Source organism: Thalassotalea agariperforans, from assembly GCF_053470345.1.
The window spans coordinates 288,357-346,027 of record NZ_JBQMWH010000003.1 but is presented as its reverse complement, the minus strand read 5'-3'; the positions used below and the strand labels follow the sequence as shown (position 1 = coordinate 346,027).

Below are 57,671 nucleotides of genomic sequence, written 5' to 3'. Positions count from 1 at the left end.
CACCCGCAGTTTCTTTGGTAATTGACTTATAACGCTCGCCCGTTAAAACATTTAATACCGCTTGTGTACCAACAATTTGAGACGTTGGTGTTACTAAAGGAATATTACCTAGATCTTTACGAACACGAGGAATTTCTTTTAATACTTCATCAAACTTGTCAGATGCGCCTTGCTCTTTTAACTGGTTTTCCATGTTAGTTAACATGCCACCAGGTACTTGAGCTAATAAAATACGAGCATCAACACCTTTTAAACTACCTTCAAATTTCGCATATTTTTCACGAACATCACGGAAGTACGCTGCCACTTCAGCCATTTTTTCTAAATTCAAACCACTATCTCGAGGCGTACCTTCAACAATAGAAGCAATTGTTTCTGTTGGTGAATGGCCATAGGTCATACTCATTGACGAAATTGAAGTATCAATCACATCAATATCTGCATCAATGGCTTTCATGTGTGTAGCAATACTTAAACCCGTAGTTGCATGGCAATGCAAAGCAATAGGTAACGCAACGGTTTCTTTTAACTTACCTACTAATTCAGCGGCATCATAAGGCTTTAATAAACCTGACATATCTTTAATACATAAAGAATGAGCGCCCATATCCTCAAGCTTTTTCGCCATGGTCAACCAACCATCGAGGGTATGAACAGGGCTTTCTGTGTAACTTAAAGTACCTTGAGCGTGAGCACCAACTTTAACCGCCGCTTTAATTGACGTTTCTAAATTGCGAACATCATTCATGGCATCAAAAATACGGAAAACATCAACACCGTTAATGTGAGCACGTTCAACAAACTTTTCCACTACATCATCAGCATAATGACGATAGCCTAAAATATTTTGACCGCGGAACAACATTTGTTGTTTCGTTTTAGGCATCGCTTTTTTAAGAGCACGAATACGCTCCCAAGGATCTTCACCTAAATAACGGATACAAGAGTCAAAAGTTGCACCACCCCATGATTCAATAGACCAATAGCCTATTTCATCTAAAACCGGTGCAATGGGTAACATGTCTTCTAAACGTAATCGAGTAGCTAAAAGTGATTGATGGCCATCTCTTAAGACTACTTCAGTAATACCTAACGGCTTAGTCATGATTGGCTCCTATATTATTGTTGACGTTGTTTGCGATATTGAGAAACTGCAGCACCAATAGCCGCAACAGTACCTGAGTCGATACCAGCTTTTTTATTAGCTGTATTTGATAATTTTCTAGCAGCAGGTTTAGCATCGGGGAATTTATTAGCTAATGGTGCTAACACCAAGTTAATAAACACGACAAGCAACCCTAGAAAGGCAAAAACAAATATCATACCTGCAAGCATTAACGTGCCGGCTTCAGTAAATAAATGTAATAGCTGTTCCATAATAAATTCTCAATAAATAATTTGGTTATTAGAATAATCACTCGAATTTTTATATGCAAGAATGATTTGTTAATTTCAGAAAAATAATTTGCTGTCAATGCCTAAATTAGCGGTTATTTTGCACTATTTATTCGATTTATTAATCAAAAGAAATAAATTGCTATAACAACAATAATTCCGATGGCTTTATTAAATAACCTGAACTCAGGTTAAATAAAACAAGTGACTTAAATTAGCCCTCAAGTTTAAATGCATTAACAAAGTTTAGACGAAAAAAAACCAGTCATTAGACTGGTTTTTTTTCTTCATAAAGAATGTGGCGGACGCGGCAGGAGTCGAACCTGCGACCGCCTGGTTCGTAGCCAGGTACTCTATCCAGCTGAGCTACGCGTCCGCGGTCAGTATTTATTTTATATCTCACTCCTGAGATAACGAACTAAGTTCGTAGCGCTAATTCAAGTACAGTCTATCCAACTGTGCTAAACATTCACGCTAAGTAGTTATTTACATCTCACTGCTAAGATAACAACTTAAGTTGCCTATTAACTTATTTATTCAGCCTTAATATTAGCTGCCCCAACGAATATGCCACTTAAAAAGTGGCGGACGCGGCAGGAGTCGAACCTGCGACCGCCTGGTTCGTAGCCAGGTACTCTATCCAGCTGAGCTACGCGTCCATCGTCATTTTCTACACTGAGCATTATAATAAATATAATGGCGGTGAGCGAGAGATTCGAACTCTCGATAGGGTTTAACGCCTATACTCCCTTAGCAGGGGAGCGCCTTCAGCCACTCGGCCAGCTCACCTCAGTGGTTGCGCATATTAATGGATCTGAAAAATATGTCAAACGCTTTTTGTAAATAATTTTCTGTTTGGACACAATTCAAGCAATAAGTTTTTTTTTCAACCATTTATTCATAAAAAACACGAAATAAACAATGATCACCGCCTGAAAATTTAGTGATAAAAAACCGGCTTAAAGCCGGCTAGTATCTAAAAATTAGAAAGAGTTACCCGATGGGCTTTCTTCACCTTTTTCAGATTGAATTCTCATATAAATTTCTTCGCGATGAACAGAAACTTCTTTAGGTGCATTAACACCAATACGTACTTGGTTCCCTTTAACACCTAAAACAGTCACGGTAACATCGTCACCAATCATTAGGGTTTCACCAACTCTTCTCGTTAAAATCAACATAGATAATGTTCCTTTTTCATAGTCCACTGAATATTTAAAGCTAATATTGTTCATTATACTTAAACATAGTTAAGCCATTAAAGTAATAGCTAACATAATGAAATAAGTCTAATTTTAGTTGTATCGTTAAATACAACTAAATTGTACAACAGGTAAGCATACGGCTAACAAAAAATGACAAGCTATTATCAATTAATGCAGATGTATTCAGAAAGTTGAATGAAGACTTTCTGCGATATCTTACAGGTAGTACCTGTATTGTAGCAAAAAGCAGAAGAAACAAGATAGTAAAAATTAACCGAAAATGTGTTAATAAATGATTTATTAACACACTGTTAACGATAATTTAATAAGAATAAAGAATTGTGCGATCAACCAGTAAACCAAACTTACTGGTTGAGCAGTTAAACTAGGATAATTGTTCAGTTAACCAAGCTTCAACACCCGCTAATGCGTTATTAATGTTTTGAGGCTCAGTACCCCCAGCTTGCGCCATGTCAGGACGACCACCGCCTTTACCACCAACTTGCTTAGCGACAAAGTTTACTAGCTCTCCTGCTTTCACTTGACCTGTAAGATCTTTAGTAACACCGGCAATTAAACTCACTTTATCACCATTAGCGGTTGCTAACATTAAAATACCTGAACCCATTTTATTTTTAAGTTCGTCAACCATGCCACGTAACGACTTCGCCTCAACGCCCTCTAAATTAGCAATTAACGCTTTCACGCCTTTTACTTCAATAGTTTGGTTTAATAAATCAGAGCCCGCTTGCGATGCTAAGGTTTGTTTAAGTTGGTTTAATTCTTTTTCAAGTTGTTTATTACGGCTAAGCAATTGCTCAACTTTTTCGGCAACACTAGTAACATCAGACTTAACAAGACCAGAAACCGAACTTAATAAATCAGCTTGTTGTTCCGTATAAGTAATAGCGGCTTCACCGGTAACCGCTTCAATACGACGAACACCGGCAGCAATGCCCTGCTCTGAAGTAATTTTAAATAAACCAATATCACCAGAACGATTTACATGAACACCGCCACAAAGTTCAGTTGAATTGTCACCTAAACTTACTACGCGAACTTCATCGTCATATTTTTCACCAAATAATGCCATCGCACCGGCAGCCTTAGCTGCTTCGATATTCATCAGTTTAGTGTCACGTTGATGATTTAAACGAATTTCTTGGTTAACAATACGCTCAACTTGGCGTAATTCTTTCGCTGTTACCGCTTCAAAATGAGAGAAATCAAAACGTAGTTTATCCGGCTCACATAATGAGCCTTTTTGCGTTACATGCTCTCCTAATACCGATCTTAAGGTTGCATGTAATAGATGGGTAGCCGAATGATTTTTAACAATGGCTTGGCGGCGAGCAACATCAATTTCAGCATCAACTTTATCATGCAAATTGATAACACCTTTAACCGTACCTTTATGCGCAAATGCCTTGCCTAGCTTAACTGTGTCTTGAACTAAAAACTCAACACCGTTAGCGGTTTTAATAACACCCGCATCACCAACTTGACCACCTGATTCAGCATAAAATGGCGTATCATCTAACACCACTAAACCTGTTTGACCATCACTTAAGCTATTAACAGATTGACCATCAACAAATAATTCAACAACCGTGGCAGTGTAGCTATCTTGAGTATAGCCCTTAAAGTTAGTGCTCTGTTCTGAAGTCACTTGCTGATTATAGTCCGTACCAAAATTACTGGCTTGTTGCGCCCGTTGGCGTTGCTCTGCCATTGCTGCATCAAAACCATCTTGATCAATTTTAATATCGCGTTCACGGGCAATATCGGCAGTTAAATCAGCTGGAAAACCGTAGGTGTCATAAAGTTTAAAGACATCTTCACCGGCAATAGTATCGCCTTTTAAGTTGGTTAACGTTTCTTCTAATAAAGCCATACCGCGATCTAAAGTGCGACCAAATTGTTCTTCTTCAATCCGTAACATTTTTTCAATAACAATTTGTTGTTGCGCTAATTCAGGGAAAGCTTCTCCCATTTGCTCAACTAACGCTGGCACTAATTTGTAAAAGAAATGCCCCTTCGCCTCTAGCAAGTGACCATGACGAATAGCACGACGAATAATACGACGTAAAACATAACCACGGCCTTCATTCGATGGCATCACACCATCAGTAATTAAAAAGCTACAAGAGCGAATATGATCGGCAATTACGCGTAAAGATTTGTGCTCTAAGTCGTCACATTCAACTAACTTCGCAGCAGCTTTAATAAGCGCTTGGAAAATATCAATTTCATAGTTGCTGTGCACTCCTTGCATAATGGCAGCAATACGTTCTAAGCCCATTCCCGTATCCACCGACGGCTTAGGTAATGGTTCCATCGTGCCATCAGCATGACGGTTATATTGCATGAAAACTAAGTTCCAAATTTCAATAAAACGATCACCGTCTTCTTCTGGTGTGCCTGGAGGACCACCCCAAATATGCTCACCATGATCATAAAATATTTCAGAACATGGGCCACAAGGACCAGTATCACCCATTGACCAAAAGTTATCTGACTCAAACTTTTTATCGGCAGATTTGTCACCAATACGAATAATGCGATCTTCTGGTAAGCCTATTTCTTTCTCCCAAAAATCAAAGGCTTCGTCATCAGACTCATAAACAGTAACTAATAATTTTTCTTTCGGTAAGCCTAAAACGTTGGTTAAAAAATTCCAAGCGAAGCTCATGGCGTCTTCTTTGAAATAATCACCAAAACTAAAGTTACCTAACATTTCAAAAAAGGTGTGATGACGCGCAGTGTAACCAACATTTTCTAAATCGTTATGCTTACCACCAGCACGAACACAACGCTGTGATGATGTTGCTCGGGTATAATTACGTTTGTCTAAACCGGTAAACACATCTTTAAATTGCACCATACCGGCATTGGTAAATAATAAGGTTGCGTCATTACCTGGAACTAACGAACTACTACTAACGATTTGATGCTCTTTAGAAGCAAAATATTGTAAAAATGCCTGTCTAATTTCGGCACTCGATTTAATCATGTTAACACTCACCTAATAAATTAATTTGCATTTAATACCGATAAAATTTCATCGATAGAAAAACCTCGATATTGAAGAAAACGCATTCGTTTTGCTTTATCTTTGTGATCTATAACCTCAGTATCAGCATACTTTTTGTGATAAGTTGCCGTTACTTGTTGATACCAATCAACGTCTTGTTCTTGATATATCGAATTGCGAATATCACTCGACACACCTTTTTGTTTTAACTCGTTTTTGATATAAAGCCAGCCGTAACCACGGCTTACCCTATTTCTAAAAATACTTTCGGCGGCACGCACTTCACTCTGATAGTTTTCAGCCACTAAAAAGGTTAACACCTCATTAATTTCGGCCAGCTCGTAACCTCGTTGAGACAACTTTTGTCGTAACTCTTTTAATGAGTGCTCTCGCCTAGATAACAAGCCAATGGCTTGATGTAAAATGTCTTTATTCAAAACGAAGCTATCACACCGAGTAATTCATGGTGTTTTCACCATAAACCACTTCAAAAATAAATCGGCATTGTACCCGTAAACAAGGTGAAAATAACAGTTTTTGTGCTAATTTCCTTAATAAAAAAAATATCAGCTGATTGTTTTTTACATTAGTCGAATAATGATTCAGAATGTGACAATAACTTTTGTCAATTTATCGTTAGCAATAATAGCAAGGAACATTATGCAACAGCTAAAAAAATTACCGTTCTATTTATTTGTTTTATTTAGCTTTTTAATATTACAAGCCTGCGGTGGAGGTAACTCAGAATCAGATACTCCTGAAAAAAGTTATTCCATTAATGTTGATCATTCAAATGTTACTTTTAGACAAGAAGCATTAACTTCCTCTAATCAAAGTTTTGAAATAGAAGTTACCTTTAATGGTGATGGCTTAATTAGAGGGCTTGCTCCTGACAGTACTCCTGTCCCCTGGGTGAAATATCAATTTAATGATGTAACGGCAACTTCCGCAACACTCACTGTTAGCGTGATCAATACCGAGGAGCTTATTTTTACCGGTACAACAGCAACTACCTTACGCCTAATTACTGGTGACTCAGAAACACCTAGCTCAGCCTATAAAGATATAACTATTTCATTAGAATTATGGCAACTTGCTACTTCGACAACAGAAGTTGAATTTACAGAAACATATGGCACAGACACAGTACCAAGCCAAACAATCGATATAATATCATCAGACGTCGATTGGACCTTAACAAGTGATGTTGACTGGTTAGATATTGACCTACCTTCTGGTAGTGGTGATCAAACCGTTACCTTAACGCCAAATCCAGAAGCAAATTCAATTACAGCCCCAGGTGTTTATGAAGGCACCGTAACTTTAACTGAAAATACCTCTGGAATTACTAAAGAAATTCCTGTCTCAGTTGCTTTCGATAATGTCAGATTAGACAGTAATTATTCAGCAATAAGCTTAAGCAAACTTAACGATCAAAGCATACTTACAGAAACTATAACAATAACAGATAATGCGGAAATTGATATCGACTGGACCGCCACTAGTAATGTTGATTGGCTTGATATAGAGATAAATTACTCTGATGGAACAATAACAATACATAAAAATGATAGTTCATTAAGTGATGGTCAACATTTCGCTGAAATTACCATTAGTTCAACTACAGACGGTGTTATAGAAGACAAAACGATTTCTGTTGGTTATTATCAATCATCTAATGATTCTGAAACAGTTGAGTTAGTTGATTTCAATATTACAAGTGTAGAAAGTGTTGCATTTGATCCATTAAGACCTTTAATTTATTTAGCGGGTGAAAATAGAATTACCGTTCACCATATATTTACAGGCGCTTTAGTGGATACTATTGAAACACCTATTGATTTAACCAATTTAGCAATCTCACCATCTGGGCAATACCTCTTAGCTTCAGCCATCACAACGACTGCTGATGAAAATGGTAACAATGTTGATCAACTGCATGTTTATAACCTTGATTTAGCTAACCTTGATTCTGATAGCCAAGGTTTAAGCGAGGTCAGCTTACCAACTGAAAACCCGATCGCTTATATGCCACATTATATTGCTCAAATTAATGGTCAAGAAATTATCATCACTCAAGCACAAGAATATGCAACCCAAGATTTAACTCGCCATGATTGGCAACTTGATGAGCAATTTTTTCTTTCTACAGTTCAACATGCCGCAAATACTAATACCATCACGGTGTTAAGAACTACTGGTAGCCCAACAGAATCAACCTTTTATAATTTTGATATTAACTATCACGCCTTTGCTACGCAAAAAATTAGCGTTTCTACGCCAGATACATTCACAACCACAACATATCAAGGTGCTGCGCCACGTTATTTTGATATTAATAATAGTGGCAACACTATTTTCACGGCTCAAGATAGCAGTGAAACAATAACTGTTGATAATGCAAACTTTACTGAAAATGATGTACTTTTTGACACAGTCCTAACATCAAGTATTGATGTAAAAGTAGATAAAGAAGGAAACAGCTATTATTACAGAGCTAGACTAAATGATGACGAAGATAATCCAGTCATTTTTTCATTAACTAAATATAATAGTGAATTAGAAGAAGTATGGCGAGAAGATATACTTAACGCGTCTGACAGTAGCTTTATACTCCCTAATTATCATCGTTTTATTTCAGTTACTGCCGATACAGCAAGAACGGCTAATCCTGTTTGGTTTATTACTTCTTTTGCGGATTAACAGCTTCAAGCCTTAAGATTCGAGCCTCAAGCTCTGGCTTCTAGCTAATTTTAAACCAAAAAAAACGCCTGATGTCATCCATCAGGCGTTTTTAAGTTTACGGAACTAAATAATAATTATTGTTTAGTTACCGTTACGGTAGCCGTATTTGGATTAGGGCCGGTTACAGTAAATAAATAACTACCATTTTCTGTGATAGTTAATGACAAGTTGTCATTAGAGCCTTGGTTCAAGCTATAAGGTGTAGCTAAGCTGACCGCTAAGTTATCAGCATTACCACCTAAGTTCACGGTCGACCAATCACCTGAAGCAACCTTAAAGTTATAATTTCCAGCAGTTAAGGCAATTACCGCGCTATAGTTAGTATTACCTTGATAAACGAGTTCATCCACCTCACCCCAACTATTCATATCACCACGAATATAAGTGCTAGTTTCACCAAACATTTTCGCGCTATAAGCGGTTAAAGTTGGCTCGGCTTTATTCGCAACATTAAGGATAAAAGTGTATTGCTCAACAGTAAGAGTCATATAGTTATTATCATTACTACCTGGTGATAAAAAGTGCTCGTTACCTGCAGTTATCTCTAAATCACCGGCAATACCGCCAATATTAATAGGTCCCCAATCAGCATCAGCAAACTTAAAGTAATAATCTTTAACTTCGGTGGCATCAAATGTTACTGAATACTGACCATTACCAATATAAGTTAATGGATTATCCGTACTCCAGCTGTTCATGTCACCACGTAGGTATACTGTTGAACCAAAATACGGTTCTTCATAGCTAACATTCAACACTGGATTTTCAGGGTCTGAAGCATCTAATGAAAAGGTGTATAAAGTATCTTCAGTTACAGTAATAGATAAATTGTCATTACTACCGGCAACTAAAGTTTTATCACTTGCAATAACCACGGCAGTATCGGCAGGTGAACCAAAATTAATTGGGCCCCAGCCAGCATCAGCCACTTTAAATGAATAGTCACCTGGTGTTAACGCAATGTTAGCTTCATAAATACCTTGGCCTTGATAAACTAATTGATCACGTGCAGCCCAATCAGCAGTCATACTGCCGCGAATAAATATTTCTGCATCACCAAATGGTACAACGTCCGGCGCACCCGCTGTTGCAATAGCAGCTAAACCTTCACCTTGTGTTTCACCTTGTGGTTTAACAAATACTGCAACAGTTAAAGCTGGCACCGTAAAAGTACCTTCATTATCGCCAGCGCTGAAACTTGCTGATGAAACTGTGCTATCAACCGAATTTTGTTGAATAGTATGAAGTTCAAAACCTGCCGCCGTTGCTACCGTATGTGAAAGCTCCTGATCTGAGCCATTAACTACCACAACAATTGCATCATTAGCTGGGTCTAAATCAAGCAAACCAGTACCGTCATCAATACTCATCACAATTAAGTTTTGCGTTTGGCGCTTACCAATATTATGAAAACCGACGCGTTCAATAATATCTGCTGCTGTAGTTAAGCGGAATAATTTACTGGTTTGACGAATTTGTAAAAACTCATTAAATACGTCTGATGCAAATTCCATCTCGCTCATACCAGCGTCAGTAAAAGGACTAGCCGCTAAGCTTACTAAATCTTCATCTGATAAATCACCTTGGTCTAACGGATAACCGACATTCCAGTTATTTGAATCAAAGGTAAAATCCACTTTGTTGTACCAATCACCAGCATCATAGGTATTTCTATCTAACGATTTAGAACGTAAGAAGTCACCACCCATTTGTAAAAATGGCATGCCTTGCGACATTAACACAATCGCATGTGACGCGTTTTGAATACGAACACGCTCCTCTAACATGGTTTCAAACGGCAATTCTTTTTGCAGTTTATCCCATAAGGTTTCGTTATCATGTTTTGAGATATAGTTGATAATATCGGCCGGATCTTTAGCGTACATTGACTTAGTCGCTGAACTACCAGAAGTATCTGTACCTGTGTAAGTTTTTAAAACATAGTCAGCTAAAGTGCCAGCCATACCAAACTTGATCAGATCCGCTTGAATAAATGGGCTGTTGTTATCTTCAATGCTATAAAACTGAGCTTCACGAATGGCATCACGTAAACGGTCGTTGTAAGTGGCAATTTCAGTACCAGCCATATTCTCTTGATCAGCACGTTCAAAACCTCGGCTATCTTTATACCAACCTTCACCGTAGAAGTAGTTATCTTCGTCAATCGCTTGAATCGCATCACGTGCAGCTAACATTTGCGCTTTTGAACCTTGGCTCATAATATCAAAACGGAAACCGTCAAATTTATAATGCTCAGTCCAAATCGCAAGTGAATCCACCATCAACTTATCCATCATTCGGTGTTCAAGTGCGGTATCATTACAACAAGTTGATTGTAAAACTTGACCAGTGACCACATCACGGCTGTGGTAATAACCCGGTACAAGTTTGTCAAATACTGAGTTATCGTACAGGCCAGCAGAATTAGTATGGTTATAAACTACGTCTAATACCGCACGTAAACCGGTTTCATGTAACGATTGGATCATCGAACGCATTTCTAAAATACGGGTAACACCATCAGGATTTGAAGCATAAATACCATCTGGCACATTAAAGTGCTTAGGATCATAACCCCAGTTAAAGCTATCAGTGCCGCGCATTGCTTCCACTAAATTTTTAGCCTCATCACTGTATTGATTATAAGACGCTAAAACATCTTGAATAACAGCGCTATCCGACTCTTCACCACAAACACCGGCATCAGGGTTAACAACACATAAATCACCGATAGTATCAGTAAGATCAACAATGGTTTCAGCATCTTCATTAATCGACGCTATATCATTGGCAGGCAACATATGAAAATGGGTTAAACCGCTATCGGCTAATTTTTTCAAATGCATCATTGGCGCTGAATCAACTTCAGTAAAGGCTAAAAACTTACCTCTGTTTTCTTCACTAGTACTCGCATCCAAAACACTGAAATCACGAATATGGCCTTCGTAAATAACGGCATCTTCTGGATCAGTGATGGTAGGAATAGTATGAGAATCCCAACCTGCTGGCATTAAATCACTATCGGTTAAATTAACAAACTGAGAATATTCACCGTTAGTTGATAAACTAATTGAATAAGGGTCGGTCACTAATAAGGTTTCTAAAGCATGGCTTTGATAATGATAAACCTTGACTTCAAACTGATAAAAAGCGCGATCTAAACTATTATCACCTGTATATGACCAAATACCTGTCATGGTATCTTCAGCCATAGCATAACTCGCAGTTTCTACTTTATTAGCATCGTATACTTTTAGCCTAACTGACTGAGCGGTTGGTGCCCATACCGAAACACTCACTGCGCCAGCATCATAAACCACACCTAAAGTTGCTTCGTCAGCATCATCGTCAGCTTTAGTATACAAATCATCTAATACCAGATCAGCTTGTACATATGTGGCCGCAATCGTTTCACCGTCAGCATTGTAAGCCGCTAAGACTAGCTCATTTTTTAATAGTGTTTTAGCTTCTGCTGCCGTCCATGCACCACTATAAGCAGGCCAATCAGCGACTAAAGGCGCGGCAGCTTTTTGCTCATCAGTAAGGTCGGCAGGCAATAATTCAATCGCGCTACCATTAAGCATATCATTGTCATCAGCGGTAATACCGGCTGTTGCAGAATGATGTAATTTAACACTTGCAATTAATGGCGCAACATCATCCGCTGCTTGCCAAGTAAAGGTATTAGCATCAATCCAATGCGCTGAAATATTTGATATTTTTAACGGTTGTTTACCTAAGCTTTCAACCGGAAATTCATAAATATCCGCTTTACCATGAAAAGTAAAGTTCATCCGTTGATGCACTTCATCATCTTGCATTAATGGCATTTTAAAATCGCCATCACCTAATGCTTTAGTATCACCTTCGTGAATAATAAAGTTACCACAACTACCGTGATCTTCTTTTAAAGCGATAACCCAATAAGCACCGTATACCGGATCAATACCATCATAGGCTTTACCATCACTCCAAGAAGTTATTTCACTTTCTAGATATGAATCACAACTGGCGTTATTCCATAAATGCAATTTAAAACCGCTATAACTGCTAACATCACCGCTATTATCTACGCCAATAATAGCGCGATTGTAATATAAAACCGCCTCATTTGCTTTAGCATAATAGCTGGCTGTTGCCGCATTAGGATTAAAACCAACCGCACATTTTTCATTTAAAGCATCCGGCACAGTCGGTGCTGGGCAATCAATTGGTGGTGGATCAATACAGCTGGTGCCGGTGGCATCAGGGATTAATGGCACATCACAAGTTAACAGCACTTGACCTTTTTCAACGTCGCTCGAGTCACAGGCAGTGATCACCAATGAAACCAAGGCAACGAGCAACATCTTGAATAATTTTGATGTCGTAAACATAATTATTTTCCTCATTAATTTTTGTTACTTTTATTGGTAATTAAAACGAATAATTCGCGCCAAAATATACTTGGCGACCAAAGTATTGCGTTGTGCCAGAATAAGCGGTGCTACCAAAGTAACTTTGCGTTGGTTCATCAGTTAAGTTATTAACTTGTAATAACAATCCTAAATTTTTATTAACGTTGTAAGACGCTTGAAAATCCATAACAATTTCTTCGTCAAAGTTAACCACTTGCTCGTTAACCCCCCATTGCTCAGAAACAAACTCATCACGATAACGAGCACTTAAGCGGGTTTCAAAGTCGTTGTATTCCCAAAAGGCGGTTACTTGTAAAACATTTTCAGATAAACCCGGTAACGGCTGTTCGCGTTCACTACCGGCTAAATCAGTTTTGATACTGACTTCACTTTGTGTGAACGAATAACTCACGTTCACACCAAGGCCAGACCATAAATCAGGTAGGAATGAAAATACTTGCGTATAAGCCAATTCAATACCACGAATATAACCACCTTCAGCGTTGTTAAACGCTGATTCATATTCACCCACGGGATCAACGGTTACCATTCGACCTGAATCAGGATCTTCCAATGTTTCAGGTACATAGAAACCATTTTCAGCAAAGTTAAAATCATAAATTTTTACTTTTTGCACAAACGATTCAATGTCTTTAAAGAATAAAGCAGCAACAAAAGCACCATCAGTTTCAGTAAAATAACGCTCATACGAAACATCATATTGCGTAGCGTAGAATGGCTTTAAATAAGGGTTATTGGTATTAGAGCCGGTGATAATATCGCGGGTATAATCAAAATTAGTACTGCGATCCCCTGCCAAGCGGCTAATATCAGGGCGTGACATTACCTTAGCGGCGGCAACACGTAGCTGGTCGTTATCGGTTAAAGCAAAATTTAAATTAATTGACGGTAAATAATCGGTATAAGTTAAACCCACCACTTTAGGGGCATATCTGTCGTTCACTAAGCCGGCTTCATCAACAACGTTTTGTGCGCCGGCAAGTGGATCACTTTCAACATTTTCTAAGGTCGTTGCATATTGGTCGGTTTCTACCATACGAACACCAAAGTTACCGGTTACTGGTAAACCAAAAAGCTCAGTATTTATGTTCGCCATAAGGTAAGCTGAATTAACCGTTTCATACACTTCGCCACTTTGATGCATGGTCCAAGCATAACTTTCGTTCATCACACCACTTGAGTCTGCGCCCCAAGTTTGTACCGGTTGAGGTACGCCATTAGGAAACCATGCTGCCAGTGCTTTGTCGTTATCTATGGCTAAATAGCTTGGGAAGTTCGAAAACTCACCTTTCCAATCAACAATGGTGGTCATATCTTCGGTTAATTTTAACGGCGCTTCGGTTGTTGAAAACGCACCATCATCACCATATTCAAGCACTGAACGATCATTGGTGTAAGTACGATCTGAATAACGAACACCAAACTCAATCGCTGAAATATAATCGTTATCAAGTACTTCGTAGCGTAAATCTAACCGTACTGCTTCCATTTCATCGGTATTTTCAAACGGATAAATACCATATTTACTTAGCATCACGTGATCAAGACTGGTTAATTGCTCAGCTTGATTAAAACCAACATCAGGAGCATCTAAACCATTTAAGCCATAACTAATTGATACATTGCTATCTAACATCGGCGTATCAGCATTAGCATCTTCAGCAACTAATGCCCATAACAAACCATTACGGAAGTTACTTGACGCTTTTGACAATGACACATCTAAATTAGCACTTAAGTTTTCTGTTAATTGCCATTCTAAATTTAAACCGTAGTTTTCAACTTTATCAAAATCTTGGTTATCATCATTCACGGTTTCAATACGGGTATAACCATCAGAAGTCCGGTTTACCGTTGCGCCAATAACATTGTTTTCACTGACAACAGCATTACCATAAGCACCCGTAGTGCCGCCTAATTTAACCCGGTAACCGCGGGCAAAAGTTTCACTGTCAAACTGAGAAACAAAACCGTCTAAGCGTAGTTTAAAACTATCATTAGGTTGCCATTCAACCGCGGCAACATAACCATTACGGGTTTCTTTACCGCCTAAATGCTGTAATTCAAAACCTTCAGAAATATATTCACATTCAACACAATCGTCTGGGCCTTCGGTATCATTAGCTAAACCATCAACATCTTTCACATCGTTGTAAGCTAAGCCAATAAACTGGGTAGCAACACTCGGTTGATACAAACGGGCATAACCTAAAGCAACCCCTAAAGTGTCATCTAAATATTTACCTTGATAAGAAAAACTTAAACGATGACCAAACTCTTCGGCATCGTGTACTTCACTTGCACGATCGTTATACATGCCACGGGCATTAACGGTAAATTTATGCGCTTCTTCAATACCTAAAGGACTGGCGGTTTTTAATTCCACCGTGCCAGCAACACCACCTTCAATTAATGATGCTTTTGGTGATTTATAAACCGCTGCTTGTGAAATAAGCTCTGATGGGTATTGGTCAAATTCTATTGCACGGCTGCCACTGGTAGAAACTTGTTCACGACCATTTAATGTTGATGAAACAAAACCACCATCCATACCCCGAATATTAATTTCTGCCGCTTGCCCACCAGTACGTACTGCCGCAATCCCCGGTAAGCGCGTTAAAGCATCCGCCATTGAGACATCAGGCAAACCACCTAAATCATCAGCGGTAATTTGCTCAGATACCGTATCTGAAAAGCGCTTTTGATTTAATGATTCTATTAATGATCGACGAAAACCAGTAACCTCAATCACTTCAATAACTTGTTCTTCCACCTCGGCAGCTTTATTTACTTGTGCTTCTTCGGCAGCAAGTAAACCCGTATACGCCATAGCGCCACTGGTTATTAAAGCAATCGAGACCTTGTTTAATTTAAACATATCTTCTCCCCTATATTCGTCCATGACTTTTTTATGGAATTTGCTCTCCGGCAAACTCAGGTTATTTTTTGTAACCATTTTGTAACTAAGAATATGGTTAACAACCAATATAGGCTGAGCAACAAATGCTGAATACAGTTTGCATACGTATTCAAAAAGCTGTCAAAAAAGCAGGTTTACCAAGCAATAACAGAAAATAAAACGAAGAGATGAAAACCAACAAGATAAAATAAAAGCGATGTATAACAACAAGATAATTAAATCACTTTCAAAAAAATGTTAAAATAAAGCCGCTAGTTCTAGCGATATTTACCAGCAATGCATAATAATGAATACGTATGCAATGCTTTATCAATTTGTCATTAATTCGAATACCTTAATAGTCATGACTCAAATAACAATAAATAAGAATAAGCTAACGAATTAACTTGCTATTAGACTTATTAATAAATAAAAAACTGTGGAAAATTTATGAATTCAACTTTGTGGTATACGACGAAATTGCGCAAACATCTGAACCTAGCTACCTGCTTTATTATTACCCTTTGTAGCTTAAATATGCTCGGTGCTTGCCAGCCGTTAAATAATGCTAACAATAATGCAAAGCAGCTGTTAATAAGTAGCGATGCAATAATCAATGTTGATGAACTTAAGCAATTAACAACACAAAGCCAACTTGACGCTTCAGCACATTGGCTTAGCCAAAACTTGTTATTATGGCCAAAACAACATAAAGCCATTACCGAACTGCAAATAATTAACGCTATAAACCACGGTTCAAACAACACAACGAGCCTAGAAGCCATTAATATTACTGCCCGCGAATTTCCACTTGCGTTAAAACAACAATGGCCACACCTTGCTAATTTTAATGCCTATCACGTAGATATCAGCGCAGAACAAGCGAAAAAATGGCTAAAAAATGGTTTATATGTTGCGGCTAAATTTGCTGATCACAGTAAAAAAATAAGCCAAGTACAAATTGCCAATGTACTTGATAACTTATACACAACAGGCAATCATGATGCTGATGAAGTTAATGATTTAGGGGCAAGCATAAAAAATACCGCCAGCCAAAATGAGCAAGTCACTTTTAAACTTTGGGCACCAACCGCCAGCCAAGTTAAGATATTAGTTTTTAACGAAGACCATAAAAAACCGCTAACCACCCTAACCATGTTAGAAGATAGCCAAACCGGAGTTTGGTCTGCCAAGCTTACGCCTGACGCTGGCAAGGCAAGTTACCATTTAGCCTATTATCAATATCAAATTACGGTTTATCATCCTGAAACGCAAAAGCACCATACCTTAACCACAACCGATCCTTATTCATTGAGCCTTTCAACCAATAGCCAGCATTCACAAATTATTGATTTAAACGCCAACCAAGCCATGCCATTAAAATGGCATTCTCAAACCGAAATTATTCTGCAGCAGCCGGAAGACGCGGTTATTTATGAAACACATATTCGTGATTTTAGCGCCGCCGAACAACAACTTTCAAATGAGCAATATCGCGGAAAATACAAAGCGTTTAGTGAAAAAAACAGCGCTGGTATTAAACACATTCAAAGCTTGCAACAAGCCGGTTTAAACCATATTCATTTATTACCAACCTTTGATTTAGGCACCATTAATGAAGATAAACATACTCAAATATCGTTGTCTGACACCTTAGGTAAAGTTTGCCAACTGGCACCTAAAACCAGTATTTGTCAGCAAGAATTCGATAAGCACTTAACCTTACAAGCTCTATTAAACAGCTTTGATCCTAACAGTGCCGATGCTCAACAAGTAATTGGTGAACTTCGCATGTTAGACAATTACAACTGGGGTTATGATCCTTTTCATTACACCGTACCTGAAGGTAGCTATGCAGTAAATCCTGAAGGGGTTCATCGAATTATTGAATTTAGAGAAATGATCCAAAGTCTTCATAATATGGGCTTTCGTGTGATCATGGATGTCGTTTATAACCATACTCACCAAGCCGGTTTAAAAGGCACTTCGGTGCTCGATAAAATTGTGCCCACCTATTATCAACGTTTGCACCCTATTACCGGAAAAATTGAGCAATCAACCTGTTGTGATAATACCGCAACCGAACACGTGATGATGGAAAAGCTAATGATTGACTCGTTAGTGATCTGGGCACGTGATTATAAAATTGACGGTTTTCGCTTTGATTTAATGGGTCATCAACCTAAAACTGCCATGTTAAAAGCCCGTGATGCTGTTCGTGCCATTGACCCTGACACTTACTTTTATGGTGAAGGCTGGAACTTTGGCGAAGTAGCCAATAACCAACAATTTATTCAAGCTAGTCAGTTAGAGTTAGCTGGTACTGAAATTGGCACCTATACCGACAGATTGCGTGATGCCGTTCGTGGTTCAAGTTTTAATGTTTCAGGTTTTGACCATCGTAAAAATCAAGGTATTGGCAATGGCTTAGGCACCTTCAACAATGAAATGCAAAACCAAAATGATCATAGCCAATATTATTCATTAATGGATCAACTACGCCTTGGTTTAGCCGGTAACTTAGCCAACTTTCCACTTGAAAACGCACAAGGCCAGCTAATTGTGGGTAAAGATCTTATTTATGGCGATCAACCTGCTGGTTACGCACTTGATCCTGCAGATACCATTAATTATGTTTCTAAACACGATAACCAAACCTTGTGGGATAACAGCCAATATCGCCTGCCGTATCATGCCACCACAGAGCAACGAGTGCGCTTGCATAACCAAAGCTTGTCGTACGCCATTTTAGCGCAAGGCATTCCTTTTATTCACATGGGCTCAGAGTTATTGCGCTCCAAATCATTTTTACGAGACAGTTACGATTATAGCGACTGGTTTAACTTAGTTGATTACAGCAAAAGCCATAATAACTACCATGTTGGCCTACCACCAAAAGAAAAAGACGAAGCTAATTGGCCGCTTATTCAAACGTTAATTAAAAATAATCAAGGTCGCGATCGCGTAACGCCAAGTGATATCGAGTTTGCCTCGGCAAGCCTTCAAGCTTTTTTAAAGATGCGCAGTTCTTCGTCATTATTCCGCCTAACGTCAGCGCAAGCGATAATCAACAAAGTTAGCTTTTTAAATACTGGCACAGAGCAGCAAAAAGGGTTAATTGTGATGTTATTAGACGACACTGAAACACCTATTGTTGATAACAACTATCAACAAATTGTCGTGGTATTTAACAATAACCCCACCAGCCAAACCTTTGCATATCAAGGTTTAAGCGATTTTGTTTTACATCCTGTGCAACAACAAGGTGCTGATAAAACAGCAGCGGAAAGTAAAATAATTAGTACAGATAACAAGACCTATGCGCAAGTACCTGCGTTTACCACCGCGGTATTTGTTAACAAGAGAAACTAAGCAATACAACCAGCAATAGACCAAGCAAAGATCAACACGCTCTAGTATTGTCTCGGTGTAAACCTTAGCTTAAACTCAAAAAATGAAAAACGGGTTGCAACTTAACAACATGTCTAACAACCCGTTGGCAATTTCCGCCGTGTGTTCATGTAACCGGCTAAAAATAATAGCTTAAGGACAAGATCAAATGCTAAAAGTTTATGGTGATATTCAATCAGGCAACTGCTACAAAGTTAAATTATTACTGGCACTATTAAACATTGAACATCAATGGTGCCATATTGATATACTAAAACAAGAAAGCCAAAGCCCTGACTATTTAGCTAAAAATCCTAATGGTAAAATTCCATTACTTGAATTAGACAATGGCGAATTTATTGCTGAATCTAACGCGATATTAAATTACCTTGCCGATGGCACTCCATTATTACCAAGTGACAAATTAACACGAGCAAAAGTGCTGCAATGGCAATTTTTTGAACAGTACAGTCATGAACCTTACATTGCTGTTGCTCGTTTTATTAATAAATATTTAGGCCTACCTGAAGATCGTTTAGCGGATTACCACAGTAAACAAGCGGGCGGGAATAAAGCATTAAGCGTGATGGAACAACAGTTAGCTCAAACGCCTTACCTTGTTGGCGACAGCCTCACCATTGCCGACATTTCATTGTATGGTTATACCCATGTTGCTGACGAAGGTGGTTTTGATTTATCAAAATACCCCGCTATTTTACGTTGGATAAACAACATTCAAGCGCAAAAAAATTATCTATCCATGAATAACTAACCTCAATTAATCACTCATTTAATCACTCATTTAAAATCGCTGGGTTAAAGTAGCTAAATTTAAACTAATGTTTTGGCGAGTATTTTCATTGAATACGTATGTAAGGTGTATCTCTTAATTTGCCCTAGAACTTATGATTAAGCATCATTCTTTTTTATAAGTATTTCTATGAAAAAATTAATTCCCTTAGCATTAACTAGCCTAGTGTTAACTGGCTTAACAGTTAGCCCGTTAACACTTGCAGAAACGATTAATGTAAGCTCACCTGATGGTAAAATCACCCTCACAGTCAATGACGACAAAGCGCCAAACTATCAAGTCTCATTTAATGGTAAAGATGTTTTAACCAATTCAAAATTGGGTATGGCATTTAAAAAGGTTGCCGCTTTTGATGAAGGTTTTACCATTTCAGCCAGCAAACAATCGTCAAATAAAAGCCAGTGGCAACAACCTTGGGGTGAACGCAAACATGTAGTTGATCACCACAATGAATTATTTGTTACCTTTACAACCAGCCGTGCCGCCGCCAATACGTTTAATGTGCGTTTTCGGGTATTTAACGACGGTTTAGGTTTTCGCTACGAAGTACCAAAACAAAACGGCTTAAACGGTAATATTGAAATTATTGATGAGTTAACCGAGTTTTATATTGCCGATGCCGACCATGCCACCGCTTATTGGATCCCTGCTCGTGAATTTAACCGTTACGAATACGTATATGAAACGACGCCACTGAGTAAAGCGCTGCACACTCATACCCCGATGACCATGAAACTTGCCAATGGCACCCATGTTAGTATTCATGAAGCTGCCCTCGTAGATTATGCTGGCATGACCTTAAACCAACGGAGAACCGGCCAATTAAAAGCTGATTTAACGCCTTGGTCAGACGGTATTCGCGTAAAAACCGGTGCTAACTTTAAAACACCGTGGCGCACCATTCAAATTAGTGAAGATGCCACTGGCTTGTTAAATTCAGACCTTATTTTAAACCTTAACGAACCAAATAAACTCGGTGATGTTGCTTGGGTAGAACCAGCTAAATACGTAGGTATTTGGTGGGGCATGCATGTTAAAGAAAACACTTGGGGCAGTGGTCCAACTCACGGCGCAACTACCAGTGAAACCATTCGTTATATGGACTTTGCCGCTAAATACGGTTTTGCCGGTGTGTTAGTTGAAGGCTGGAATTATGGCTGGGACGACGATTGGTTCTCAAATGGTGATATTTTTAATTTCACTAAACCTTACCCTGATTTTGATATTGATGCTGTCAGCGCCCATGGTAAAAAAGTTGGCGTGCGGTTAATTGGTCATCATGAAACCTCAGGCAGTGTTACTAACTATCGCGAACAAATGGAAGCTGCATTTACCCTGTATCAAAAACACAATGTCGCCCAAATTAAAACCGGTTATGTCGCTGACGGCGGTAATATTAAACGGATTGATGAAAACGGCATTGTGCGCAAAGAATGGCACGATGGTCAATTTATGGTTAATGAATATTTACACAACATAAAAACCGCCGCTAAATATAAAATTTCAATCAATACTCACGAACCAATAAAAGATACGGGCTTACGCCGTACCTACCCGAACTGGATTGCCCGTGAAGGCGCTCGTGGCCAAGAATTTAACGCTTGGGGCACACCACCTAACCCACCTGAGCATACGGCAATTTTACCTTTTACTCGTATGTTAGCGGGGCCAATGGATTTTACTCCAGGTATTTTTGATATGGGTTTTAATGGCTTAGATAAAAATGCCAACCGTCCACAAACCACGTTAGCGAAACAATTAGCCTTATATGTTGTGTTATATAGCCCTATTCAAATGGCGGCTGATTTACCACGCAACTACGAAAAAAACCTACCGGCCTTTCAATTTATTTTAGATGTGCCGACCGATTGGGAAAACAGCCGCGCAATTGCCGGAGAAATTGGTGACTATGTGGTTTTTGCCCGTCAAGAACGTGATGGTGATGATTGGTTTGTTGGTGGTTTAACCGATGAACATGCCCGTGAATTAAGCTTTAAACTCGACTTTTTAGCACCTAACAAAAAGTATGAAGCACAAATTTACCGTGACGGTGACAATGCCGATTGGATCACTAAACCTTACGACATAATTATTGAGCAAAAAACCGTTAGCGCAAGCGACTCATTAAGCATTAACCTAGCCACCAGCGGCGGCTTTGCTATTCGTTTTAAAGCGCTCGATTAACACCAATAGCTTTAACCAATAACACCTGAAAAATAACAGCATAAAAGGTTACTCTGTAGTAAATACTGAGTAACCTTTTTAATTGTTTAATCCCCTAAGAATTACAACTCTAAACCATCACCTCAAACGTTAATTCATCATAACCATCAAGATGTTAGCAACGCACAGTTAGCAATTGTGATGTTTAGCCAACGACAAAGCGGTTAATTACCTAGTTACTCTAGCGAAAAACTTTGTTTTTGGTGTAACAACCGAATTATTCTAATTGCCTAATTGATTTATATTCTCTGAGAATTTTCTTTTTCTCTATTAGGGATTTTCTGTTTCCTTGCTTCCATCAAGCTTTGTGCGTCAGCATGTTTAATAAAATTCGCCTTTTCGTTTTCAAACTTATCAAATGCCGTATTTATTTGCTCTGATAACCATACATCATGGTTCATCAATTTTCGCTGCTCTTCGGCTAAGCTTTCGGTAAGTTCACGACATGTGTCACTTAATGTACGCCCTTGGCTTTCTGCCATTAACTGCGCTAGGCGTTTGGTTTCTTTATCAACGCTAAATTGAATAAAAGTGTTCATTAGTAACTTACCTTTAACATACCTTTTACTCACAAATCTAAACGTTCACATCAAAGCAAAACAACAATTTTAGCCCCTTGGTGATACGTTTGCAGCCTTACAAACCTTAAATTGTCTTATATATTGTACATGTATCATTAATTAGCTAGACTTGTCTTATTATATGTACAACTATTGAGAATAATTATGCGTATTGTCTCTTTTACGGAAGCACGTAATGGGCTTAAATCTGTTCTAGATAATGTTGTTAATGACGTTGACTGTACCGTTATTACGCGAAGGGACGCGGAAGACGCGGTAGTCATGTCACTAGACCATTATAATAGTCTAATGGAAACAGTTCATTTGCTTAAATCTCCAGCTAATGCGGCTCATTTATCTAGATCTATTGAGCAATATAAATCAGGTGAAATAACCAAACGAGAAATTGTTGATGACTAGGAAACTAGCATGGACAGATGAAGCTTGGAATGATTATATTTATTGGCAAGGTCAAGATAAGAGAACATTAAAACGGATTAACAAATTAATCAGCGATGCTAAACGTTCGCCATTTGAAGGGATCGGCAAACCTGAGCCATTAAAAGAAAATTTATCAGGCTTCTGGTCTAGACGAATTGATGAAACAAATCGTTTAGTTTATGCCGTTTCAGATTCATATTTGACGATACTATCTTGTCGTTATCATTATTAGCTATATTATAAGCGGCAGCTAATACAAGTTGCTAAAGACGTTATTTTGCAAGGATGTTTAAACGTGGATTCACTCAAGTTAAATGATTATCTCCATTCAAGACCACCGCCAAAAGGGATAGATGTTTTATGTAAATTACAGCATTTTGCCATCATTACTTACGCTGTGGAACCGTCAAGGTTTAATGGACTTTTCCCTGACCGTTTTACATTGGATCTAGTCGAAATCAACGGGGTCGAAAAGGCTTTAATTTCTGTCGTTCCCTTTATCGATGTTGATTTTACTTCTGCTGTTTATCCATTTCCAAAATTTACCATGGGTCAAACCAATTATCGGATCTACATCATCGACAAACAAACTAATGAACGCTGTGTTTGGTTTCTAGGTACTACATTAGATTCATGGACACTCGCAGTTCCAAGGCTTTTATGGAATTTACCTTGGTATTCAGGTGATGTGAAATTTGACTGTGACTTCGACGAATCACAACAAATATACCGTAAATACAAAATGACAACAGCTGCTACTTGGGCTCCAGCAAAGGTAGAGTTATCACAAACAAAAGATGTTCCAATAGAGCTTGCAGGATTTCCTGACCTTGAAACGGGATTAGTATACTTAACACACCCATTAGCTGGCTTTTATCATCGTCGAGACGGGAAATTGGGTACCTATAGAGTTTGGCATAAACAGTTAAAAGTCTCTTCTGCAAACCTTGAATCAGCTAGCTTTGCGCTATTATCTCGATTAGAGCTAGTAACACCCGAGGAACAACAAGTAGCGCATAGCGTACTTGTTGAACCCATTAATGAGTTTACTATTTATTTACCACCTAAGGTGGTGGAATGATCAGGATTAATATCCTTAACTCATTTATTAACGACGAGTTAAGGATATTTCAAGCCGTTTTATTTCTCGTAGTACTGACATTCTGTTCATTTCCATAAACGTCCACATTTTCATTGCGATTTGAACAATCAAGGAAATCACTAAAATCATACCCCAATGCAATTTATCTTCAAGTAATGTGCTAACAAAAAAGAATTGATAGCCAGCCCAAATCATTAGCGCACTTACGATTAAAACAACAATCGAAATTAATATCATCCAGCCGCCTAAAGCGCCTTTAAAAGCGTGAGCTAACATAAAAAATATGCCTTCGCGCTGAACCAGTACTTGATCAAGTATTTCAGCTTCATTTTCTAATTCTTGTTTAATTTTTTCATCAATGTTCATAATAATCACCTAACTGTTAGTTAATTTATTTTTTAATACATTACGTGCTCTGTTGAGCCTTGATTTAATTGTTCCGATTGGAATATTCAAAACAATATGAATTTCTTGTAAGCTTAATTCTTCCAGATAAAAAAGATGGATAGCTTGTTTATCAATGTCGGCTAGTTGTGAAATATGAAAATGTAATTCACTTTGTTGGCTATTAGCTTGAGAGCTTTTTGTTGTTTGCGCTGGCAGGCTATCAAGCATTTCCATATCAAGAGATTCAGGCGCATTTTTTTGCTTTCGCAATAAATCTAACATTTGCCAATGTAGCGTTTGAAATAGCCAACTTTTAAAAGCGTGGTGATCATTTAAACGATTAATATTTTTAGCAATTTTGATCCAGCTACGCTGCGCTGCTTCTTGCGCCATTTGAGGATCAGGATGTATTTTATAAGCGTAGCGCAACAAACCTTGCTGAAAATGTTTAAATAATTGCTCGAACGATTTTTCATCGCCAAGTTTGGCATCAATTACCCATAAATCAATTTCAGCTTGGCTGGTTATCTTGGTTTTGTCGTTCAAAATAAAATTACCCATTCACATTAATTTCAATAAACTAAGGATATTACCGCCACAATACTGATGAGGTTTGCCATAACCTAAAGCACTAATGTCTGCCTGCAAAGTTAAAAGCTCAAACCAAAGTATTATGTTATCAACAAGACGTAGCGTTTTGACAAAAGGTTCATTTAAATTTTATTTTTTGTATTCTTATTTTCCAATTACGAAAATTACAGCATTATGAGGTTTTAGTTTTGGCTTTTAATGCAACAATTTGTTGCTCTATTTCATCAGCTTCATAGGTTAATTGTGCAAAGCTTTTCATATCACCGTTTCTTTGCGCCTGCATTGCTTGTTCAAGCTTAATATCTTGTAATTTGGTTAATTTTTTTATTGGATTGGATTTAAAAAAGGAAAACATTGTTTTACTCAAGTTAGTTGGGTAATTTATGATACGCTTAAAAGCACTGAGCAGATTACTTATTTTTAACGATAAGCTAAATTAGGTAATTTCAACCTTCAACACACTAAGGAGTTTACATGGAATATAAAGTAGTTATCTATCAAGAAGGGATGTTAGGATCGTTATTATTAGGTGGTTCAAAAGTTAATCCGGTGAAGTTCACCGAATTCCTTAATGACAATGCAGATAATGGCTGGCGTGTTCAAACGATGGAAAAAGATATTCGTCGAATGTTACTTTTTTGGAAACGTGAAGCCTATGTCGTAATTTTAGGGAGAGAAAAATGAAATATGGTTCATTAGTTTGTACCGGCTTATTTATTCTTGGCGTAATTTTGTCTTTAGTTCAAATGTGGTTTACACCATTTGAAACCGAACTTTTTTGGAAGCTCTTAATTACCATTGCCGCCTTTTTTGTTATTGCCTTAGGTATTACTTTAGTTTGCAAAGAATATTTAAGTGAAAAAGAAATGAAGAAAAAAGGCTTTATTGATTAACTTATTGTTATCTAACTTAAGTAAGTTTAAGCAAGATTAATTAAACCATAGCTGCTTGATGGTAAAAGTAACTATGGTTTACAGCACTCCTGCACTATTTAAATTGTCCTATTTATCTTGTACTGCGTTCTTGAAACAGTACCGCCTGATTTTTCCCTTGCCGTTTAGCACGATACAAAGCTTGATCTGCTTGAGCATATAAATGATTAATTGTTAAGTTATTGTGCTTGTATATGCTGCGCACACCAATACTAATTGAAACATGAATTTTTTTGTCATCTTTTACAAAAAAGTCCGCTTCAGCTACTGACGTTAACAAACGGTTGGCAATATTCAAAGTTAGCGTTTGATTAACCCGTGGCAATAAACATAAAAATTCTTCACCACCTACGCGCCCCATAACGTCTTCAGTACGAAGACAGGTTTGAGCAATATCGGCAACTTGCTTTAATACTTTATCGCCAGCAGGATGACCGTATTGATCGTTGATCATTTTGAAGTTATCAATATCAATTAACAATATGGCCATTTCGCCCTTACCTTCGGTTTTCTTTAATAGTTTTTCCCAAAGGCTAAAAATATAACGTCGGTTGTATAAGTCGGTAAGTTCATCTTTAATCGACAGTTTTAATACTTTTTGATGGCTTTTACGTTGAAGCACTAAAACAATAATAATCACAATAATAAACACGCTTAAAAAAAACACTAAATAGCGATTTAAGCGATTAATTTGCTGATCTTGCTCAGCTTCTAATAACTCAACACGGGTGCGTTGTCTTAACAAATCGAGCTCAACATTTTTTCGTTCAAGCTCTAAAGCATGGCGTACATTTACGAGCCTTGATGAGGCATTTTCAATTAACTGTTCGGTAAATTTTTCGTAATAGTCGTTAATAATTTCAAACGCTGCTTGATAGTCTTTTTTCGCATGCGCCAATAAGCCTTTTATTTTAAGCGTTTCTAATTGCCACTTAGTGCCAGTTAATTCAGGAATATCGGCAAAAATTGCATTGGCTTTATCTAAAGCAGTTTGAGCTTGTTGAAATTGATTGAGTTTAATTAAACACATAGCTTTACGCTTATACAATTCGGCGTTGTAATCAATCGCACCGTTTAACGTTAAACCTTTATCAATAATTTTAATCGCCTGCTGACAATCCCCTTTTTCAGCTAGGGTCATACCTAAACCATAAGCACTTAAAAAACTGATTTCTAAATTAGGGGTGTATTTAATGAGCTCTTGATAATGTTCGAAGTATTCAATGGCTAAATCGTACTTTTTCCAATAACGGTAGGTAGAAGCTAAACCATAAGCGGCTTCTGCCACATGCGCTTTATAGCCAAACTGTTCGTAGGTTTCATAAGCTTTTTGGTAATAATCAACCGACTTTTGGTATTCATTCATGTAGCCATAAATAGCACCATAAGTTTCGTTGATCACCGCGATCAAAAATTCATCATTTAATGCAAAGGCTTCAACATATGCTGACTGTAAATCTTTTAATGATGCATCAAATAGCTCGGTTAAACTGCGGGTATAAGCAAGTTCTTGTTTAATTTGAATATATAAAGTGTAGTTTTCAATAGTTTGCGCAATCGCCATTGCTTTGTGAAAAAGCTCTGTCGCTTTATTGTATTCATTATTTCGTTGCGCAATTAAGCCCGCATAAAAAATTAATCGCGCTTTAATATTAGGATTTGATTCACTGGTTAATAGTTTTCTGGCTTCAGCAACGGTTTCAGTAAAATCATCATAAAAATATAATAAGTTTTCAGCAGTGGCTTTTTGTTGATGCCAAAGTAATTGTACTCGGCTGGGTTGATCGGCGAGTTTAGGGCGTAAAGCAATAATACGTTGATAACTTTGCCATGGGTCTTGATAAATATCTTCTTCAATGGTGATCAGCATGGCGAATTTTTCTTCCGCCATTACTGCTGTTGCTATGCTATTTAATAGTAAGCAACCCAAGAATAAGCATAATTTTACAGCGCGCATTTATCGTCCATGAATAAGAGATGGTTATCTATCGAAGTTATCAATACTTTAAAACTCAATACGTTAAAACAACACTTTAAGAAATTTAATAATGTTATCATAATCTTTCATCAGTATATAAGCACCTCTACTGATACAATTGTTGAAATTTTTTAATGGTAAAGCCGTTAATATAATCAGCGCCTACTTTAATAACAGGCACAGCTTTATAGCCTAAGCGATTAAATTCTTTTTGCCCTGCCGGCGTTTGCACATTACACAACCGATATTGAATATTTTGGCTATCTAAATATTTTTTAGCATTGTCACAATGTGGGCAATTATTTCGTGTATAAAACACCACTTTTTTCATTTGTTTTAACTCTTAAATTACATCAATAAATTATCTTCAATCCGGTGATAATGGCTGGCTGAATTAATTAACGAGGTAGCCGTTAGTTGCGGTACGCCATATACATGTGTGTTACAACTGTATTTTCCTGCCACTTTCAGCATTAATAAATCGAAATCGCCATCACCTGATAATAAAACAATGGTATCAACCGCTTCCGCAGCTTCTAAAACATCAATAGCAATCCCTACATCCCAGTCACCTTTAGCTGAACCATCGCTACGTTGAATATAAGGTTTTAGCTTAACGTTAAAGCCAATATGTTTTAGCGCTTTTTGAAATTTATGTTGTTGGTCATCATCTCGCGCAATAGCATAAGCATTCGCTAAAACAATATCACCCTGCTCACTAATTTGTTGCCAAAACTGACGATAATTAAACTGCCGACCATAAGCTTGTCGGGTGGTGTAATAAATATTTTGTACATCAACAAAAATAGCTATTTTTTGTTTAACTACTGAGCCATTTTCTAACGATTGTGTTGCTTGCAAAGCAAAATTCCTAAATCAACAAAATTAGCGCTACTATACCAGATAAAATTCCAGATAATTCACCTGTTCCTGATATCGCTCTGTTATAATGCGCTTAATTTTATAAGCTTAGGTACTTTCATTGTGGCAAACACGCTATTTTCTTCAACATCATTAAGCAAAGCATTGGTCGATAATTTATCAACGTTAGGCTACAACGAAATGACACCGATCCAAGCACAAGCATTACCGCATGTGTTAAATGGTAAAGATGTTATTGGCCAAGGTAAAACTGGCTCAGGTAAAACTGCCGCTTTTGCTTTAGGTATTTTGCACAATTTAAATGTTAAACGCTTTCGTATTCAAGCCTTAGTATTGTGTCCTACACGTGAATTAGCTGACCAAGTTGCGAAAGAAATTCGCAAACTGGCAAGAGCCACCCACAATATTAAAGTATTAACTTTATGTGGTGGTACACCTATGGGCCCACAAATAGGTTCATTAGAGCATGGCGCACACATTATTGTTGGCACCCCTGGCAGAATTGAAGATCATTTAGGCCGCGGCCGTTTAGATTTATCCGAGGTTAATACCTTAGTATTAGATGAAGCGGATCGCATGTTAGAAATGGGTTTTCAAGCCACTTTAGATTACATTTTTTCGCAGTGTCCGGCCCAGCGCCAAAACTTGTTATTTAGCGCAACGTTTCCAAAGCAAATTAAAGCTATATCTGAACATATTATGACTGAGCCAGAAATGGTTAAGGTTGAGTCGAAACACGACGCTTCAAGTATTAGTCAGCGTTTTTATCAGGTTTCTGATAACAGCGAACGTATTCATGCTGTGCAATTGTTATTAATGGAGCATCAACCCGAATCTGCGGTAATTTTTTGTAATACTAAAGTTGAAGTGCAAGAGCTAGCCGATAGTTTAATTAACAAAGGTTTTAGCTGTTTAGCCCTACATGGTGATTTAGAGCAACGTGATCGTGACCAAACCTTAGTGCAATTTGCCAACAAGAGTATTGCTGTTTTAGTGGCAACCGATGTGGCTTCACGTGGTTTAGATATCGACAACCTTGATATGGTGGTGAATTACCATATTGCCCACGATCCTGAAATTCATGTGCATCGTATTGGCCGAACCGGTCGTGCCGGTAGTAAAGGCATTGCTTGTTCATTGATCAGCCACAAAGAAGCTCACAAGGTAATGAAATTAGAAACTTACCTTGGTCATGACATTGAAGCAGAAGAATTACCACCGTTAGAGGTACTTAACAAAGCACCAACAACCGCAACTATGGTAACCATTCAAATTGACGGCGGTAAAAAACAAAAAGTACGTGCGGGTGATATTTTAGGGGCGCTTACCTCAACTAAAAAAGTAGAAGGTAAATTAATTGGTAAAATTCAATTATTTGATTTACGTTCTTATGTTGCCGTTGATCGCACTATTGCTAAAGTGGCTTTAAAAACCATTAACGACGGTAAAATGAAAGGCCGAAACTTTCGCGCTCGTATTTTATAACCGCTTTTATAGCTCACTTAGAACGTAAAAAATGACCTACGGCATTAACGATAACTCATACCAAGCGGCGGGGAAACTCGCCGGCATCGAGCAGCTTGTCGCTGATTTTTATCAATATATGGATAGCTTGCCTGAAGCTGCAGTGATCAGAGCTATGCATCAGCCCGATTTAACTTTGTCACAAAAAAAGTTGAGTTATTTTTTATCGGGTTGGCTTGGTGGCCCTAAACTATACAGCGAGCATTTTGGTGGTATTAATATCCCCCAAGCCCATTGTCATTTACCCGTAAGCGAAACCGAACGTGATGCCTGGTTATTATGTATGGAAAAAGCACTTAACGACCAAGATTACCCTGCAGACTTTAAGCACTATTTAATGTGTCAATTCCGCATTCCCGCAGAAAGAATAAGAGTTGCTAGCCAAAATAATCGTTAGCTACGCCCCCATACTCCCCTGCTGTATTACGGCTATTTTATATCGATATCAGGCCAAACAAAACCACAGCAGGTATCAATATATAATTGTTCAACTTTTTCTCGTGCCCAAGGGGTTTTTCTCAGAAACTTTAAGCTCGATTTAATGCTAGGGTCTTTGGTAAAACAATTAATCTTTATTCGTTTACCCATTTCTTCCCAACCAAGTGTTGCCACTAATTTTTCTAAAATAGTTGCTAAGGTAACACCATGCAAAGGATTATTTGGTTGAGTTGATGAGGTTGAATTTGTCATAAAGCAAAATGTGATAGGTAAAATAAGATGAAATATTCTAACAAAATCGCTAGTCTCTGTATCTAAGGATGACAACAATAATAAGTATTAATAAAAATGACCGAGCAATTACCGATTAACATTGAGGTCTCAAAGCCATTAACCGTGCTGTACCCTAAAATTGTCGGCATAAGTAATAAACTTGAAGCACAATTTAATTTTCAAACCATGACCGCAAATTGGTATGGTGATGAAAATAACTTACTTTCCTTAACCTTGCATTTAATGTTACCTGAGCAATACCAGATCCAACAACAATCAGAAAATAGCGCTGATATTACGCAAAAAATTTATGCTGACGATGTTTTTAGCAATGAAGCACAATTAAACAAAATTGATGCTTTTTTGGCGCTAACAGAAAAAGAGCAGCTATTATTGGAACAGCACAATAAATTATTAGCCGGCTTCATTGATACAAAAATTAGAAAAGTGATTAACCTGATTGCAGCAGATCGTCAATTAAGTCCTATTTAAAGTTCACATTCGATTAAACTTTGTGTTACTGAAAAGAAAACTTCGTATACTAAAAAGAAAGGGCCTAAATATTTTTCAGCCAAAAATACACATATCTAATCCTAATACGTCACATCCACACAAAATATTAATGGTAGCGCTAACAACTTTATTGTATGCTTTAGTTAGTTTTTATAAAAATAACAAAGGTAATTTTTAATGAAAGAACAAGAAAACAAGCTGTTTATTATAATAATCAGTTGCGTAGCCACCATTGGCGGCTTCTTATTTGGTTTTGACAGTGGCGTTATTAACGGCACTGTTGATGGTTTACAACAAGCTTTTAACTCTGACAGTGTTGGTACCGGTTTTAACGTTGCTAGTATGTTGTTAGGTTGTGCTGTAGGTGCCTTTTTTGCTGGCCGTTTAGCCGATACGTATGGCCGTAAAGGTTTACTTATTGTTGCTGCTGCCTTGTTTATTATCAGTGCTTGGGGTTCTGGTATTGCTACCAGTTCAGTAGAATTTATTATCTATCGTATTATTGGTGGTTTAGCGGTAGGTGCGGCCTCAGTAATGGCGCCAGCTTATATCAGTGAAATTGCCCCTGCACGTATTCGCGGAACATTAACAACTATTCAGCAAGTTGCCATTATCGGTGGTTTATTCTCAGCGTTTGTTAGTAACTATTTGTTAGCTGATATTGCTGGTGCTTCTGTTTCTGAGTTATGGCTTGGTTACGACGCTTGGCGTTGGATGTTCTGGATTGAACTAGCTCCGGCTTGTTTATTTTTATTCGCTTTATTTTTAATTCCTGAAAGCCCTCGTTATTTAGTCATTAAAAGTAAAAATGCCCAAGCTGGCGAAGTATTAACGCGTTTATACGGCGCTGAAGCATCAGCCATTAAACTTAAAGAAATTGAAGATTCATTAGCCGCTGATCATCACAAACCGCGTTTAGCTGACTTAATTGACAAGAAAACGAACAAAGTACGTAAAGTTGTTTGGATTGGTATTGGTTTAGCCACCTTTCAACAACTTGTTGGTATTAACGTGGTATTTTATTATGGCGCGGTATTGTGGCAAGCAGTTGGCTTTTCAGAAGCGGATGCCTTGTTGATCAATATTATCAGTGGTGCGGTAAGTATTGCAGCTTGCTTTATTACCATGTATTTCATCGACAAAATTGGTCGTAAACCGTTATTAACTATTGGTTCTGCCGGTATGGCGGTAACTTTAGCTATTTTAGTATTTGCTTTTGCAAACTCAGCGTCAGATGCAAATGGTGATTTAATTTTAGGTGATTACGGTACCATGGCGTTAATTGCAGCTAATGCCTATGTTTTCTTTTTTAATATTTCTTGGGGCCCTGTAATGTGGGTAATGTTAGGCGAAATGTTCCCGAATCAAATCCGTGGTTCAGGCTTAGCGATCAGTGGTTTATCACAGTGGACGTCAAACTTTGCTATTACCATGACTTTCCCATTAATGTTAGCAAGCTTTGGCTTAGCCGTTACTTATGGTTTCTATGCCCTATGTGCGTTTATCTCTATTATCTTTGTTGCTAAGTTTGTTAAAGAAACAAAAGGCTTAGAATTAGAAGAAATGGAAGGTTAATCTTCGTTATCTAAACAAGAGATAAACTGAATAATAAAAAAAACCGCGATATCCTTTTGGATATCGCGGTTTTTTATTAAGCTCATATTTAACGCATGATGCTCTAATTAACCCGAACTTAGGTTAGTTAAAAAAACCACCAAGTTTATCTTTTAACTTATCTTTCGCTTTATCTTTCAGTTTATCTTTTAACTTATCTTCTTGCTGCTTAACCACATCAGAATCAAGTAGATTATCTAAGGCGTTGTCTGAGTCGTTTAATACGCTTTCTAAATCTAACAATTGTGCTTTACCATCATTAGGCATGTTTAACGCGCTTGCTAACTTATCATTTAAGCCTGCTTGTACATCCGCTTTAAAGCTCGTTAGCTTTTCATCAACCTTTTTACTTACCGCATTTTTTAACGCTTTATCAAGAGGTGAAGATACATGCCAAGTAGGCGACGTTAACGCACCATCAGCACTAACTTTTAAGACTAATTCATCAAGAGATGAAACCGTATCAAGTACTAATTTACCCATGCTATTATCTGCTTTACCGTCATATTGTGCATTTTTAATGGTAAAAGCATTGTTAGTATCAATTGCCGTGTTTGATGCTTGATATTGTCCGCCAGCAAACAAGCTGCCTTGTTTAAGCGTTAATGATAATTTATCACTGTTACCTAACTGAGCATTGGTTAATGGCATACCTTCAAGGGTCCATTTACCGTCAGTATTAAACAAGCCTTGTTGATTTAACGTAAACTCACCTAGTAAGTTAACAGTGCCTTGTTGATTAAGGTTTTGGCTATTGACTTGATAACGTGTTGGTAAATTTCTTAACCAGTGCTGGTGCGTAAACTCATTAACATCAATGGCTAAATCACCTTGTGGTAAGTTCATCGAAAAATGGGCTTTTTTGATTAAAATTTCAGGTAATGGGTTTTCTTCATCAAATAATACATAACGGCCAGTGGCTGCTATTTTTTCTTCTTGCTCTGGCGTGTTATTCGCGGTTAATAACGGTGATAATTTTTGATAAATTGCCATCGCTGTATCGTAATACTCTCGCGCTTGCGCCCCAAATAATAAGTGCGCAAAGTCAGCGCCATCAATGTTTTCTAATTGGTACGTTTTTTCAATATTTTGCCAATCTTGTGATGGTGCATTTTTCAGCGCCGTTACCCGTTCGCTTAACACATTTTTACTGGTGGCTAATTGTTCTTTAGCCGCTTTAACAATGGCTTGATCAGCTTTAAATTCTGCCTTTAGTTCATTATATTGGGCTTTAATTTGCTCAATATCTTCAAGTGATTTAACTTTGATTTGCCCCAGCGCTTTTACTTTTTCTTGATAAGCCGCTAACTTTTCTTTGCTTGGTAACTTAGCTTTAAGATCTTTCAGCTTTTCAGCTTCACTTTGATAACTGGCTGATAATGCTTGGCTAGCTTTTACCGTTAATAAATCACTGTCGTTTAATAACTGCTTAGGATCAGGTAACTGTTGTTTAATATCAGCAAGTGTAGAGCCTTCAGCTGATGCAGTTTCTTCCTCATCAGCAACGTCCGTATCAAGGTATACTTCACCTATTGACGCTCTTTTCGTTGAAAAACTTAAACCATCAACCACCAACTCATCAATGATCACTTTACCTAATAAATATTGCCATAAATGAAGGTCGGCTTTCGCTTCTTTAAAAGCCACCAAGTTCATGCTTGGTTGTTCGGCATCTGTCGCCTCAAAGCCTTTTACAGATAGTGTTAAAGGCGAATATGCTAAATCAACTTCGGCAACATTAACTTCCGCCCCTGTATACCAAGCAACACTGGTTTCAATGCCTTTTTTGATCAGTGGCTCAGCAAATAAATATAAACACAGTGCAATAGCACCAAAAATAACAAAAAAGGAAGCAGCACCCTGCCAACGTAAATATTTCATCGAACTAAATCTCCTGCCCTGACACTTTTAAATAAACACGATAAAAACTCGATGCTTTTAACGCCTTCACAATTTTAAAACGTTCAATAAAAGCTTTAACGTGAACGCGATATTTAGTAATTAAAATATTACAGATAAAAAACAGAGGAATAGCCAAAACAGCACTAACCACAACAGCACCTAAAGTATAAGTATGGTGCCAATGAGCAAGTTTAAAAATACTTATCTGATAAAGCGAAGTAAACAAGCCTTGCAATGAACTAGCCGTAAGTAATGACTCACCAACAGCAACAATCGCAAACGAAAATAAATAACTAATTGCCGAGAAAATACCAAACGACAAAATAAAGCTACCAATATTCATACGAATAAATAAGACAACAAAGACAATGACCAGGTTATGTAAACTAAACAGCGGTGATAAACCAACAATTAAGCCTAAAACCACAGCAATAGAAATTTGCCGTGGAGAACTATCAGAATTTAACGCCTTAAATAATTTGGCTAGTAGAGTAAGCATTTTTTCTCCTTAAAATGCAATGTGAAAAAGTGACCATTAACTAACACAGCTAACTATGCTAATAAGGGTTTAGTTTGCTTTTCTTTTGTGTAATTTAGTTTAGTTGAATTAATCAGTAATTTTGCGCGTAAACACCCAATCATTACCTTTACTAAACTCTTCATTATACTGATAACCCGCAAGGTCAAACGCTTTTAATTGTTCAACCTCAGTTAATTGATGCTGAATAATATAACGTGCCATCAAGCCACGCGCTTTTTTGGCAAAAAAACTGATCATTTTATATTGACCATTTTTCCAATCTTTAAAGCTTGGCGTAATAATATCGGCTTCAAGTTGCTTTTTCTTTACTGATTTAAAATATTCCGTAGAAGCAAGATTAATTAAAATGTTGTCGCCTTGTTCAGCTAAAGCCTCATTTAATTTATCGGTGATAATGTTGCCCCAAAATTCATATAAATTTTTGCCTCGAACATTATCTAACTTGGTGCCCATTTCTAAACGATAAGCCTGCATTAAATCGAGTGGTTTCAATAAACCATATAAGCCCGACAAAATACGCATGTGTGATTGAGCAAAGTTAAAATCGGCTTCGCTAAAGCTTGCTGCATCTAAGCCGGTGTATACATCACCATTAAAAGCCAATACCGCTGCTCGGGCATTGTTTTGATCAAAAGGCTGAGACCACTGGCCAAAACGGGCGGCATTTAAACCGGCTAATTTATCGCTGATCGACATCAACGAGCTGATCTCGGCTGGAGATAAAGACAAGCAACGATCAATCAATAATTGACTATGCTCTAACAGGCTAGGTTGAGAATATTGTTGAGTAGCAAGAGGCGACTCAAAATCTAAATTTTTAGCTGGAGAAACAACAAGTAACATGGTTTTAATTAACACTTTTTTGGTAATTTAACTTTGGCTTCACTATAGCATAGCCAAGTTAAAAATTAATTAAAATTAAATAACCTGCCATCGTAAGCTACGCCATATTTTGGCCAGAAAAAAACAGTAAAAAAATTAAAGAAACTCTCTAGGTTGTATAAAAAATGTCATAAAAATATTTTATTATCGCGTCGAATATGATATTTATTTACTGCAGTTGTAGAAAAAAGGAGCATTTCATGGATAACATAACCGAAGCATTGAATTCGTTTGAACAACCTAAATCGAAAACAAGCAATAAAAAAAGAAAATGGCGTGAAATAGAACAGCTGAAGGAGAAATTTCAATTAGAACGAGACCTTAAAGTATATGAAGACTCATTAGAGTATATGCTGGACGAGTTTTAAACCTCTCTCAAAGCTATAAATTTAAATTACAACTAATCAAAAACCTATCATGAAAATGATAGGTTTTTTGTTTTTAGCATCACAATAATTATTTATGCTTAATTAATCGTTAGTTGGCGGTTAATTTACCAATCATTAATCTAAATTGACGTTCCTAACAGCAAGAATTTTATCTTTGTTGGCTAAAAATAAACGCACTAATTCAGGGTCAAAATGTATTCCTGCTTGCTTTTCAATAAAATCAAACGCTTCTTCCACACTCCAAGCTTCCTTATAAGGTCGCTTAGATGTCAAGGCATCAAACACATCAGCAATCGCAACAATGCGTCCTTCAATGGATATTTCTTCTGCTTTTAGATTATTAGGATAACCAGTACCATCCCATTTTTCATGGTGTTCCATGGCTAATAGGTGTGCTAGTTGTAACAGGGGAGATTCTGAGTTTTCTAAAATTTTGGCTCCGATAATTGAATGTGTTTTCATTTGTTCAAATTCTTCATCGGTTAATTTTCCAGGCTTTAATAACACGGCATCTGGGATCCCTATTTTGCCAATATCGTGCATTGGGGCAGCTTGTCGAATTAACTCGGCATATTGCTCAGACATGCCATAAGCTATAGCTAAAATTTGAGAATATTGGCTCATTCTAGCAATATGTTCACCAGTATCTGTGTCTTTATATTCAGCAGCACGGCCTAAGCGATCCACTAAATCAACATGTGCCTGCTTTAACTGCTCAGCTTGTACTAAAGATAGATGATTTTTAACCCTAGCCCTAACAATAGCGGGACTTATTGGCTTGGTTATATAATCAACTGCCCCTAATTCAAAACCAACAAACTCATCATTTTCATCACCTAATGCAGTAACAAAAATAACCGGGATATGTTTAGTTTGTTTTTGGCTTTTTAAAATTTTACACATTTCTAAGCCACTCATTTCTGGCATCATAATATCGAGTAAAATTAAATCAGGTATTTCTTTATCAATAAGCTTTAATGCCGCGTCAGCAGACTTAGCAAACGACAAACGATATTGTTCATGTAAAACTTCACGTATCACTTTTAAATTTAACGGTTCATCGTCAACCACTAAAATACGTGCGCGATCAGAAGAAAAGTTCATCGTGTAAGTCCTATTTCCCGTTAACAAGTTGGTTAATTATTTGTTCAAGCTGGCTTTGGGCACTGTCAAAATCGAAAAGTTCAAATTGCTCTACTAATGCTGTAATTTCAGACTGATATTGACAAGGTGCTGACTCACTTAACTGTAATAATAGCTCATCATTTAATTCTGCATTTTGCACATCAACTAACAATTGCTCGCATAGAGTTAATAATTCGTCGTTGCTTAACTGTTGAGCAACACGTTTAATGGTGCTTTTTTGTTGCTGTTCATCAGATAAAACCAGCTGTTCTAATGTAACTACTTCAGCGCTTAATTCCGCTAATACTTCTGAAAGTTCGACATCTTGCTCGCCTTTTTCTAGCGTTGCGATGACATTCATTAATTTAGGTAAAGCTAAATTACCCGCTAGCCCTTTTAAGGTATGTAATAAACGTACATGTTCCTCTGTTTCGCTATGTTGGGTAGATATTATGGTTAAGCTTTGTTTATGCTCAGTTAAAAAGCGGGCAATTTCACTCCAGTGTTTTTCTTTTGTGCCCCATAACATCTGCCCTTTTTTGTTATCTATATGTTTGAGTGAAGCACTGGTTGTTTCAGCTTTAGGCGCAATAACACGACCAAGATTTAACACCTGCATAATTTCTAAATTGAGCTGTTCTATATCTATTGGCTTATTGGCAAAACCATTCATACCTGCATTTTTGGCTACTGTTTTATCATGCTCAAGCACACTTGCCGTTAATGCAATAATGGGCGTAGTCGCCAAGTTATTTTCTTTTTCAATTTGTCGTATTTTTATAGTCGCATCAATACCATCACATTCCGGCATATGAATATCCATTAAAATCACATCAAATTGCTGTTGCTCAAAAGCCGCTATGGCTTCCAAACCATTATTTGCAACTACCACTTGATGCTGGTCTTTTTTCAATAAAATCGACAATAACTCTGAGTTTTGAGCAATATCATCAGCCACTAAAATTGTTAATGGAGGTAACTGACTGTTAGCTGAATTAATTGCCTGAGTTTGGTTAATATCACCGGCTTTAAGCGGCAAGGTAAAATAAAAACAACTCCCTTTCCCTTCTTCACTGGTAAGCCCGATACTACCACCCATCAATTCAACTAATTGCTTACTAATTGAGGTACCTAAGCCAGTACCACCAAAACGACGAGTCACAGTACCATCGGCTTGTTCAAACGCTTCAAAAACTGCTTTAATCCTATGTTTAGGTATACCAATGCCGGTATCAATCACTTCAAACTTAAGTTGCTCATGTTCAACAGCAGTTACCACTACCTTGATAAAGCCAACTTCAGTAAACTTAATGGCATTACCAATTAAATTCATTAATACTTGGCGAATACGATCAGGGTCAGCAAAGTACACTTTACCTTCAATGATTTTAGCGTCTAAGATCAGCTCTATGCCTTTATTTTTAACATCTAACCATAAAGTTGAAATAACACTGTCGAGTAATTCATGTAAATTAAAATTTACTGGTTCAATGGTTAGCTTGCCTTTTTCAAGTTTCGCGGAATCCAATATTTCATTTAATAAGCGCAATAACGATTTCGCAGCATTATTGACAATAACCAGATGTTTTTGTTGCTCTTGATTAAGCTCTGTGGTCATTAATAAATCACTAAACCCAATAATAGAATTCATAGGGGTTCTGATCTCATGACTCATATTCGACAAAAAGGCTTGTTTGGTTTTAGCCGCTTGCTCTGCCACTAATTTAGCTTGTTTTAAAGTATCTTCGTAATGGCGTCGCTCGGTAATATCAACTAATACACCATCAATCCACTTGGCTTTACCATTGTCATCAAACGAAAAACTGCCTTGATCCAATATCCAAATTAACTCACCGTTTTTATGCTTAACTTGATATTCCACAGCATACTGGCGTTTTTCCTGTAATGCTCTGGTGACGGCAACCATAGCGAGTTCCTGATGCTCAGCAATAATTAACTCACCAAAATGAATACTGCCAGTAAGAAACATTTCATCGGTATAACCAGTTAATTCCAGCACACTAGGACTAATATAAATCATTGGCCACTCATCACTGTATTCACAACGAAAGGCAACACCCGGCATATTGGTAATTAAAGAACGATATTGTTGCTCTTTATCAATAAGGGTTTGTTGTAAGGCTTTTTGATCGGTTAAGTCGGTAATAAACCCAACATATAGCGGGCTGTGACCAGCTTGTTTAACTTCACCAATTCCTAAACGAATAGGAAATAAATGACCATCTTTATGTTTAGCGTGAACATCACGGTTAATACCGATAACTTTGCCATAATTAACATTATTAGCATTGGCTAAGTAACCATCATGGTGCTGAGCAATTTCGTCAGCCATTAGTAATTTAATATTTTTATTTAATACTTCATGACGTTGCCAACCAAAAATACTTTCAGCAGCATTATTAAAACTAAGGATGATGCCTTTTTCATCGATAGTAACAATACCATCAATGGCAGTTGATAAAATTGCATCAATGCGTGACTCACTCGCCGATTTTTCATCTAACAAAATCCGATAACGGATCATACTATTAAGAACAACCACGATAATAGTTAATAATACCGTTGCTAACGCAACACTTACCGCTACAAAAGTTAGCTCTGACTGAATATTTTTCTCAGGAATAAAAGGTGTATCACTAACAAAACGGGTAGCAAACATGCCCATATAATGCATGCCTGAAACCGCTAATCCTAACACTGTCGCTTGGCAAAAACGGTTCTGCGTTTTGCTTAACTTTGGCACATATCGATGTAGATTGAAGCGCGTAAATAAGGCCACATAAGATAAAAAAACCGCCACTAAAATAGAGAGACCAAAAAATAGCGGATCATAACCAAGCATAGGGCTTAATTGCATTGCGGCCATACCGCTATAATGCATAGTGCCGATACCAGAGCCTAACAATACAGCGCCAACCAACATGCTCAAAGCTGTTGGTACCCTTTTTTGTAAAAGGGTAATGGTATAAAAAAAGGCGATAAAGGCTGGGAAAAAAGAGAAAAAGGTGATCAAAGGATCGTAGTTAATTTCAGTACACAATGAAAAAGCTAACATGCCAATAAAATGCATACTCCAAACACCACCCGACAAGACGATTGAAGCCGTAACATTGGCGATTCTGCGATAGTTATCAAATGGAGTTTCTTTAGCTAAATCAAGTAAATATGCTGATAGAAAGGCAGTAAAAATAGAAACAATAATAGACAAAAAGACCAAACTGTAATCATAGCTACCACTTAAAACAAGTGCAGGATCAGGATTAACAATAAAAAAATTCGACAGCATGAAAAAATGGTTAACTCATGATTAAAAATAAGGACAACTGCACCATAATATAACATAAATATTAATCAGTTATGACACTTTATAAGCAACAAAAGCGTAAAGTTAACACTTAATAAATGGTTCATTAACACATTAACAACATTACTCGCTATATTTCAAAATTTTGCTAACAATCTTAAGCGCCAAACGAAAAAACAAAGTACTTACTCTGCCGATAAATTAAGTGATAATTGTTGAACTTGCTCTGGCTCTGTCGTTTTAAAACCTAGATTTAGCCCTAATAACCTGATCTTGCGGCCATTACCTCGTTCAAACGCTTTCACCAACAAGTGCCTAAAAGTATCTAGATCATCACTGTTACTTTGTTGCTCTATGGTCGTTTGGCTAAAATCCGCAAACTTTATTTTAACCCCTTGCTTAACAATGGCTTTGGTTTCACAACGGGAAAACCTTTCGGTTAACTTTTGATATAACTCGGTGATTACTTGCTGGCACTGCGCTAGCTCAGCTAAATCGGTTGCAAAAGTTTGTTCAACACCTAACGATTTTCGAATACGATCTGTAACCACTTCTCGTTCATCAATGCCAAAGCAACGTTGATACAAACTAAAAACATTATTGCCTAATAAAGGCACGAGGTTTTCAAACTTAGCTAAACGTACATCTTCGCATGTTATCAAACCATGAGCTGACAATTTATCCGCAGTTTTAGGGCCAATGCCAGGTAACTTTTTTAACGGTAGCTTTTCAACAAACTGCTCAACTTTATCGGGGGATACCACACAAAGTCCGTTGGGTTTATTCTCGTCACTGGCAATTTTTGCTAAAAATTTATTTGGTGCAACCCCTGCTGAAGCCGTTAGTCTTAATTCATCAAATATCGCTTGGCGAATTTCTTCTGCAATTAACGTTGCACTACCCTGACAATGTTCACTGTTAGTGACATCAAGGTAAGCTTCATCAAGTGATAAGGGTTCAATTTTATCAGTGTAACGACGAAAAATGGCTCTAATATGATGTGATATTTCTTTATAAACAGACATGCGAGCAGACACTATTTTTAGCTCAGGACATAGCTTTTTAGCCTGTATTGCCGGCATAGCAGACCTGACCCCAAAAGTGCGCGCTAAATAATTACAGGTGCATAAAACACTGCGAGGACCGTCAAAGCCTACCGCTATCGGAACTTTTTGATATTCTGGAAAGTCGCGCATTTCGACTGCGGCGTAGAAACAATCCATATCAACGTGAATTATCTTTCGCATAAAAAAACCCATACTGTTTATTTTTACAGTATAGGTTTTTTGTTATGTTATTTAAAGAAAAAGTATGCCCGCATTAAAGATAGTATATTAACCGTATAATTCGCTGACACTATAAGCGAATAAAAACCCTACTGCAGCGATTGGTCCGGTAATATTATGCATATCTTCAAATGCTTCGGGGATCATGGTTTGAATGATCATTACTAAAATAGCCCCAGCTGCTAAAGCGGTAGCAAAGCCAACGGCTTCTTTACCAAACAAGCCTAAAAAGCTAAAACCGAACCATGCCGAAAGTGCCAATACTAAAGTAATTGCCAACCAAAGCGTAAAAACAAAAGCCGCACTTTTACCTGCTTTTTTCATACCAGCTGAGCTGGATAAACCTTCCGGTATATTTGAAATGAAGACAGCAAAAACAGTAACAAAAGCAACACTGCCGCCTTCTAACATACTAACCCCAATAGCGGCTGATTCAGGTATACCATCTAATAAGGCACCTAATGCAATAGCAAAGCCAGCGGTACTTGCGGTAGTAATTTTTGGATTGTTTTCTCGTATCCTTTTAGGAATACCTTGGGAGCGTTTTCGATGTAATACGCCTTGGCCACAAACAAAATAATTTGCTACGGAATACAACAACACACCAGCACTAAAGCCCGCTAGAGAGGCTAATAAACCACCTTGTTCAGTAGATTTTGCCATTAATTCAAACGACAAAGCCGAGATCAAAACACCGGCACCAAATGCCATAATACTGGAAATAACCTTATGCGGCAGATTAATATAAAAGCCAATAACTGCGCCAATAAATAACGCTAAGCCAGAAACACCTCCCCACATTGCGGCTTCTAAACCATATTCCATCATCTATAACTTTCCTAACTCGTTTAGTCATTAGCTTGACTGTAACCGCTAATATAACTACGTCAAGTGAATTTAAGTTTTCATCAATTGCTACATAACTAATTTTTATTCAATGCGTATAAGAACGCTGAAATTAATGTGATAACGGTCAATTATTTTACTGGTATTTATCTAAAATTAACTATACAGTTCTCACCAAAATAGTGCATTTAGAAGTAAGTTGATGAATCATATTCTCTGGGATCAGTTATTATCGCTTTCAGACGATATTACTAATCCAAAACAATCTAAAGATGAATTACGAAAGTTATTAATAACGCGGTTAGCCGCTATTGATATTGCGCACGAACGTGCCTTTGATCCTGCAGATCATTTTGAAGAATATGTGGCTGTTAGCTTATGCCAAGCAATTAAAAAAGTACTTTCTGAAGAATAACGGCCAGTTATGATAAAATCACAGTGACTATTAGAGTCGGAATAATCACTGTATTAATTACTATTTTATGAAAAATTAAATATTTTTAACGTCGATCATGTTTTCTTTTTCAGCCGCTAAACGTTCGCGTTCTTGTCGTTTTTCACAAGGATTTTCACAGTTACAGGCTTTTTCAATACCAATAGATCCTAAACCACCACAACTGCCGGCTAAACTTTTTTGTTGAAAAATATACCCTACGCCCATTGCGATAAATACAATGATAAAAAAGCCTAAAGTCAGTAAAAATATGGTCATGGTATTTCCTAAAGCATTGGCTTAATCATAAATTAGCTGATTAAGCATAAATATTTGTTTGAATAAAGTCAGACACGCCTACGTGAATGTTTATTTCAAATAAGGCATGAATTTTACCGTATTAATCTCTTCAAAGCCATCAGCGGTTTTAGCAATTAACATAGCGGCAATATCATGCTCTTTAGCAAACGCTAAACCTTTTTCAACACCCATCACCATAATTGCCGTTGATAAACCATCGGCTGTCATTGATGAAGGATGAATAACCGTAACCGACACTAACTTGTGCGCAATAGGTCTCGCGGTATCAGGGTCAATAATATGTGAATATCGCTGACCATCTACTTCAATATAATTTCGATAATCACCTGACGTTGCCACGGCATTATCTTTAGGCACTATAATTTGATGAACGGAGCGTTCTGCTGTTACCGGTTTTTCTACCGCGACATGCCATAGCGTACCATCAGCTTTAAACCCTTTTAATCGCATCTCACCGCCAATTTCAACTAAATAGCCATTAATACCATCACTTTCTAATAAGTCCGCGATAACATCAACGCCATAGCCTTTCGCAATAGTAGACAAATCAATATACAAGTCAGGAATAGTTTTACTTAGTTGACCATTAATTAATTGTATATGCTGTAAGCCAATGCGCGCTTTGGCTATTGCTTCTTCTTCGGCTGTCGGCATTTTTTCAACACGATATTCAGGACCAAAGCCCCATAAGTTAACCAAAGGGCCAACGGTAACATCAAGTTTACCTTGAGAAATTTTCCCTAAACGTAACGCTTCGGTAAGGACCTTGTTTAAGCCAGCTGATATTTTAATCGGGTTAATACCCTCACTTTTATTAAACAGTGACAATTCAGAGTCAGGGATATAAGTTGACATGGATTGATTCACCGCCAGCAATGCTTGATCAATTGCTTGGTGAAGCTCCGCTGTATCAAAACCTTTATCAACCACCACTTTAATATTATAAGTTGTACCCATAGTACGGCCTTGCAGAAGTACCTCTTCTTTTACCGCATCATTGTTATTAGGAAAACAGCCAACTAATAACAATGAAAACAACGAAACAAACACACATACTAAAACTTTTAATTGACGCATTACACCCTTCACTTAAAACATTAATGCTTTTACTTATTTGACTATTTATCACAAGATGCAAAAAAGACGACTTAGGTCGTCGTCTTTACGCTGAAAATCAAAGAATTATAACCATTCTGCAAGGCATCACACAAGCTACTGTGAATTTAAAGTTGCTCTACTTAATAGGCAATACTGTATTCCGATTGCTTAAAACCTATTGTCAATTATTAACAAGACATTTAAGCATGCGTGAGTTTATCAAAAGAACGTGGAGAGCTAGAGTTATTTTATCTAAATGGCACTTATTCTAGCAACCAGTAAAATATCTCTAATAGCTGCAAATTATCCGTAGATACAACATTATTTGAGGTGAAAAAGAGCTATATAGCTGGTAGGTGCAACGCATTTAAAAAAATAAATTAATAATTTTATATCAATAAAAAAGTTAAAATACAGTTTGCCTTTCTTAAAAAGTAAAAATAAGAAGCATTACTAAGTTAGTAATTACTAACCGTAAAAAAATTGAGTAAAATGTGTGATTTTTTACGCAATTTTAACCCTTGCAACGAAGCGAAACCCCCCTCTATCTTGTGTCTAGAAAACAACAAAAGCACATCATAATAATGTGTATTGGTTTGTTTTTAGTTGAAGAGAGTTAGTCAAAGCGGTTACCAACCTACTACAATCGGTAAACGCAATGACTAGGATTCAGCGCAAGCAGAGGTTAACATCTGGTGACTGAACCGTATGTACTTTTGAACGGGTACTGCGAAACAATATATTTTATTCAAATAATTTTCAATAGATTTATTTGTATAAACTTTCACCTTTTGAACTAACCTCTTAACTATCAGAAAGTTAAGCGAGGTTATTGTTATGAGTTATTTAACTCCTAATCTTGTTCACGTTAACGGATACACTCGGAAGAGAAACGGCTTCCTTGAGTATGTGTGTGGGCATGATCGTAGTTTTCCTAATTCAGGAAAATAAGTAATTAGGGGGGATTTCTCCCCCCTCTTTTCATAACTTAAATAGGTGAACGCTATGGCTCAAGGCTCTAGTATTAATGGTAACGGTTCAGGTTCTGGATCTGGTAACGATTCTTATACAATCAAGGGGCGTGGTGTAGTATCCCGTCCTAAAATAGTTAAAGAAGTATTAGCTGGAAAACACCCTGATACGCATATTTACAGTAGAAATGGTATGAAGTACGCTAGAAATAATCGGAATTGTAATCTACCTGATAACATAAACGATTAGTTCAAGTAATATTAGGAGGGCTATTCTTAGCCCTTTTTCTTATTGCGAAGCTGCTTGGTTTAGGTTCTTTAATGTAGTTGAGTTTTGATTACCATCCAAAATTGCTAACATAAAATCAGAGTGGTAACACAACTCAGCAAACTTTGATCTAACTATTTCTCTAAAATCCTCTTTAGGTATTTCACCGAGCATTTTACCTTTATATTTATTTACCCAAATAATCCCTTTCTAACAAAAAAGACGACCTAGGTCGTCTTTTTTATATCCATTACTTCTTGTGTCATTTTAAGAATTTTGCGATGAATGATTATGTTAGTACTAGGAGTGAACGCGGAGCCTAGTTTACTAGGTGAGCATTCACGACAACGTAATAACATCATCAGACAAGCTAAAACTTAAAATTAGCCGCCGAAGTCATCCAACATAATGTTCTCATCTTCTACGCCTAAATCTTTAAGCATATTGATCACAGCAGCATTCATCATTGGTGGCCCACACATGTAATATTCACAATCTTCTGGTGCTTCATGATCTTTTAAGTATTGCTCATGTAACACGTTGTGAATAAAACCAGTTAAACCGTCCCAGTTATCTTCTGGCTGTGGATCCGATAAAGCAACATGCCATTCGAAGTTGTCATTGTCAGCTGCTAAGCCGTTATAATCATCTTCGTAGAACATTTCACGTAATGAACGTGCACCGTACCAGAAACTCATCTTACGTTTTGATTTAAGACGCTTAAGTTGGTCAAAAATGTGTGAACGCATTGGCGCCATACCAGCACCACCACCGATAAATACCATTTCTGCATCAGTATCTTTAGCGAAGAACTCACCAAATGGTCCAGAAATTGTTACTTTATCACCTGGCTTTAAGCTGAAAATAAATGATGACATTTTACCTGCTGGTAAATGTAGTTTTCCAGGAGGCGGCGTAGCAATACGCACGTTCAGCATGATAATGCCTTCTTCTTCTGGGTAGTTAGCCATTGAGTAAGCACGTAAAGTTGGCTCATCTACTTTTGACTCTACGTCGAAGAAACCAAAATGTTCCCAGTCACCACGGTATTGTTCATCAATATCAAAATCGCTGTACTTAACATGGTAAGCTGGCGCTTCAATTTGAATATAACCACCAGCACGGAAAGGTACTGATTCACCATTTGGTATTTTAAGCTTAAGTTCTTTAATGAAAGTTGCTTTGTTATCGTTAGAGATAACTTCACATTCCCATTGTTGAACACCAAAGATTTCGTCTTCTACTTCAATTTCCATGTCTTGCTTAACAGCAACTTGACATGAAAGACGACAACCTTCTTTTGCTTCACGTTTAGTAATATGACCTTGCTCTGTTGGTAGAATATCGCCACCACCAGAATGCACGTGTACACGACACTGACCACAAGTACCACCGCCACCACAAGCTGAAGGAATAAAAATACCTTGATCAGCAAGTGCGCCTAGTAACTTGCCACCAGCACTGGTAGTCACAGCTTTGTCAGGGTCACCATTAATTGAAATTGTCACGTCACCTTCAGCAACCAACTTTGATTTAGCAAATAAGATTACTAGTACCAAAGCGATAACGATTGCAGTGAACATGCCTACGCCGAGAATAATTTCCATCGACTTTTCCTTATACTTCTCTAGGAGCAGACAAGTAATTACTTGCCTTGCTCATTAATCTTATTATAACGAAATACCACCGAAAGAAAGAAAGCCAAATGCCATCAATCCTGCAGTAATAAACGTAATACCTAAACCTTTAAGGCCATCTGGCACGTCAGAATATTTCATTTTCTCACGTAAGCCGGCAAGCAATACAATTGCTAATGCCCAACCAATACCAGAACCGATACCATAAACAACCGACTCACCAAATGTTAAGTTTTTAGAAACCATGAAAGACACAGCACCAAAAATTGCACAGTTAACGGTAATTAACGGTAAAAAGATACCAAGTGCTTGATATAACGCTGGGAAGTATTTATCTAGTGTCATTTCTAGAATTTGTACTAACGCCGCAATTACACCAATAAAGGTAATAAATGATAAGAAGCTCAAATCAACTGATTCAGCAGGATCGGTAATACCTAAGATGCTATCTAATGCACCAGGCGCTAAGATTGCTTGATAGATCACTTGGTTAGCAGGAACCGCTAAACCAAGTACAACTATAACGGCAACACCTAAGCCCATAGCAGTACTTACTTTCTTAGACACCGCTAAGAACGTACACATACCTAGGAAAAATGATAAGGCGATATTCTCAATGAAAATCGTTTTAACAAGTAAGCTAATATAATGTTCCATCGATTAATCCTTCTCAACTTGCGCTGGTTTCCACTGGCGAATACCCCAGATGATTAAACCGATAATGAAGAATGAGCTAAATGGTAAAACTAATAAACCATTCGCTTGATACCAACCACCATTTTGAATAAGTGGTAAAATTTCAATGCCGAATAATGTACCAAAGCCCAATAATTCACGGAAAAACGCAACTGTAACTAAGATAGCACCGTAACCTAAACCGTTACCAATACCATCTAAAAAGCTTACACCTGGCTTTTCTTTCATTGCGAATGCTTCTGCTCGGCCCATAACAATACAGTTAGTTATGATCAAACCAACAAATACTGATAGCTCTTTTGATAACTGATATGAGAAAGCTTTTAACACTTGGTCAACCACAATTACCAATGAAGCAATAATCGCCATTTGCACGATAATACGTACACTTGAAGGGATCATGTTACGGATAATCGAGATAAACAAGTTCGAAAATGCAGTAACCATAACAACCGCCATGGTCATTACCAATGCGTTTGCTAACGAGCTTGTTACCGCTAATGCTGAACAAATACCCAATACTTGTAATGCAATTGGGTTATTGTCAACGATAGGACTCGTTAATACTTTTTTAGCATCTGAAGACATTATTTCAATCCTCCACGATTTTTAGCAATGAAAGGACCATAGCCTTCTTCACCAAACCAAAATTGTAACGTGTTTGTTACGCCATTACTGGTTAACGTTGCCCCTGATAATGCATCAACACCGTTGATATCATCAGCTTTAGCGCCACCTTTAACTAATTTAATCGCTGGCTGACCTGATTGATCAAAAATCTTTTTACCTGGCCATAATGCTTTCCACTTAGGATTCATGACTTCCGCACCTAAGCCCGGAGTTTCTTTATGATCAGAATAAATAACACTTTTAACCGTATTTAAATCAGCTTCAAGACCAACGTAACCAAACATTAAATCCCAAAGACCTGAACCAACAATTGGTAAAACTACTGTTTCAACTTCACCAGCACCATTACGAACGATATATACAACACTGTTATGAGCACGTCGATTAATACCGGCAATATCGTTTTCTGGCTTATCTGATTTTTCTACATCACGGGCATCACGACGTTCGTCGAACATTAAAGGGTCACCTTCAATGAATTCACCTGAATCTAGATCAATCATTTTTGCTTCAACAAATTTATTGTACGCCGCAACAATGCTTTTTGCATCTTTGCCTGAGCTTTCTAATAAATTGGCTGCTTCTAAAATTTTAGTTTGTTGGTCAAGTAACTTGTTTGCTGTTTGTAAAGGTTTCAACGTTACCGCTGAAAACGATACTAAGGCAGCACAAACAATACATACTACAAAAACGAAACCAACCGTTCTGCCAAATGATTCTTTATTACTAGACATTGCGAGCAAGCCTCCGTTTGATATTCGCTTGTACGACAAAGTAGTCGAATAATGGTGCGAATAAGTTAGCAAATAAGATGGCTAGCATCATACCTTCTGGGAAAGCTGGGTTTACCACACGAACCAATACCACCATAACGCCAACTAAAGCACCAAACCAGTATTTACCTGTGTTAGTAAATGACATAGTGACAGGGTCTGTCGCCATAAACATCATACCAAACGCAAAACCACCAACTACTAAGTGCCAGTACCAAGGCATTGCAAACATCGCATTAGTATCACTACCAATAGCGTTGAATAACGTAGCTGTTGCCGCCATACCTAAGAAAACACTTAACACAATACGCCATGAGGCTATGCCTTTATAAAGAATATAAGCACCACCAAGGAAAATTGCCGCTGTTGATACTTCACCAACAGAACCAGGGATAAAGCCCCAGAATGCATTCCACCAATCAGCATTTAAGCTGTAATCAATAGTACCAGGTACTGCTAAAGCGCCTGCTGCTAATTGTGTTGCACCAGAGAAGCCATCAACAGCAACCCATACAGCATCACCTGAAATTTCACCTGGGTAAGCAAAGAATAAAAACGCACGCCCCGCTAATGCAGGGTTTAAGAAGTTTTTACCTGTACCACCAAAAATTTCTTTTGCGATAACAACACCAAAAGTAATACCGATAGCGGCTTGCCATAATGGAATTGTTGCCGGAAGAATTAAGGCAAATAAAATTGAGGTAACAAAGAAACCTTCGTTAACTTCATGCTTACGCACAGCAGCAAATAATACTTCCCAAAAACCACCAACAATAAATACTGTTGCATAGATAGGTAAGAAGAAACATGCGCCGTAAAGCATTTGCGTAAACCAGCCAGAGCTTGCTGATAATTCACCGCCTAAAAAGCTAAAAATAGCTACTTGCCATGAATCAGGTAAAGCGTATCCGGCCGCTAAAGCTTCAGTTGCTTGGAAACCAATGTTAAACATACCAAAAAACATGGCAGGAAAAACAGCTAACCATACAGTGATCATAATACGCTTAAGATCGATACTATCACGAATATGCGTATTGCCTTTGGTTACATAACCCGGTGTAAATAAACCGGTTGCGATTGCTTCATATAAAGCGAACCACTTTTCATGTTTACCGCCTTTTTCAAAGAGCGGCTCAATGTCTTCAATAAACTTTTTCAAGCCCATGTCTAACCTTCCTTCTCAATTATGGTTAGGCAATCACGAAGTAAAACGCCGTAATCTGTTTTGCCTGGGCAAACAAATGTACATAAGGCTAAATCTTCTTCGTCAAGCTCTAAGGCACCTAACTGCTGAGCGCTGTCGGTATCGCCAGCACATAAGTCACGTAATAATAAGGTTGGCAATACATCTAATGGCATTACACGTTCATAGTTACCAATTGGCACCATAGCACGTGAACTACCGTTAGTTGTTGTTGTCATTTTAAATAATTTGCTTGGTGATAAATGCGATAAGTAAGCACGAGTTACTGAAAACTTATTCGCGCCTGGCATCATATAACCAATAAATTCTTTTTCACGGCCTTCAAGTAATAAAGACACTTGTACGTGATAACGACCTAAATAAGCATGTACGCCATACGCTTTATTACCTTGTAATAAAGAGCCAGAAACAATACGTACTTCACCGTCAATTGTTTCATTCGCAACTAAGTCATTAGTATTTGCACCTAAAACCGTACGTACTAAACGTGGTTTTTTAGCTGCAGGACCAGCAAGCGAAATAACACGATTATTATCAAGTTGGCCAGTAGTAAATAACGTACCAATGGCAATAACATCTTGATAACCCACATGCCACACAAAGTTGTCGGCATTTACTGGCTTAAGAAAATGGATATGGGTACCAACTAAACCTGCAGGATGTTTACCCGCAAATTCGTTAACCGAAACACCAGTATCAACAGGAATGTTAGCTCCTGGAGCTTTAGAAACAAACACTTCACCTTCGGTTAAACGTGTTAACACGGTTAAACCTTGTTTAAAGGCTTCAGCTTGTTCATTAATCACTACTTCAGGATCAGCGGCTAATGGATTGGTATCCATAGCACTAACAAAAATAGCTTTAGCTGTTGCATCGATTGCTGGGATTTTACTGTATGGACGAGTACGAATTGCTGTCCATAAACCAGAATTAACTAAGTTATCAACAACGTCTTGACGCGCTAACGAACTTAATTGTGAAGCTGGGTAACTCGCAAACGTTTCTTGTTCATCGCCATCGACGTTGATAACGACAGATTGTAAAACGCGCTTTTCACCACGATTAATTTCAGTAACAACACCGGCAACTTGAGCTGTGAATTTAACGCCAGGGTTCTTTTTATCTTCAAAAAGATCCTGACCTTTTTTAACACGATCACCTACTTTGACAAACATAGTAGGGCGCATGCCCACAAACTCTTCACCTAGTGTTGCAACAGTTTTGATGGTTGAACCATCATGGATTACCTGCTGGGGGGCTCCATTAACAGGGACGTCCAGACCTTTCTTTATTGTAATCATAAACACTTGCACTACTTTGACGGGAGTATCAAAACCAACTAATCCCTTATATTTCAAAAGGTTAGAATGATTTCAGTGTATTTCAGTAAAAACATAATCTTACGATTAAGGTTTCACCAAGCTTAGTTAAAATATTCAGCCGCGGATTTTAGCACACAAACTATAATTGATGCTATCCACCCAGCTAAAATTTACTTAGAAATTAGCTAAATACTAGACCAGTTCATAAATTTTGCTGAAAATAAAAAAAACCAGCAATAAAAATGCTGGCTTTTTAAACAAATCAAAGTGGTTGATCATGAGAACAACACAAATAAATTTTTACTTCTTCTGTTAAGTCATCATTTCAGTGAGCTTAAGAACAGCTTTAAGGTAGCTTGCATACCATTTTGATGGATAGCAGTTAAATAGCCGGTAATAGCTTCAATAAAGCTGTTATTAGCCAATAAAGCAGCGCTACAAATACCTGACTCTTTTAATATCGCTAATACTTGCTGCTTTTCGTCTGTTTTATGAGTAACCGCAAGTTTGGTTAACGTTTCAGCTAACGGATCAATCACCGTAAAATTTTCACCTTGATGATCACGCCCTTCTAAAAAACGGCACCAACTGGCAATCACTAATGCCACAGGATCTGATATTTGACCTGACGTTAGCATAATATCAGCAGGTTTTAATAAGCGTTGCGCTAGCTTTTGTGAACCATCACAAGCTACCTGCGTTGTTTTATAAGGCACTCGCTGATTAGCAAAACGATCTAAAATCGATTGTGCATAAACAGGTAAATCAACACCGGCAACATCATCTAACGTGGTTAACATTTGCTTTTGTAACAATTGAACAAATTGATGACAGTCGGGATCAGTTACCGCTTGATGAATATAATCATAGCCCATCAAGAAACCTATATAAGCTAATGTTGAATGACTACCGTTTAATAAACGAAGTTTCATGTCTTCATAAACACACACTTCTTTTACAAACAAAGCACCTACTTTATCCCAAGCTGGTTTGTCATTAACAAAGTTATCTTCTATTACCCACTGTTTAAATGGTTCAGTGATCACCACACTATTATCTTGAACACCTAATAATGAAGAAGCGAGTGCAATGTCATCTTCCGTGGTTGCTGGCACGATACGGTCAACCATAGAATTACAGAAAGAAACATTTTCTTTGATCCAAGCAGCTATGTCAGGATTTACTTGCTCAGCAAACTCCAAAACAATAGCTTGAGTAACACGGCCATTCGACGGTAAGTTATCACAGCTGACAATGGTTAATTTACTGTTGGTAGTACGGCGCTTTTGACAGGCAGCAACAATAAAGCCCGGCACAGATTGCGGCGCATTGAGGTTATTTAAATCATTCATTACCGCAGGATTAGTTAAATCAAGATGAACACCTGACTTATCACGACAATAGCCTTTTTCGGTAACCGTTAACGTTACTACTTTTGTGCTCGTATCAGCAAGCACATCAATAACACGTTGTGGGTTTTCTGGTGCTACTAATACTTGCTCAATAGCCCCTACTAAGGAAATTTTATCTTCATTATTAGAACGTTCTAAAACCGAATAGATGTAGTCTTGTGGCTGCATCTGATTACGAATATTGGCTGAACGTAAACTAACGGCGGTAATTTTCCATTGGTTTTCACCCAAAGCTAATAAATCATTAGTGTAAACCGCTTGATGTGCCCGATGAAAAGCACCAATGCCAATATGCACAATGCCTGAGGTTGCCTTAGCCGGATCATATGCTAATTTTTCAACAGACTCAGCAAGGTTAGTTACCGTATTTTTCGTTAATAATTTATTGCTCATAACAAGTACGCCTGTTTTGCTAAGTTATACGTTAAGTCATAAGCAATTTTTTCTGCTTGCTGCTCAGTTAAACGGTGATCTGAAACCAGTTCCGCTAAAAAGACACAATCCATACGGCGGGCAACATCATGACGCGCAGGAATAGATAAAAACGCTCGGGTGTCATCATTAAAGCCAACTGTATTATAAAAGCCTGCCGTTTCGGTAACTTGCTGACGATAGCGACGCATTCCTTCAGCACTATCATGGAACCACCAAGCAGGGCCTAATTTCATGGCCGGATAATGCCCCGCTAATGGCGCTAATTCACGAGCGTAGGTTGTTTCATCTAAAGTAAAAACAATTAATTTAAAATCGGTACTATTGCCATACTTATTTAATAGTGGTCTTAAGTTTTCAACATAGCTAGTTTGTACGGGAATATCTGCGCCTTTATCACGTCCAAAGCCCTTAAATAAGTCAATGTTATGATTACGGTAAACACCAGGATGAATTTGCATTACTAAGCCATCTTCAATACTCATATTAGCCATTTCAGTTAACATTTGTGCTCTAAAACAATCGGCATCTTCAGCAGTAAAGTTTTGGCTTCTAATTTTTTGATAAAGTGCTTCTTTATCTTCATCTGATAAATCAAGGGTTCTAGCAGTAGCATGACCATGATCGGTAGAAGTAGCACCATACTTTTTAAAATACTGACGACGATCTCGCAAGCTTGCTAAATAACCGGCAAAAGTACCATGATCACAACCGGTAATTTCAGCAAGTTGCGCTAGGTTATCTTCAAAACCTTCAAATTCTGGATCAACCACATTATCAGGTCTAAAAGCGGTGATCACTTTCCCCTGCCAACCACTTTCTTGAATTTTTTTATGGTGTTTAAGATCATCAAGCGCAGATTCAGTTGTTGCGATCACTTCAATGTTAAAACGTTCAAAAAGCGCCCGTGGTTTAAATTCATCTAACTGCAAATCCGCGGTAATTTTATCGTAATACGCTTGCGCATTTTCTGATGTTAACGCTTCTGTAAAGCCAAACACATTGGCAAAAACATAATCCAACCAAATACTGGTAGGCGTGCCTTGAAATAAAAAGTAGTTATCAGCAAAAATTTGCCATACTTTTTTAGGATCAACGGATTTATCAATACCGGTTTTATTAATGCCCAACGATGCCATCGAAATACCTTGGCTATAAAGCATGCGAAGTAAATAATGATCCGGCTGTAATAATAATTCGGTTGCATTAGAGAAACATTCGTTGTCGGCAAACCAGCTTGGATCTGTATGTCCGTGTGGACTAACAATTGGTAAATCTTTAACACTGTTATATAAACGTCGCGCAATATCACGTTGAACAGGGTCAGAACTAAATAGTCTATCTGGATGTAAATTTATAAGCTGTGCCACGATGAAACCTCTTTGGCTATTTATTTTGTTAATACAAACTTAGTTACTATCATCTGCTATATCAAATAAGTAACTCGTTAGCGGCTATCATCAATAGCCATAATTTATCATAATGAGCGAACTGTTGTTAAAGCCCATATATAGGGTCTTAAAAAACTTCGGTTATTTTACCCTGAAAATATTGGTAAGGCCACCTTTCCATTTAAACAAAAAACAACCTTATGATCAAGATAATTATCACCGGTTAGCGATAAGAAGGTAATTTAACCTGAGCTCAGGATAGTTTAATAATAAAAAAACGCCCTTAACCAATACCTAAGTATCCATCAAGGGCGCGGGGAGCTAAAAAGGCTAAGGTTAAATAACCATTAATCTCCTTTTAACTTAAGCAGGGTTATTTACCGTTGTCGTAGCGGTTTCTGCTTCGGCTTGTTTGTCTTGTGCTATATAAGCATATGTTGCTGATACAAAATAAATTAACGTTGGTACAATTAACCAAGTGGTAACAGTATCAATGTCGTTATTTATATAAGAATCAAGCCCTAAATAGGCACAAGCTACTAATGCAGACCAAGCAATAATTTTCGCTACTTTAACATTAGCTGGTAAACTGACTTTTTGCGTTGTTTTTTCCGCTGTTGCTAAGTAATTAACTTCGGCAACTTTACGCGCTGATTCAGCTTGTTCTGCTGCTACCGCTTCAGGATATGTCGCTTTAGCACCCATGGCTGATGCAAGCACTATATATAACACAGTTGAAAACGCCCATAACGGCACAAGAATAAAGAATAAGTGCAACAAGCCTGCTTGCTCAACAGCTATACCAGCAACCATAGACACTATCCAAGTGATAAATGCGGCCATATTGGTAGTATTACCTTTATAATAAGACCAATAACGGGTTAAACCAATTTTCGGGAATAACCAATGCTCAGCAACAATAATCGCGCCAACCGGTGCTAATAAAAGCCCCATATAACCAACAAAACCAAGTAAACCAGAGAAAACAAATGGAGAACATGCAATGATGGTGGTGATAATACCAACCACAATCGTTACGTTAGTACGGCCCCAAGTGTGGTTTAATGAACTGAACGCTAAACCAGCACGATAAATTGTTGGGTTTGACGTTGTCCAACCAGCAATAATAACCGCTAAAATACCTGAAGCACCAAGTGCGGTATAAGCAACAGAGCCTGGGTCAATCGCGGTAATACTCGTTTTTAATAAAATCGCTGCACCTGCGCCCATAATACCAGCACAAATCCATGCCATATAGTGACCAATAAACATACCTAATGCTGAGAAATAGCCATATTTAGCACTTTTAGCAAAACGTAATAAAGTCATATCACCTAAACTACCGTGCATTGCAAGGTTTGCTACCCAAGCAAAAGCAACTACATGCCAAATACCAATTTCGCCTTCGGTATCTTTCCAAATAGATTCACTA

49 protein-coding genes and 3 tRNA genes (2 of these 52 cut by a window edge) are annotated in these 57,671 nt (G+C 37.7%); 16 read left to right on the top strand and 36 right to left on the bottom strand.

The features are described 5' to 3' along the window. From oadA to ACSLUO_RS06790, 8 genes are all read right to left on the bottom strand, one after another. Positions 1–1,105: the 5' portion of a sodium-extruding oxaloacetate decarboxylase subunit alpha gene (gene oadA / locus ACSLUO_RS06825; RefSeq protein WP_448247355.1), read on the bottom strand. The gene continues 674 nt to the left of window position 1, outside the view; 1,105 of the gene's 1,779 nt are visible here — the first part of the coding sequence; its start codon is at positions 1,103–1,105; its stop codon lies off the left edge, out of view. A 14-nt stretch (positions 1,106–1,119) separates the two neighbouring features. Next, a complete protein-coding gene (locus tag ACSLUO_RS06820) occupies positions 1,120–1,377 on the bottom strand; it encodes an OadG family protein (RefSeq protein WP_448247353.1) in 258 nt (85 codons plus the stop codon). Between the two features lie 317 nt (positions 1,378–1,694). Continuing rightward, a tRNA-Arg gene (locus ACSLUO_RS06815) sits at positions 1,695–1,771 on the bottom strand. 206 nt (positions 1,772–1,977) lie between these two features. Next, positions 1,978–2,054: transfer RNA gene (locus tag ACSLUO_RS06810), tRNA-Arg, on the bottom strand. A 38-nt stretch (positions 2,055–2,092) separates the two neighbouring features. Continuing rightward, positions 2,093–2,184: transfer RNA gene (locus ACSLUO_RS06805), tRNA-Ser, on the bottom strand. A gap of 194 nt (positions 2,185–2,378) precedes the next feature. Beyond that, on the bottom strand, positions 2,379–2,576 hold the full coding sequence (gene csrA, locus ACSLUO_RS06800; protein ID WP_448247352.1) for a carbon storage regulator CsrA: 198 nt from the start codon (positions 2,574–2,576) through the stop codon (positions 2,379–2,381). Between the two features lie 409 nt (positions 2,577–2,985). Then, positions 2,986–5,613, bottom strand: a complete 2,628-nt coding sequence (alaS, locus tag ACSLUO_RS06795) for an alanine--tRNA ligase (protein WP_448247350.1) — start codon at positions 5,611–5,613, stop codon at positions 2,986–2,988. Between the two features lie 20 nt (positions 5,614–5,633). Beyond that, the gene (locus ACSLUO_RS06790; RefSeq protein ID WP_448247348.1) at positions 5,634–6,071 is read right to left on the bottom strand and encodes a regulatory protein RecX; all 438 of its coding nucleotides are present in this window, start codon (positions 6,069–6,071) and stop codon (positions 5,634–5,636) included. A 223-nt stretch (positions 6,072–6,294) separates the two neighbouring features. On the opposite strand from ACSLUO_RS06790, the gene ACSLUO_RS06785 reads away from it, so the two are divergent. Further along, a complete protein-coding gene (locus tag ACSLUO_RS06785; protein ID WP_448247346.1) occupies positions 6,295–8,337 on the top strand; it encodes a hypothetical protein in 2,043 nt (680 codons plus the stop codon). 116 nt (positions 8,338–8,453) lie between these two features. On the opposite strand, the gene ACSLUO_RS06780 is transcribed toward ACSLUO_RS06785, so the two are convergent. Together ACSLUO_RS06780 and ACSLUO_RS06775 are read right to left on the bottom strand one after the other, a co-directional pair. After that, on the bottom strand, positions 8,454–12,755 hold the full coding sequence (locus ACSLUO_RS06780) for an alpha-1,6-glucosidase domain-containing protein (protein WP_448247344.1): 4,302 nt from the start codon (positions 12,753–12,755) through the stop codon (positions 8,454–8,456). A gap of 40 nt (positions 12,756–12,795) precedes the next feature. After that, positions 12,796–15,675 (bottom strand): TonB-dependent receptor, encoded by a 2,880-nt coding sequence (locus tag ACSLUO_RS06775; protein ID WP_448247342.1) that lies wholly within the window; start codon positions 15,673–15,675, stop codon positions 12,796–12,798. 558 nt (positions 15,676–16,233) lie between these two features. Here ACSLUO_RS06775 and pulA point away from each other — a divergent pair. From pulA to ACSLUO_RS06760, 3 genes are all read left to right on the top strand, one after another. Then, on the top strand, positions 16,234–19,068 hold the full coding sequence (pulA, locus tag ACSLUO_RS06770; protein WP_448247340.1) for a pullulanase-type alpha-1,6-glucosidase: 2,835 nt from the start codon (positions 16,234–16,236) through the stop codon (positions 19,066–19,068). A gap of 187 nt (positions 19,069–19,255) precedes the next feature. Beyond that, positions 19,256–19,858, top strand: coding sequence for a glutathione S-transferase family protein (locus ACSLUO_RS06765; RefSeq protein WP_448247339.1), 603 nt, complete (start codon positions 19,256–19,258; stop codon positions 19,856–19,858). A 168-nt stretch (positions 19,859–20,026) separates the two neighbouring features. Continuing rightward, positions 20,027–22,081, top strand: a complete 2,055-nt coding sequence (locus tag ACSLUO_RS06760) for a glycoside hydrolase family 97 protein (protein ID WP_448247337.1) — start codon at positions 20,027–20,029, stop codon at positions 22,079–22,081. A 278-nt stretch (positions 22,082–22,359) separates the two neighbouring features. On the opposite strand, the gene ACSLUO_RS06755 is transcribed toward ACSLUO_RS06760, so the two are convergent. Beyond that, positions 22,360–22,659 (bottom strand): damage-inducible protein J, encoded by a 300-nt coding sequence (locus ACSLUO_RS06755; RefSeq protein WP_448247336.1) that lies wholly within the window; start codon positions 22,657–22,659, stop codon positions 22,360–22,362. A 186-nt stretch (positions 22,660–22,845) separates the two neighbouring features. Here ACSLUO_RS06755 and ACSLUO_RS06750 point away from each other — a divergent pair, with 186 nt between their 5' ends. The 3 genes from ACSLUO_RS06750 to ACSLUO_RS06740 all read left to right on the top strand — a co-directional run bounded on the left by ACSLUO_RS06750 (position 22,846) and on the right by ACSLUO_RS06740 (position 24,202). Further along, on the top strand, positions 22,846–23,100 hold the full coding sequence (locus tag ACSLUO_RS06750; RefSeq protein WP_448247334.1) for a type II toxin-antitoxin system Phd/YefM family antitoxin: 255 nt from the start codon (positions 22,846–22,848) through the stop codon (positions 23,098–23,100). Further along, positions 23,093–23,353, top strand: coding sequence for a Txe/YoeB family addiction module toxin (locus ACSLUO_RS06745; protein WP_448247333.1), 261 nt, complete (start codon positions 23,093–23,095; stop codon positions 23,351–23,353). Before ACSLUO_RS06750 ends, ACSLUO_RS06745 begins: the two co-directional genes overlap by 8 nt. Before the next feature lie 63 nt (positions 23,354–23,416). Next, complete coding sequence (locus tag ACSLUO_RS06740) at positions 23,417–24,202, top strand: DUF2071 domain-containing protein (protein ID WP_448247331.1); 786 nt, start codon at positions 23,417–23,419, stop codon at positions 24,200–24,202. A 27-nt stretch (positions 24,203–24,229) separates the two neighbouring features. Here the strand turns inward: ACSLUO_RS06740 and ACSLUO_RS06735 are convergent, their stop codons facing one another. The 3 genes from ACSLUO_RS06735 to ACSLUO_RS06725 form a co-directional block, all read right to left on the bottom strand. Beyond that, the gene (locus tag ACSLUO_RS06735; protein WP_448247329.1) at positions 24,230–24,589 is read right to left on the bottom strand and encodes a DUF6768 family protein; all 360 of its coding nucleotides are present in this window, start codon (positions 24,587–24,589) and stop codon (positions 24,230–24,232) included. A 9-nt stretch (positions 24,590–24,598) separates the two neighbouring features. Then, entirely contained in the window at positions 24,599–25,156 is a 558-nt protein-coding gene (locus ACSLUO_RS06730; protein WP_448247327.1) for an RNA polymerase sigma factor, read from the bottom strand. Between the two features lie 217 nt (positions 25,157–25,373). Beyond that, the gene (locus tag ACSLUO_RS06725) at positions 25,374–25,556 is read right to left on the bottom strand and encodes a DUF6435 family protein (protein ID WP_448247325.1); all 183 of its coding nucleotides are present in this window, start codon (positions 25,554–25,556) and stop codon (positions 25,374–25,376) included. Between the two features lie 119 nt (positions 25,557–25,675). Here ACSLUO_RS06725 and ACSLUO_RS06720 point away from each other — a divergent pair, with 119 nt between their 5' ends. Next, positions 25,676–25,885 (top strand): DUF4177 domain-containing protein, encoded by a 210-nt coding sequence (locus tag ACSLUO_RS06720; RefSeq protein WP_448247323.1) that lies wholly within the window; start codon positions 25,676–25,678, stop codon positions 25,883–25,885. After that, the gene (locus tag ACSLUO_RS06715) at positions 25,882–26,094 is read left to right on the top strand and encodes a hypothetical protein (protein ID WP_448247322.1); all 213 of its coding nucleotides are present in this window, start codon (positions 25,882–25,884) and stop codon (positions 26,092–26,094) included. The genes ACSLUO_RS06720 and ACSLUO_RS06715 overlap by 4 nt, the downstream gene beginning before the upstream one ends. Before the next feature lie 112 nt (positions 26,095–26,206). Here the strand turns inward: ACSLUO_RS06715 and ACSLUO_RS06710 are convergent, their stop codons facing one another. The 3 genes from ACSLUO_RS06710 to ACSLUO_RS06700 form a co-directional block, all read right to left on the bottom strand. Beyond that, positions 26,207–28,090, bottom strand: coding sequence for a GGDEF domain-containing protein (locus ACSLUO_RS06710; RefSeq protein ID WP_448247320.1), 1,884 nt, complete (start codon positions 28,088–28,090; stop codon positions 26,207–26,209). 127 nt (positions 28,091–28,217) lie between these two features. Then, positions 28,218–28,442, bottom strand: coding sequence for a glutaredoxin family protein (locus ACSLUO_RS06705; protein ID WP_448247318.1), 225 nt, complete (start codon positions 28,440–28,442; stop codon positions 28,218–28,220). A gap of 17 nt (positions 28,443–28,459) precedes the next feature. Continuing rightward, positions 28,460–28,972, bottom strand: a complete 513-nt coding sequence (locus ACSLUO_RS06700; RefSeq protein ID WP_448247316.1) for an NYN domain-containing protein — start codon at positions 28,970–28,972, stop codon at positions 28,460–28,462. A 123-nt stretch (positions 28,973–29,095) separates the two neighbouring features. On the opposite strand from ACSLUO_RS06700, the gene dbpA reads away from it, so the two are divergent. Together dbpA and ACSLUO_RS06690 are read left to right on the top strand one after the other, a co-directional pair. Further along, positions 29,096–30,478: an ATP-dependent RNA helicase DbpA gene (gene dbpA, locus ACSLUO_RS06695; RefSeq protein WP_448247314.1), complete on the top strand. Its 1,383-nt coding sequence runs from the start codon at positions 29,096–29,098 to the stop codon at positions 30,476–30,478. Positions 30,479–30,509: 31 nt separating this feature from the next. Further along, positions 30,510–30,914, top strand: a complete 405-nt coding sequence (locus ACSLUO_RS06690) for a group II truncated hemoglobin (RefSeq protein ID WP_448247312.1) — start codon at positions 30,510–30,512, stop codon at positions 30,912–30,914. Between the two features lie 32 nt (positions 30,915–30,946). Here ACSLUO_RS06690 and ACSLUO_RS06685 read toward each other — a convergent pair whose 3' ends face one another. Beyond that, the gene (locus ACSLUO_RS06685; RefSeq protein WP_448247311.1) at positions 30,947–31,207 is read right to left on the bottom strand and encodes a VF530 family protein; all 261 of its coding nucleotides are present in this window, start codon (positions 31,205–31,207) and stop codon (positions 30,947–30,949) included. A gap of 96 nt (positions 31,208–31,303) precedes the next feature. Here ACSLUO_RS06685 and ACSLUO_RS06680 point away from each other — a divergent pair, with 96 nt between their 5' ends. Together ACSLUO_RS06680 and ACSLUO_RS06675 are read left to right on the top strand one after the other, a co-directional pair. Continuing rightward, the gene (locus ACSLUO_RS06680; protein ID WP_448247309.1) at positions 31,304–31,720 is read left to right on the top strand and encodes a hypothetical protein; all 417 of its coding nucleotides are present in this window, start codon (positions 31,304–31,306) and stop codon (positions 31,718–31,720) included. A 198-nt stretch (positions 31,721–31,918) separates the two neighbouring features. Then, positions 31,919–33,316, top strand: coding sequence for a sugar porter family MFS transporter (locus ACSLUO_RS06675; protein WP_448247308.1), 1,398 nt, complete (start codon positions 31,919–31,921; stop codon positions 33,314–33,316). Positions 33,317–33,439: 123 nt separating this feature from the next. Here the strand turns inward: ACSLUO_RS06675 and ACSLUO_RS06670 are convergent, their stop codons facing one another. The 3 genes from ACSLUO_RS06670 to yaaA form a co-directional block, all read right to left on the bottom strand. After that, a complete protein-coding gene (locus tag ACSLUO_RS06670) occupies positions 33,440–35,236 on the bottom strand; it encodes a TIGR03545 family protein (protein WP_448247306.1) in 1,797 nt (598 codons plus the stop codon). Between the two features lie 4 nt (positions 35,237–35,240). Further along, positions 35,241–35,756, bottom strand: coding sequence for a TIGR03546 family protein (locus tag ACSLUO_RS06665; protein WP_448247304.1), 516 nt, complete (start codon positions 35,754–35,756; stop codon positions 35,241–35,243). Positions 35,757–35,864: 108 nt separating this feature from the next. Continuing rightward, the gene (gene yaaA, locus ACSLUO_RS06660) at positions 35,865–36,641 is read right to left on the bottom strand and encodes a peroxide stress protein YaaA (protein WP_448247302.1); all 777 of its coding nucleotides are present in this window, start codon (positions 36,639–36,641) and stop codon (positions 35,865–35,867) included. 239 nt (positions 36,642–36,880) lie between these two features. Between yaaA and ACSLUO_RS06655 the strand changes: the two genes are divergently transcribed. Next, a complete protein-coding gene (locus ACSLUO_RS06655) occupies positions 36,881–37,048 on the top strand; it encodes a DUF3545 family protein (protein ID WP_448247301.1) in 168 nt (55 codons plus the stop codon). A gap of 135 nt (positions 37,049–37,183) precedes the next feature. Here ACSLUO_RS06655 and ACSLUO_RS06650 read toward each other — a convergent pair whose 3' ends face one another. The 4 genes from ACSLUO_RS06650 to ACSLUO_RS06635 form a co-directional block, all read right to left on the bottom strand. Beyond that, positions 37,184–38,173 carry a response regulator gene (locus tag ACSLUO_RS06650; protein ID WP_448247299.1) on the bottom strand — a complete coding sequence of 330 codons (990 nt, stop codon included), beginning with the start codon at positions 38,171–38,173 and terminating at the stop codon, positions 37,184–37,186. A 10-nt stretch (positions 38,174–38,183) separates the two neighbouring features. After that, positions 38,184–41,501 (bottom strand): MHYT domain-containing protein, encoded by a 3,318-nt coding sequence (locus tag ACSLUO_RS06645; protein WP_448247298.1) that lies wholly within the window; start codon positions 41,499–41,501, stop codon positions 38,184–38,186. 203 nt (positions 41,502–41,704) lie between these two features. After that, on the bottom strand, positions 41,705–42,766 hold the full coding sequence (gene dinB / locus ACSLUO_RS06640) for a DNA polymerase IV (protein ID WP_448247296.1): 1,062 nt from the start codon (positions 42,764–42,766) through the stop codon (positions 41,705–41,707). Positions 42,767–42,853: 87 nt separating this feature from the next. Then, positions 42,854–43,633, bottom strand: a complete 780-nt coding sequence (locus tag ACSLUO_RS06635; RefSeq protein ID WP_448247294.1) for a ZIP family metal transporter — start codon at positions 43,631–43,633, stop codon at positions 42,854–42,856. A 220-nt stretch (positions 43,634–43,853) separates the two neighbouring features. Here ACSLUO_RS06635 and ACSLUO_RS06630 point away from each other — a divergent pair, with 220 nt between their 5' ends. Beyond that, positions 43,854–44,066: a hypothetical protein gene (locus tag ACSLUO_RS06630; protein ID WP_448247292.1), complete on the top strand. Its 213-nt coding sequence runs from the start codon at positions 43,854–43,856 to the stop codon at positions 44,064–44,066. A 75-nt stretch (positions 44,067–44,141) separates the two neighbouring features. Here the strand turns inward: ACSLUO_RS06630 and nqrM are convergent, their stop codons facing one another. After that, the gene (nqrM, locus tag ACSLUO_RS06625; protein ID WP_448247291.1) at positions 44,142–44,363 is read right to left on the bottom strand and encodes a (Na+)-NQR maturation NqrM; all 222 of its coding nucleotides are present in this window, start codon (positions 44,361–44,363) and stop codon (positions 44,142–44,144) included. A 90-nt stretch (positions 44,364–44,453) separates the two neighbouring features. Continuing rightward, positions 44,454–45,482, bottom strand: a complete 1,029-nt coding sequence (locus ACSLUO_RS06620; RefSeq protein ID WP_448247289.1) for an FAD:protein FMN transferase — start codon at positions 45,480–45,482, stop codon at positions 44,454–44,456. A 1,026-nt stretch (positions 45,483–46,508) separates the two neighbouring features. Here ACSLUO_RS06620 and ACSLUO_RS06615 point away from each other — a divergent pair. Next, a complete protein-coding gene (locus ACSLUO_RS06615; protein ID WP_448247287.1) occupies positions 46,509–46,724 on the top strand; it encodes a DUF3892 domain-containing protein in 216 nt (71 codons plus the stop codon). Positions 46,725–47,125: 401 nt separating this feature from the next. Here the strand turns inward: ACSLUO_RS06615 and nqrF are convergent, their stop codons facing one another. The 9 genes from nqrF to ACSLUO_RS06570 form a co-directional block, all read right to left on the bottom strand. After that, complete coding sequence (gene nqrF, locus ACSLUO_RS06610; RefSeq protein WP_448247285.1) at positions 47,126–48,349, bottom strand: NADH:ubiquinone reductase (Na(+)-transporting) subunit F; 1,224 nt, start codon at positions 48,347–48,349, stop codon at positions 47,126–47,128. 63 nt (positions 48,350–48,412) lie between these two features. Next, positions 48,413–49,036 carry an NADH:ubiquinone reductase (Na(+)-transporting) subunit E gene (gene nqrE / locus ACSLUO_RS06605; RefSeq protein ID WP_448247283.1) on the bottom strand — a complete coding sequence of 208 codons (624 nt, stop codon included), beginning with the start codon at positions 49,034–49,036 and terminating at the stop codon, positions 48,413–48,415. A 3-nt stretch (positions 49,037–49,039) separates the two neighbouring features. Continuing rightward, positions 49,040–49,663 (bottom strand): NADH:ubiquinone reductase (Na(+)-transporting) subunit D, encoded by a 624-nt coding sequence (locus ACSLUO_RS06600; RefSeq protein ID WP_448247282.1) that lies wholly within the window; start codon positions 49,661–49,663, stop codon positions 49,040–49,042. Beyond that, positions 49,663–50,439, bottom strand: coding sequence for a Na(+)-translocating NADH-quinone reductase subunit C (locus tag ACSLUO_RS06595; RefSeq protein ID WP_448247280.1), 777 nt, complete (start codon positions 50,437–50,439; stop codon positions 49,663–49,665). The genes ACSLUO_RS06600 and ACSLUO_RS06595 overlap by 1 nt, the downstream gene beginning before the upstream one ends. Further along, entirely contained in the window at positions 50,432–51,643 is a 1,212-nt protein-coding gene (locus ACSLUO_RS06590) for an NADH:ubiquinone reductase (Na(+)-transporting) subunit B (protein ID WP_448247278.1), read from the bottom strand. The genes ACSLUO_RS06595 and ACSLUO_RS06590 overlap by 8 nt, the downstream gene beginning before the upstream one ends. Before the next feature lie 2 nt (positions 51,644–51,645). After that, complete coding sequence (locus ACSLUO_RS06585; RefSeq protein ID WP_448247276.1) at positions 51,646–52,983, bottom strand: Na(+)-translocating NADH-quinone reductase subunit A; 1,338 nt, start codon at positions 52,981–52,983, stop codon at positions 51,646–51,648. Positions 52,984–53,324: 341 nt separating this feature from the next. Further along, on the bottom strand, positions 53,325–54,809 hold the full coding sequence (locus tag ACSLUO_RS06580) for a mannitol dehydrogenase family protein (protein ID WP_448247274.1): 1,485 nt from the start codon (positions 54,807–54,809) through the stop codon (positions 53,325–53,327). Next, complete coding sequence (gene uxaC, locus ACSLUO_RS06575) at positions 54,806–56,218, bottom strand: glucuronate isomerase (RefSeq protein WP_448247272.1); 1,413 nt, start codon at positions 56,216–56,218, stop codon at positions 54,806–54,808. The genes ACSLUO_RS06580 and uxaC overlap by 4 nt, the downstream gene beginning before the upstream one ends. A gap of 384 nt (positions 56,219–56,602) precedes the next feature. Continuing rightward, positions 56,603–57,671, bottom strand: the 3' portion of a protein-coding gene (locus ACSLUO_RS06570) for a purine-cytosine permease family protein (RefSeq protein WP_448247270.1). The gene runs 626 nt beyond the window's last position; 1,069 of the gene's 1,695 nt are visible here — the last part of the coding sequence; the start codon falls outside the window, past its right edge; the stop codon is at positions 56,603–56,605.

Coding starts and splice junctions, on each gene's coding strand:
- pulA (WP_448247340.1), top strand. CDS start 16,234: ATGCTCGGTGCTTGCCAGCCGTTAAATAATGCTAACAATAATGCAAAG.
- ACSLUO_RS06725 (WP_448247325.1), bottom strand. CDS start 25,556: ATGTTTTCCTTTTTTAAATCCAATCCAATAAAAAAATTAACCAAATTA.
- ACSLUO_RS06780 (WP_448247344.1), bottom strand. CDS start 12,755: ATGTTTACGACATCAAAATTATTCAAGATGTTGCTCGTTGCCTTGGTT.
- ACSLUO_RS06655 (WP_448247301.1), top strand. CDS start 36,881: ATGGATAACATAACCGAAGCATTGAATTCGTTTGAACAACCTAAATCG.
- ACSLUO_RS06620 (WP_448247289.1), bottom strand. CDS start 45,482: ATGCGTCAATTAAAAGTTTTAGTATGTGTGTTTGTTTCGTTGTTTTCA.
- ACSLUO_RS06720 (WP_448247323.1), top strand. CDS start 25,676: ATGGAATATAAAGTAGTTATCTATCAAGAAGGGATGTTAGGATCGTTA.
- ACSLUO_RS06635 (WP_448247294.1), bottom strand. CDS start 43,633: ATGATGGAATATGGTTTAGAAGCCGCAATGTGGGGAGGTGTTTCTGGC.
- ACSLUO_RS06680 (WP_448247309.1), top strand. CDS start 31,304: ATGACCGAGCAATTACCGATTAACATTGAGGTCTCAAAGCCATTAACC.
- ACSLUO_RS06745 (WP_448247333.1), top strand. CDS start 23,093: ATGACTAGGAAACTAGCATGGACAGATGAAGCTTGGAATGATTATATT.
- ACSLUO_RS06705 (WP_448247318.1), bottom strand. CDS start 28,442: ATGAAAAAAGTGGTGTTTTATACACGAAATAATTGCCCACATTGTGAC.
- ACSLUO_RS06685 (WP_448247311.1), bottom strand. CDS start 31,207: ATGACAAATTCAACCTCATCAACTCAACCAAATAATCCTTTGCATGGT.
- ACSLUO_RS06645 (WP_448247298.1), bottom strand. CDS start 41,501: ATGCTGTCGAATTTTTTTATTGTTAATCCTGATCCTGCACTTGTTTTA.
- ACSLUO_RS06650 (WP_448247299.1), bottom strand. CDS start 38,173: ATGAACTTTTCTTCTGATCGCGCACGTATTTTAGTGGTTGACGATGAA.
- csrA (WP_448247352.1), bottom strand. CDS start 2,576: ATGTTGATTTTAACGAGAAGAGTTGGTGAAACCCTAATGATTGGTGAC.
- ACSLUO_RS06670 (WP_448247306.1), bottom strand. CDS start 35,236: ATGAAATATTTACGTTGGCAGGGTGCTGCTTCCTTTTTTGTTATTTTT.
- ACSLUO_RS06735 (WP_448247329.1), bottom strand. CDS start 24,589: ATGAACATTGATGAAAAAATTAAACAAGAATTAGAAAATGAAGCTGAA.
- ACSLUO_RS06765 (WP_448247339.1), top strand. CDS start 19,256: ATGCTAAAAGTTTATGGTGATATTCAATCAGGCAACTGCTACAAAGTT.
- ACSLUO_RS06690 (WP_448247312.1), top strand. CDS start 30,510: ATGACCTACGGCATTAACGATAACTCATACCAAGCGGCGGGGAAACTC.
- ACSLUO_RS06590 (WP_448247278.1), bottom strand. CDS start 51,643: ATGGGCTTGAAAAAGTTTATTGAAGACATTGAGCCGCTCTTTGAAAAA.
- ACSLUO_RS06785 (WP_448247346.1), top strand. CDS start 6,295: ATGCAACAGCTAAAAAAATTACCGTTCTATTTATTTGTTTTATTTAGC.
- nqrM (WP_448247291.1), bottom strand. CDS start 44,363: ATGACCATATTTTTACTGACTTTAGGCTTTTTTATCATTGTATTTATC.
- ACSLUO_RS06820 (WP_448247353.1), bottom strand. CDS start 1,377: ATGGAACAGCTATTACATTTATTTACTGAAGCCGGCACGTTAATGCTT.
- ACSLUO_RS06580 (WP_448247274.1), bottom strand. CDS start 54,809: ATGAGCAATAAATTATTAACGAAAAATACGGTAACTAACCTTGCTGAG.
- dinB (WP_448247296.1), bottom strand. CDS start 42,766: ATGCGAAAGATAATTCACGTTGATATGGATTGTTTCTACGCCGCAGTC.
- alaS (WP_448247350.1), bottom strand. CDS start 5,613: ATGATTAAATCGAGTGCCGAAATTAGACAGGCATTTTTACAATATTTT.
- ACSLUO_RS06715 (WP_448247322.1), top strand. CDS start 25,882: ATGAAATATGGTTCATTAGTTTGTACCGGCTTATTTATTCTTGGCGTA.
- yaaA (WP_448247302.1), bottom strand. CDS start 36,641: ATGTTACTTGTTGTTTCTCCAGCTAAAAATTTAGATTTTGAGTCGCCT.
- ACSLUO_RS06585 (WP_448247276.1), bottom strand. CDS start 52,983: ATGATTACAATAAAGAAAGGTCTGGACGTCCCTGTTAATGGAGCCCCC.
- ACSLUO_RS06595 (WP_448247280.1), bottom strand. CDS start 50,439: ATGTCTAGTAATAAAGAATCATTTGGCAGAACGGTTGGTTTCGTTTTT.
- ACSLUO_RS06710 (WP_448247320.1), bottom strand. CDS start 28,090: ATGCGCGCTGTAAAATTATGCTTATTCTTGGGTTGCTTACTATTAAAT.
- ACSLUO_RS06760 (WP_448247337.1), top strand. CDS start 20,027: ATGAAAAAATTAATTCCCTTAGCATTAACTAGCCTAGTGTTAACTGGC.
- ACSLUO_RS06755 (WP_448247336.1), bottom strand. CDS start 22,659: ATGAACACTTTTATTCAATTTAGCGTTGATAAAGAAACCAAACGCCTA.
- ACSLUO_RS06665 (WP_448247304.1), bottom strand. CDS start 35,756: ATGCTTACTCTACTAGCCAAATTATTTAAGGCGTTAAATTCTGATAGT.
- ACSLUO_RS06630 (WP_448247292.1), top strand. CDS start 43,854: ATGAATCATATTCTCTGGGATCAGTTATTATCGCTTTCAGACGATATT.
- ACSLUO_RS06775 (WP_448247342.1), bottom strand. CDS start 15,675: ATGTTTAAATTAAACAAGGTCTCGATTGCTTTAATAACCAGTGGCGCT.
- nqrE (WP_448247283.1), bottom strand. CDS start 49,036: ATGGAACATTATATTAGCTTACTTGTTAAAACGATTTTCATTGAGAAT.
- ACSLUO_RS06615 (WP_448247287.1), top strand. CDS start 46,509: ATGGCTCAAGGCTCTAGTATTAATGGTAACGGTTCAGGTTCTGGATCT.
- ACSLUO_RS06750 (WP_448247334.1), top strand. CDS start 22,846: ATGCGTATTGTCTCTTTTACGGAAGCACGTAATGGGCTTAAATCTGTT.
- ACSLUO_RS06675 (WP_448247308.1), top strand. CDS start 31,919: ATGAAAGAACAAGAAAACAAGCTGTTTATTATAATAATCAGTTGCGTA.
- ACSLUO_RS06600 (WP_448247282.1), bottom strand. CDS start 49,663: ATGTCTTCAGATGCTAAAAAAGTATTAACGAGTCCTATCGTTGACAAT.
- nqrF (WP_448247285.1), bottom strand. CDS start 48,349: ATGGAAATTATTCTCGGCGTAGGCATGTTCACTGCAATCGTTATCGCT.